Annotated in this window: 55 protein-coding genes, 1 other RNA gene and 1 pseudogene (1 of these 57 running past the window's edge); 28 read left to right on the top strand and 29 right to left on the bottom strand. The window is 72.5% G+C overall.

Features of this window, described 5'->3' with window-relative positions; genetic code table 11:
• A protein-coding gene (locus ACIP8Z_RS13285) for an RNB domain-containing ribonuclease (RefSeq protein ID WP_402082498.1) crosses the window boundary here: on the top strand, positions 1-484 show its end. Its footprint begins 959 nt before the window's first position; 484 of the gene's 1,443 nt are visible here — the last part of the coding sequence; the start codon falls outside the window, past its left edge; the stop codon is at positions 482-484.
• Here the strand turns inward: ACIP8Z_RS13285 and ACIP8Z_RS13280 are convergent.
• Together ACIP8Z_RS13280 and ACIP8Z_RS13275 are read right to left on the bottom strand one after the other, a co-directional pair.
• Positions 429-1,241 (bottom strand): hypothetical protein, encoded by an 813-nt coding sequence (locus ACIP8Z_RS13280; protein WP_402082495.1) that lies wholly within the window; start codon positions 1,239-1,241, stop codon positions 429-431. The genes ACIP8Z_RS13285 and ACIP8Z_RS13280 overlap by 56 nt on opposite strands.
• A 74-nt stretch (positions 1,242-1,315) precedes the next feature.
• Entirely contained in the window at positions 1,316-2,086 is a 771-nt protein-coding gene (locus tag ACIP8Z_RS13275; RefSeq protein WP_402082493.1) for a MerR family transcriptional regulator, read from the bottom strand.
• 135 nt (positions 2,087-2,221) lie between these two features.
• Here ACIP8Z_RS13275 and ACIP8Z_RS13270 point away from each other — a divergent pair.
• Together ACIP8Z_RS13270 and rnpB are read left to right on the top strand one after the other, a co-directional pair.
• Positions 2,222-2,368 (top strand): annotated as a pseudogene (locus ACIP8Z_RS13270) (Uma2 family endonuclease); the annotation flags it as partial.
• Positions 2,369-2,414: 46 nt separating this feature from the next.
• An RNA gene (gene rnpB, locus ACIP8Z_RS13265) (RNase P RNA component class A) lies at positions 2,415-2,813 on the top strand.
• Between the two features lie 58 nt (positions 2,814-2,871).
• Here rnpB and ACIP8Z_RS13260 read toward each other — a convergent pair.
• Positions 2,872-3,321 carry an Lrp/AsnC family transcriptional regulator gene (locus ACIP8Z_RS13260; protein WP_319309004.1) on the bottom strand — a complete coding sequence of 150 codons (450 nt, stop codon included), beginning with the start codon at positions 3,319-3,321 and terminating at the stop codon, positions 2,872-2,874.
• A gap of 108 nt (positions 3,322-3,429) precedes the next feature.
• On the opposite strand from ACIP8Z_RS13260, the gene ACIP8Z_RS13255 reads away from it, so the two are divergent.
• The gene (locus ACIP8Z_RS13255) at positions 3,430-4,389 is read left to right on the top strand and encodes an SMP-30/gluconolactonase/LRE family protein (protein WP_402082490.1); all 960 of its coding nucleotides are present in this window, start codon (positions 3,430-3,432) and stop codon (positions 4,387-4,389) included.
• Between the two features lie 26 nt (positions 4,390-4,415).
• Here ACIP8Z_RS13255 and ACIP8Z_RS13250 read toward each other — a convergent pair whose 3' ends face one another.
• The 4 genes from ACIP8Z_RS13250 to ACIP8Z_RS13235 form a co-directional block, all read right to left on the bottom strand.
• The gene (locus tag ACIP8Z_RS13250) at positions 4,416-4,934 is read right to left on the bottom strand and encodes a DUF1203 domain-containing protein (protein ID WP_402082487.1); all 519 of its coding nucleotides are present in this window, start codon (positions 4,932-4,934) and stop codon (positions 4,416-4,418) included.
• Between the two features lie 163 nt (positions 4,935-5,097).
• Positions 5,098-5,481, bottom strand: coding sequence for a VOC family protein (locus tag ACIP8Z_RS13245; protein WP_402082485.1), 384 nt, complete (start codon positions 5,479-5,481; stop codon positions 5,098-5,100).
• Positions 5,482-5,491: 10 nt separating this feature from the next.
• Positions 5,492-6,049, bottom strand: a complete 558-nt coding sequence (locus tag ACIP8Z_RS13240) for an SMI1/KNR4 family protein (protein ID WP_402082482.1) — start codon at positions 6,047-6,049, stop codon at positions 5,492-5,494.
• A gap of 9 nt (positions 6,050-6,058) precedes the next feature.
• Positions 6,059-7,045 carry a helix-turn-helix transcriptional regulator gene (locus tag ACIP8Z_RS13235; RefSeq protein ID WP_402082480.1) on the bottom strand — a complete coding sequence of 329 codons (987 nt, stop codon included), beginning with the start codon at positions 7,043-7,045 and terminating at the stop codon, positions 6,059-6,061.
• A gap of 90 nt (positions 7,046-7,135) precedes the next feature.
• On the opposite strand from ACIP8Z_RS13235, the gene ACIP8Z_RS13230 reads away from it, so the two are divergent.
• Entirely contained in the window at positions 7,136-7,597 is a 462-nt protein-coding gene (locus tag ACIP8Z_RS13230) for a VOC family protein (protein ID WP_402082479.1), read from the top strand.
• A 294-nt stretch (positions 7,598-7,891) separates the two neighbouring features.
• On the opposite strand, the gene ACIP8Z_RS13225 is transcribed toward ACIP8Z_RS13230, so the two are convergent.
• A complete protein-coding gene (locus ACIP8Z_RS13225) occupies positions 7,892-9,073 on the bottom strand; it encodes a serine hydrolase domain-containing protein (RefSeq protein ID WP_402082477.1) in 1,182 nt (393 codons plus the stop codon).
• A gap of 132 nt (positions 9,074-9,205) precedes the next feature.
• On the opposite strand from ACIP8Z_RS13225, the gene ACIP8Z_RS13220 reads away from it, so the two are divergent.
• Complete coding sequence (locus ACIP8Z_RS13220; RefSeq protein ID WP_402082474.1) at positions 9,206-10,555, top strand: histidine kinase; 1,350 nt, start codon at positions 9,206-9,208, stop codon at positions 10,553-10,555.
• Positions 10,552-11,274, top strand: coding sequence for a response regulator (locus tag ACIP8Z_RS13215; protein ID WP_402082471.1), 723 nt, complete (start codon positions 10,552-10,554; stop codon positions 11,272-11,274). The genes ACIP8Z_RS13220 and ACIP8Z_RS13215 overlap by 4 nt, the downstream gene beginning before the upstream one ends.
• 60 nt (positions 11,275-11,334) lie before the next feature.
• Here the strand turns inward: ACIP8Z_RS13215 and ACIP8Z_RS13210 are convergent, their stop codons facing one another.
• Positions 11,335-11,781, bottom strand: a complete 447-nt coding sequence (locus ACIP8Z_RS13210; RefSeq protein ID WP_402082468.1) for a hypothetical protein — start codon at positions 11,779-11,781, stop codon at positions 11,335-11,337.
• 320 nt (positions 11,782-12,101) lie between these two features.
• Between ACIP8Z_RS13210 and ACIP8Z_RS13205 the strand changes: the two genes are divergently transcribed.
• Positions 12,102-13,115 (top strand): hypothetical protein, encoded by a 1,014-nt coding sequence (locus ACIP8Z_RS13205; protein WP_402082465.1) that lies wholly within the window; start codon positions 12,102-12,104, stop codon positions 13,113-13,115.
• 62 nt (positions 13,116-13,177) lie between these two features.
• Entirely contained in the window at positions 13,178-13,501 is a 324-nt protein-coding gene (locus ACIP8Z_RS13200) for a hypothetical protein (protein ID WP_030321631.1), read from the top strand.
• Between the two features lie 199 nt (positions 13,502-13,700).
• Here ACIP8Z_RS13200 and ACIP8Z_RS13195 read toward each other — a convergent pair whose 3' ends face one another.
• Positions 13,701-14,477, bottom strand: a complete 777-nt coding sequence (locus ACIP8Z_RS13195) for an SDR family oxidoreductase (RefSeq protein WP_402082462.1) — start codon at positions 14,475-14,477, stop codon at positions 13,701-13,703.
• Positions 14,478-14,579: 102 nt separating this feature from the next.
• Between ACIP8Z_RS13195 and ACIP8Z_RS13190 the strand changes: the two genes are divergently transcribed.
• Entirely contained in the window at positions 14,580-16,220 is a 1,641-nt protein-coding gene (locus ACIP8Z_RS13190) for an alkaline phosphatase D family protein (protein WP_402082461.1), read from the top strand.
• Here the strand turns inward: ACIP8Z_RS13190 and ACIP8Z_RS13185 are convergent.
• A complete protein-coding gene (locus tag ACIP8Z_RS13185; protein ID WP_402082459.1) occupies positions 16,207-17,214 on the bottom strand; it encodes a Gfo/Idh/MocA family protein in 1,008 nt (335 codons plus the stop codon). The genes ACIP8Z_RS13190 and ACIP8Z_RS13185 overlap by 14 nt on opposite strands.
• Before the next feature lie 112 nt (positions 17,215-17,326).
• On the opposite strand from ACIP8Z_RS13185, the gene ACIP8Z_RS13180 reads away from it, so the two are divergent.
• Entirely contained in the window at positions 17,327-18,616 is a 1,290-nt protein-coding gene (locus tag ACIP8Z_RS13180) for a Bcr/CflA family multidrug efflux MFS transporter (protein ID WP_402082457.1), read from the top strand.
• A 59-nt stretch (positions 18,617-18,675) separates the two neighbouring features.
• On the top strand, positions 18,676-19,659 hold the full coding sequence (locus ACIP8Z_RS13175; RefSeq protein ID WP_402082455.1) for a small ribosomal subunit Rsm22 family protein: 984 nt from the start codon (positions 18,676-18,678) through the stop codon (positions 19,657-19,659).
• Between the two features lie 99 nt (positions 19,660-19,758).
• On the opposite strand, the gene ddaH is transcribed toward ACIP8Z_RS13175, so the two are convergent.
• Entirely contained in the window at positions 19,759-20,604 is an 846-nt protein-coding gene (gene ddaH / locus ACIP8Z_RS13170) for a dimethylargininase (protein ID WP_402082452.1), read from the bottom strand.
• 171 nt (positions 20,605-20,775) lie between these two features.
• Between ddaH and ACIP8Z_RS13165 the strand changes: the two genes are divergently transcribed.
• Positions 20,776-21,414, top strand: a complete 639-nt coding sequence (locus tag ACIP8Z_RS13165; RefSeq protein ID WP_402082449.1) for a TetR/AcrR family transcriptional regulator — start codon at positions 20,776-20,778, stop codon at positions 21,412-21,414.
• 115 nt (positions 21,415-21,529) lie between these two features.
• Positions 21,530-22,309 carry a bifunctional DNA primase/polymerase gene (locus tag ACIP8Z_RS13160; protein WP_402082446.1) on the top strand — a complete coding sequence of 260 codons (780 nt, stop codon included), beginning with the start codon at positions 21,530-21,532 and terminating at the stop codon, positions 22,307-22,309.
• Positions 22,310-22,400: 91 nt separating this feature from the next.
• On the opposite strand, the gene ACIP8Z_RS13155 is transcribed toward ACIP8Z_RS13160, so the two are convergent.
• From ACIP8Z_RS13155 to efeO, 4 genes are read right to left on the bottom strand one after another with little or no spacing between them, the layout of a single operon-like run.
• Positions 22,401-23,477: a hypothetical protein gene (locus tag ACIP8Z_RS13155; RefSeq protein WP_402082444.1), complete on the bottom strand. Its 1,077-nt coding sequence runs from the start codon at positions 23,475-23,477 to the stop codon at positions 22,401-22,403.
• Positions 23,434-24,315, bottom strand: a complete 882-nt coding sequence (efeU, locus tag ACIP8Z_RS13150) for an iron uptake transporter permease EfeU (protein WP_402082441.1) — start codon at positions 24,313-24,315, stop codon at positions 23,434-23,436. The genes ACIP8Z_RS13155 and efeU overlap by 44 nt, the downstream gene beginning before the upstream one ends.
• Positions 24,316-24,345: 30 nt before the next feature.
• Positions 24,346-25,626, bottom strand: a complete 1,281-nt coding sequence (gene efeB, locus ACIP8Z_RS13145) for an iron uptake transporter deferrochelatase/peroxidase subunit (RefSeq protein WP_402082440.1) — start codon at positions 25,624-25,626, stop codon at positions 24,346-24,348.
• A gap of 28 nt (positions 25,627-25,654) precedes the next feature.
• Entirely contained in the window at positions 25,655-26,809 is a 1,155-nt protein-coding gene (gene efeO, locus ACIP8Z_RS13140) for an iron uptake system protein EfeO (protein ID WP_402082437.1), read from the bottom strand.
• A gap of 253 nt (positions 26,810-27,062) precedes the next feature.
• Here efeO and ACIP8Z_RS13135 point away from each other — a divergent pair, with 253 nt between their 5' ends.
• A complete protein-coding gene (locus tag ACIP8Z_RS13135; RefSeq protein WP_402082435.1) occupies positions 27,063-27,446 on the top strand; it encodes a hypothetical protein in 384 nt (127 codons plus the stop codon).
• A gap of 84 nt (positions 27,447-27,530) precedes the next feature.
• Positions 27,531-28,211 carry a PhzF family phenazine biosynthesis protein gene (locus ACIP8Z_RS13130; protein WP_402082433.1) on the top strand — a complete coding sequence of 227 codons (681 nt, stop codon included), beginning with the start codon at positions 27,531-27,533 and terminating at the stop codon, positions 28,209-28,211.
• A gap of 50 nt (positions 28,212-28,261) precedes the next feature.
• Here the strand turns inward: ACIP8Z_RS13130 and ACIP8Z_RS13125 are convergent, their stop codons facing one another.
• Together ACIP8Z_RS13125 and map are read right to left on the bottom strand one after the other, a co-directional pair.
• A complete protein-coding gene (locus ACIP8Z_RS13125) occupies positions 28,262-28,912 on the bottom strand; it encodes a heme oxygenase (biliverdin-producing) (protein WP_402082430.1) in 651 nt (216 codons plus the stop codon).
• Positions 28,913-29,027: 115 nt separating this feature from the next.
• Positions 29,028-29,885: a type I methionyl aminopeptidase gene (gene map, locus ACIP8Z_RS13120; RefSeq protein WP_402082427.1), complete on the bottom strand. Its 858-nt coding sequence runs from the start codon at positions 29,883-29,885 to the stop codon at positions 29,028-29,030.
• Between the two features lie 61 nt (positions 29,886-29,946).
• Between map and ACIP8Z_RS13115 the strand changes: the two genes are divergently transcribed.
• Complete coding sequence (locus ACIP8Z_RS13115; protein WP_402082424.1) at positions 29,947-30,186, top strand: hypothetical protein; 240 nt, start codon at positions 29,947-29,949, stop codon at positions 30,184-30,186.
• Between the two features lie 88 nt (positions 30,187-30,274).
• Here ACIP8Z_RS13115 and ACIP8Z_RS13110 read toward each other — a convergent pair whose 3' ends face one another.
• Together ACIP8Z_RS13110 and ACIP8Z_RS13105 are read right to left on the bottom strand one after the other, a co-directional pair.
• Entirely contained in the window at positions 30,275-31,591 is a 1,317-nt protein-coding gene (locus ACIP8Z_RS13110) for an MFS transporter (protein WP_402082422.1), read from the bottom strand.
• 96 nt (positions 31,592-31,687) lie between these two features.
• Positions 31,688-32,290 (bottom strand): hypothetical protein, encoded by a 603-nt coding sequence (locus tag ACIP8Z_RS13105; protein ID WP_402082419.1) that lies wholly within the window; start codon positions 32,288-32,290, stop codon positions 31,688-31,690.
• 106 nt (positions 32,291-32,396) lie between these two features.
• Here ACIP8Z_RS13105 and npdG point away from each other — a divergent pair, with 106 nt between their 5' ends.
• A complete protein-coding gene (npdG, locus tag ACIP8Z_RS13100) occupies positions 32,397-33,110 on the top strand; it encodes an NADPH-dependent F420 reductase (RefSeq protein WP_402082417.1) in 714 nt (237 codons plus the stop codon).
• 101 nt (positions 33,111-33,211) lie between these two features.
• On the top strand, positions 33,212-33,397 hold the full coding sequence (locus ACIP8Z_RS13095; protein ID WP_402082414.1) for a hypothetical protein: 186 nt from the start codon (positions 33,212-33,214) through the stop codon (positions 33,395-33,397).
• 43 nt (positions 33,398-33,440) lie between these two features.
• Here the strand turns inward: ACIP8Z_RS13095 and ACIP8Z_RS13090 are convergent, their stop codons facing one another.
• Positions 33,441-34,235, bottom strand: coding sequence for a site-2 protease family protein (locus tag ACIP8Z_RS13090; protein ID WP_402082411.1), 795 nt, complete (start codon positions 34,233-34,235; stop codon positions 33,441-33,443).
• A gap of 114 nt (positions 34,236-34,349) precedes the next feature.
• On the opposite strand from ACIP8Z_RS13090, the gene ACIP8Z_RS13085 reads away from it, so the two are divergent.
• Positions 34,350-37,679, top strand: a complete 3,330-nt coding sequence (locus ACIP8Z_RS13085; RefSeq protein WP_402082408.1) for an AfsR/SARP family transcriptional regulator — start codon at positions 34,350-34,352, stop codon at positions 37,677-37,679.
• Positions 37,680-37,694: 15 nt separating this feature from the next.
• Here ACIP8Z_RS13085 and ACIP8Z_RS13080 read toward each other — a convergent pair whose 3' ends face one another.
• From ACIP8Z_RS13080 to panB, 3 genes are all read right to left on the bottom strand, one after another.
• Positions 37,695-38,549 carry an ABC transporter permease gene (locus ACIP8Z_RS13080; protein WP_319308954.1) on the bottom strand — a complete coding sequence of 285 codons (855 nt, stop codon included), beginning with the start codon at positions 38,547-38,549 and terminating at the stop codon, positions 37,695-37,697.
• Positions 38,546-39,538, bottom strand: a complete 993-nt coding sequence (locus tag ACIP8Z_RS13075; RefSeq protein WP_402082405.1) for an ATP-binding cassette domain-containing protein — start codon at positions 39,536-39,538, stop codon at positions 38,546-38,548. Before ACIP8Z_RS13075 ends, ACIP8Z_RS13080 begins: the two co-directional genes overlap by 4 nt.
• A 118-nt stretch (positions 39,539-39,656) precedes the next feature.
• Positions 39,657-40,520 carry a 3-methyl-2-oxobutanoate hydroxymethyltransferase gene (gene panB, locus ACIP8Z_RS13070; protein ID WP_030314175.1) on the bottom strand — a complete coding sequence of 288 codons (864 nt, stop codon included), beginning with the start codon at positions 40,518-40,520 and terminating at the stop codon, positions 39,657-39,659.
• A 237-nt stretch (positions 40,521-40,757) separates the two neighbouring features.
• On the opposite strand from panB, the gene ACIP8Z_RS13065 reads away from it, so the two are divergent.
• The 4 genes from ACIP8Z_RS13065 (at position 40,758) to ACIP8Z_RS13050 (ending at position 45,894) form a co-directional block, all read left to right on the top strand.
• Complete coding sequence (locus ACIP8Z_RS13065) at positions 40,758-42,539, top strand: DHA2 family efflux MFS transporter permease subunit (RefSeq protein WP_402082402.1); 1,782 nt, start codon at positions 40,758-40,760, stop codon at positions 42,537-42,539.
• A gap of 60 nt (positions 42,540-42,599) precedes the next feature.
• A complete protein-coding gene (locus ACIP8Z_RS13060) occupies positions 42,600-43,259 on the top strand; it encodes a TetR/AcrR family transcriptional regulator (RefSeq protein ID WP_319308950.1) in 660 nt (219 codons plus the stop codon).
• Positions 43,260-43,470: 211 nt separating this feature from the next.
• A complete protein-coding gene (locus ACIP8Z_RS13055) occupies positions 43,471-44,496 on the top strand; it encodes an endonuclease/exonuclease/phosphatase family protein (protein ID WP_402082399.1) in 1,026 nt (341 codons plus the stop codon).
• A 150-nt stretch (positions 44,497-44,646) separates the two neighbouring features.
• Entirely contained in the window at positions 44,647-45,894 is a 1,248-nt protein-coding gene (locus ACIP8Z_RS13050; RefSeq protein WP_402082397.1) for an MFS transporter, read from the top strand.
• On the opposite strand, the gene ACIP8Z_RS13045 is transcribed toward ACIP8Z_RS13050, so the two are convergent.
• Positions 45,863-47,620, bottom strand: coding sequence for an NAD+ synthase (locus ACIP8Z_RS13045; RefSeq protein ID WP_402082396.1), 1,758 nt, complete (start codon positions 47,618-47,620; stop codon positions 45,863-45,865). The two genes, ACIP8Z_RS13050 and ACIP8Z_RS13045, sit on opposite strands and share 32 nt — an antisense overlap.
• A 217-nt stretch (positions 47,621-47,837) precedes the next feature.
• Here ACIP8Z_RS13045 and ACIP8Z_RS13040 point away from each other — a divergent pair, with 217 nt between their 5' ends.
• Positions 47,838-48,701, top strand: coding sequence for a DUF998 domain-containing protein (locus ACIP8Z_RS13040; protein WP_402082394.1), 864 nt, complete (start codon positions 47,838-47,840; stop codon positions 48,699-48,701).
• Positions 48,698-49,504 carry an alpha/beta fold hydrolase gene (locus tag ACIP8Z_RS13035; RefSeq protein ID WP_402082392.1) on the top strand — a complete coding sequence of 269 codons (807 nt, stop codon included), beginning with the start codon at positions 48,698-48,700 and terminating at the stop codon, positions 49,502-49,504. The genes ACIP8Z_RS13040 and ACIP8Z_RS13035 overlap by 4 nt, the downstream gene beginning before the upstream one ends.
• A gap of 38 nt (positions 49,505-49,542) precedes the next feature.
• Here the strand turns inward: ACIP8Z_RS13035 and ACIP8Z_RS13030 are convergent, their stop codons facing one another.
• The 4 genes from ACIP8Z_RS13030 to ACIP8Z_RS13015 form a co-directional block, all read right to left on the bottom strand.
• Positions 49,543-49,962: a CBS domain-containing protein gene (locus ACIP8Z_RS13030; RefSeq protein WP_402082389.1), complete on the bottom strand. Its 420-nt coding sequence runs from the start codon at positions 49,960-49,962 to the stop codon at positions 49,543-49,545.
• Positions 49,963-50,119: 157 nt separating this feature from the next.
• A complete protein-coding gene (locus tag ACIP8Z_RS13025) occupies positions 50,120-50,764 on the bottom strand; it encodes a DUF305 domain-containing protein (RefSeq protein ID WP_402083802.1) in 645 nt (214 codons plus the stop codon).
• Positions 50,765-50,799: 35 nt separating this feature from the next.
• Positions 50,800-51,447 (bottom strand): DUF3105 domain-containing protein, encoded by a 648-nt coding sequence (locus ACIP8Z_RS13020; protein ID WP_402082387.1) that lies wholly within the window; start codon positions 51,445-51,447, stop codon positions 50,800-50,802.
• A gap of 74 nt (positions 51,448-51,521) precedes the next feature.
• Positions 51,522-51,944, bottom strand: coding sequence for a hypothetical protein (locus ACIP8Z_RS13015; protein ID WP_319308940.1), 423 nt, complete (start codon positions 51,942-51,944; stop codon positions 51,522-51,524).
• A 249-nt stretch (positions 51,945-52,193) separates the two neighbouring features.
• Here ACIP8Z_RS13015 and ACIP8Z_RS13010 point away from each other — a divergent pair, with 249 nt between their 5' ends.
• Positions 52,194-53,555, top strand: a complete 1,362-nt coding sequence (locus ACIP8Z_RS13010) for a glutamine synthetase family protein (protein ID WP_015033133.1) — start codon at positions 52,194-52,196, stop codon at positions 53,553-53,555.
• Between the two features lie 185 nt (positions 53,556-53,740).
• Positions 53,741-54,292: an RICIN domain-containing protein gene (locus tag ACIP8Z_RS13005; RefSeq protein ID WP_402082384.1), complete on the top strand. Its 552-nt coding sequence runs from the start codon at positions 53,741-53,743 to the stop codon at positions 54,290-54,292.
• Positions 54,293-54,428: the final 136 nt, after the last annotated feature.

The raw sequence follows: 54,428 nt of genomic DNA, 5'->3' as shown, positions 1-54,428 counted from the left end.
TCGGGGCGCCGGATACACCGTCTTCACCGACGGCCACATCCCCACCCCCGCCGTGCACGCCGCCGTCGCCGACGAGTACACCCACTGCACCGCACCCCTGCGCCGCCTCGTCGACCGGTACGCGGGCGAGCTGTGCGTCGCCGCGGTGGCCGGCGACGAACCGCCCGAGTGGGTACGGGCCGCCCTGCCCGCCCTCCCCGACGAGATGGCCGACGGCTCGCGCCGCGCCAACACCGTGGAACGCGAGAGCGTCGACATCGTCGAGGCGGCGCTGCTGCGGGAACGGGTCGGCGAGATCTTCGACGCGTACGTGATCGACGTGAAGGAACGCGAACCGGCCGTCGGCACCGTCCACCTGGACGACCCGGCGGTCGTCGCCCGCATCGCGGGCGGCGAATCCAGCCTGCCGCTGGGGGAGTGGCTGCGGGTCAGACTCGCGGAAGCGGACCCGGGGACGGCGAAGGTACTGTTCGCGCCCGCGTGACGGCCGGGCCGAGCTCGCGGTACAGGGCGCGCGCGTCGTCGGCGTGGAAGCGGATCAGCCGTACGGGCCGGGGCGCGCCGAGGAACCGGGGCGCGTCGACCGCTTCGGTCAGCTCGACGGTGAGGGAGGTCTGGGACCCGACGGCGAGGTTCAGTTCCCCCTCGGCCTTCTCGTGCGAGAACACCAGCTCGTGCCGGACGGACGCGATCCGGTCGAGGGGCACGGACACGTCGACGTGCGCGGCCTGCCGAAGCCGCAGGACGTCCCCGGTGAGGGTGTGCGGACGGGTCACGGCGGCGGCGTGCAGGCCGAGGACGAACAGCACGGTGTACACGTCCAGGACGAGGACGATCGCGTGCACGACGGGCCAGTCGGCGAGCAGAAACGACATGCCGACGCTCTCGACCACACACACGAACGCGAAGCCGTACATGAGCGCCGCCTGGTCCCGCGCGTGTGGGAACACGCCGCCGGCGCCCTCGACCCCGTGCGGGCGCCGTGCCACCCACCGCCCCAGACTCGCCATGATCCGCAGCTCGTGCGCCATGATCCGCAGCACGGCCTCGGGCACCAGCTCGGCGACGGCCTCCCGCCGGGAGAGCCCCCGGCGCCGCAGTCGCAGATACGAGAGGCCCTCGGCGATCACGAGCGCGACGACGAGGAGCTCGGCGCCGGCCCACACGGCGGCGGGTATCCGGACCCCGCCGACGAGAAGGACGGCGAGGACGACCTCGACGGGGAGAACGACATGGGCCACGAGGCGAAGAAGCCGAACGCCACCACTCCTGCGCACCGTCATCGGCACTGCTCCCGTCATCGCTCCGGCTTCCGTCATCGGCTCTGCTCCCGTCGTTCCCGGACCAGCCGCATCGCCAGGTGGATGGCCGCGGACTGCGCAGGGGCGAGGTCCGCGAAGAGGGCGTCCGCGAGGGACGTGTCGAACGCACCGGCCTCGTCCGGCGCCCCGGACGGCATGTCCACCCCCAGCTCGTCCGGCAGGCAGCCGGCCAGCACCCGCGCGGCCTCGGCGACCCGGGGGTCGTCCGCCTTCGCACCGGAGAGCGCGTCGAGCAGCGGGTACACCTCACGCGCGTGCTCGGCCGCCCCTTCCATCAGGCCCATCAGCCGGGCCCGCTGCTCCTCGGGCACGACGACGTCCATCAGGGCCAGGATCTGCCGGTCCTTCGCCGCCATCGGGGACTCGGGCAGCTCGCCCAGGCCGGCGAGCAGCGAGGTGAGCTCCGGCGACAGCGGCCCGTCGGCGGGCAGCCGCCCGGCTCTGGCCTCGTCGAGGAGGCCGAACAGCCGATCCCGGCGCGCCCGGATCTCCGCCTCCTGGCGGGCCAGGTCCTCCGCGAGCTCCTCCAGCACCTCGACGAGCCCGCGTCCCTCGTCGTCGGCGAGCACCCCCCGTACCTCGTCGAGTCCGAGACCCAGCTCGGTGAGCCGCCGGATACGGGCGAGCAGGACGGCGTCCCGGACGCCGTACTCCCGGTATCCGTTGGCCCGCCGCGCGGGCTCGGGCAGCAGGCCCGACTGGTGGTAGTGCCGCACGGCGCGGGGGGTGACCCCGACCAGCGCGGCGATCTCGCCGATACGCATGAGCCCAGTAGAAACCCTGACGCTGCGACAAGGTCAAGCGCACTCCGCCGCACCTTCGGGACCGCTTCCGGACCCGCGGACATCCTGCTGGAGGGCTTCCTGGCGCTGGACACGCCGGAGGGCTTCCGTGCGGAGCTGGTCGACCGGGACACGTCCACCGTGACGCTCTTCACCGACCCGGAGCGCGGCGGCTACCGCGAACTCCATGCCGCCCCCTTCGGCAGGTCTCTTCCCCTCCCCGCCCCCTTCGGCTTCGACCTGGAGACGGCCGACTTCCTGTGAGGCCGTCGGCCTCCTGATCGGCGGGTAGCATGGTCGGCACGGCAGACGAGCCGGGCGGGCGGCCGCGTGGAGATCTTCGGATCTTCCCGAGGAACGTCCGGGCTCCACAGAGCAGGGTGGTGGCTAACGGCCACCCGGGGTGACCCGCGGGACAGTGCCACAGAAAACAGACCGCCGGGGATTTCGGTCCCCGGTAAGGGTGAAACGGTGGTGTAAGAGACCACCAGCGCCTGAGGTGACTCAGGCGGCTAGGTAAACCCCACTCGGAGCAAGGTCAAGAGGAGACACCTCGGTGTCTCTGCGCGGATGTTCGAGGGCTGCTCGCCCGAGTCCGCGGGTAGACCGCAGGAGGCCGGCGGCAACGCCGGTCCTAGATGGATGGCCGTCCCCCCGACGACCGCGAGGTCCCGGGGGACAGAACCCGGCGTACAGCCCGACTCGTCTGTCGGCCCACGTGGGGAGGGCCCCCGCCAGGCGATACGCCGGGCGGGGGCCCTTCTCGTTCACCCGGCGCCGAGCTCCGGGGAGACCGGCCGTTCGAAGAAGGTCTCCAGGACGACCGTGGCCTGCGTGCCGCTGACCCCGTCGATCGCGTAGATCCGGCGCAGCACGTCCTGCAACTGCTCCGTGGTCGCCGTCCTGACCTTCACGAGCACCGACGCGCTGCCGGCGATGACGTGCGCCTCCAGGATCTCGGGGAGCGCGGCGAAGTCCTGTGCCGAATCGCCCATCCACGAGACCGAGTCGACCATCACGTACGCCAGGACGGCACCGCCCACCGCCGCCGGGTCCACCTCGACGGTGGTGCGGCGGATCGCGCCGCGCTCCCTCAGCTTCCGTACGCGCTCGTGGGCCGCCCCGGCCGAGAGGCCCACGGCCTGGCCCAGTGCGGCGTAGGACTGGGTGGCGTCCTGCTGGAGGTGCGTCAGCAGGGCTCGATCGATGTGATCCACAACTCTCCGTTCGGTCTGATCTTGCGAAGACCGTACCTCATTCGGCAATCTTCCAGTTGAGCCGTACGGCATTCGGAACGGCATCTGTGTGGATGGGAAGGAACCCGCATGACCAGCGAGCGCCCCGCACTGTACGAGATGTTCGACGACCGGTTCCGCACCGGACGCTGCATGAACGGCGACGACGGCCTGGAAGTCCTCCACACCGGCTGCCGCTGGGCCGAAGGGCCGATCTACCTCCCCGCCATGAGGCAGCTGGTCTGGAGCGACATCCCCAACGACCGGATGCTGCGCTGGGACGAGGAGACCGGCGCCGTCAGCGTCTTCCGCCGCACCGCCGGGCACACCAACGGCAACACCCTCGACCGCCAGGGCCGTCTGATCACCTGTGAGCAGGGCAACCGCCGGGTCACCCGCACCGAACACGACGGCACGCTCACCGTCCTCGCCGACCGCTGGCAGGGCAAGCGCCTCAACAGCCCGAACGACGCGGCGGTCAAGTCCGACGGCTCCATCTGGTTCTCCGACCCGGACTTCGGCATCACCAGCGACTACGAGGGCTACCGCGCCGAGAGCGAGATCGGCGCCAACAACGTCTACCGCATCGACCCCGCCACCGGCGAAGTGCGCCTGGTCGCCGACTGCTTCGCCGCCCCCAACGGCCTCGTCTTCTCGGCCGACGAGCGGCAGCTCTTCGTCTCCGACACCCGGGCCGGCCTCATCCGGGTCTTCGACGTGCGCGAGGACGGGACGCTGTCCGACGGCGACGTCTTCGCCGAGGCCGGGGCCCGCGAGGGCGCCCGCTTCGACAACCTCCGCTTCGACGACGGCGGCCGGCTCTGGGCGGCGGCGATGGGCGACGGCGTGCACTGCTACGACCCCGACGGCACCCTGATAGGACGGCTGAACGTGCCCGAGACGGTCGCCAACATCGCCTGGGGCGGAGCCAAGCGCAACCGTCTCTTCATCACCGCCGAGACCAGCCTCTACTCGGTCGTCATGGGCGTCACGGGCACGCACCCGACCGGACCCGGGCGCAGGCCCTGGCGCGAGCCGCAGTCCCGCTGAACCGGGCCGGCGGGAGTGCCCGTCGTTCAGGGGCGACGGACCTCGAAGTGGAAACAGCCGTACTCCACCGCCCGGACGTGGACCAGCGCCACCGCCGGGTCCGCGAAGGCCTCGGCGAACGCCCGGTCGAAGCCCTCGGACGTCTCCTCCGGGATCTCCAGGAGCCGGCCCCCGACGATACGGCCCGCCGCGTCGTAGCGGCGCACGGTCCGGAGCGCTTCCGCACGGGCGAAGGGGTACGTCTCCGAGGGCGCGGGACCGCCGCACTCCTCGGCGTGGACGAAGACGGGGCCCTGCTCGTCGTACGCGCCCGGCTCGGCCCCCGTCTCGGCCGCCCAGCGCCGCAGCGGCGCGTACGAGACGAGCGCGATCCGCTCGCCCGGGACGGACAGACGCAGACAGCAGCGGAGCGGGTCGCCGCCCTCGTCGGCGGAGTACGGAACACAGGCGCGGCCCGCGTCGTCGGTGACGCGCAGCTCGGCGAGGGCGGAGGGCGCGATGGCGCGGGCGTCGTAGGCGGTCGTGGCGGTGGTCTGGATGCTCATACGGCCAGGGTGGCGTGGCGGGGGTTCCGGCCGCTGGCGGAATTCGGACGCGGTGGTGCGGACGGGGACTTGGGCGGGCCGTGGGGCCGCGTCCACGGCGGGCGGAGACGCCGTGTCGCCGACCGACGACCGGTCGGTGAGCCCCGCCCGGGTCCGTGAGGGCTCAGAGCGGCTGGAGCCGACGGTGCAGGAGGCAGAACTCGTTGCCCTCCGGGTCGACCAGGACGTGCCAGTTCTCGGCCCCGGTCTGACCGACGTCCGCCGGGCGGGCGCCGAGCGCGAGCAGCCGCTCCAGCTCGGCGTCCTGGTCGCGGTCGGTCGGGTTGACGTCGATGTGGAGCGGGAGCTTCCCGGCGCGCGGGTCGCTGCTGGGACTGAGAACGAGGGTCGGCTGCGGGCCGCCGAAGCCGGCGCCCGGCGGACCGATCTCGATGCTTCCGTCGTCCTCACGGCCGAGCTCGACATAGCCGAGGACCTCGCTCCAGAACGCGGCGAGCCGGCCGGGATCGGCGCAGTCGATGACCAGTTCACTGATACGGCATGCCATGCCCGCCAGTCTAGGCAGGAGTACGCAGCCACGTGGTGTACCAGGTCCGGAAGTCGGGGTACGCGGGGACGAAGCCGCCCCAGTCCGGGTCCAGCCACCAGACCTCGCCCGCGCGCGGCCCCGTCACGACCAGCCGGGCGTACATGCCGCAGCCCCCTTCCGCCAGCGTGAGCGTGCCCGGAGTCAGTTCTTCCGCTGCCAGGACGCCGATCGCGCCGGGGCGGGGGTCGGTGAGAGGGAATCGTGTCGCGAGGCGGCCCGGCCGACGGTCCTCCTCCCACTCGCCGTCCACGGCCCAGTCGTCCCCCGCCTCCGGGCGCGGAGTCGCCAACGGCAGCAGCCCATGAGCCGGGCCGGCGGGCCCGTCGCCCACCTCCGCCACGAAGGCACGGTAGTCCGGAGGGAGTCGGATGCCGTGCTCCTCCTCGAACGCGCCGATCTCCGCGCCGGGGAGCGCGGGACGCAGCTCGTACCGATGCGTGTCCGACCCGAAACGCGCCCGCTCCGGGTCACGCGCCGCCATCTCCCGTATCCGGGCCCGCACCTCGGTCCCGTCCCAGCTCGCCATGGCGTGACCCTACGTCTCCGCCTGCCCGCCGCCCGATCGCAGCGGCGTCGCCGCCGAGGCGGCGGCCGACAGGAGCTTCTCCGCCAGAGCCCGGCAACGGGCGCCGAGCTCCGGGGGATCGAGCACCTCGAACTCGTGCCCCAGGAGGAGTACGTGCACGAGGACCCGGTCGAGGCTCGCCGCGCCGCTCAGGACCTCGCAACGGTCCTCGCCCCGCTCGCTCACGACCGCCGCCGAGGACGGGACCTGCGCGCGGACCGTGTCCGCCGGCGCGTGGACGAGGAAGCGCGCCTGGTGGGCGTAGACCCGGCTCGTCACGCCCTCCTGCACGAACTGCGCCGCGTCCGGCGCCGCGCGGGGGCGGAAGCGCCAGGTCCGGGCCGCCACCGCCGTCATCCTGTCCACGCGGAAGGTGCGCCAGTCGTCCCGGTCGAGGTCGTAGGCGAGGAGGTACCAGCGCCGGTCGGAGGCGACCAGACGATGGGGCTCGACCCGGCGGGGCCGGACCGTGCCCCCGGAGGGATAGTCGAAGCCCGCCTCGACCTCCTCGCGGCAGGCCCCGGCCAGAGTCATGAGGACCTCGGGGTCGACCGGAGTGCGGCCCGCGCCGAAGAACTCCACCGAGCCCGACAGGGTGCGCACCTCGTGCCGAAGCCGGGCAGGGAGAACCTGGTCCAGCTTGGTCAGCGCCCGGAGCGTGGCGTCGCCGGAACCGGCGGCCGCGCCGGCGAGGAGGGAGACCGCAGTGGCGATCGCCTCCTCGTCGTCGAGGAGGAGGGGAGGCAGGTCCTGTCCCCGGCCCAGCCGGTAGCCGCCGCCCACCCCCTGGCCGGCGTGCACCGGATAGCCGAGGGTGCGCAGCCGCTCGATGTCGCGTCGGACCGTGCGTGTGGTGACGCCGAGCCGGCCGGCGAGCTCGGGGCCGGACCAGGCCCGGCGCTGCTGAAGCAGCCCGAGGAGGGTGAGTACCCGCTCGGTGGTCCCTCGCTCGTCCATGTGGCCCAGCCTGCCAGAGGTGGCGGACCGATCCTGTCCGCCTTGGGTGTCAGGGTGGATCCGTCACACCGCGATGAAGGGAGCAGCACGATGAGCCGCCAATTCCAGGTCACGTTCGACGCGCACGACCCGGGGGCGTTGTCGACGTTCTGGCGTGACGTACTGGGTTACGTGCATCCGGGCCCGCCGGGAGTGGAACTGCCGGAGGGGGCGGACCCGATGGCCGCGTGGGACGAGTTCCTGGCGAAGCTGGGAGTGCCGGAGGAGGAGCGGAACACGAGATCGGCCCTGGAGGACCCGGAGGGGCGGGGGCCGAGGGTGTTCTTCCAGCAGGTGCCGGAGGGGAAGGTGGCGAAGAACCGGGTGCACCTCGATGTCAGGGCGGCGCCGGGGCTGGCGGGGGAGGAGCGGATGGCGGCGCTGGAGGCGGCGTGCGAACGGCTGGTGGGGCTGGGAGGGAAGCGGCTGCGCCGCTTCGAGCCGGAGCCGCCGATGAGTGACGGGTGGATCGTGATGGCGGACCCGGAGGGGAACGAGTTCTGCCTGGATTGAGGGGGCGGGGTGGGGGGGGTGCGGGTCTTCTGGTTTCTTGGGGTGGGCCGGGTTCGTGGGCTTCTGGCGGGACCGCCCTCTTTCCGAGAGTCGCTCCTTCCGGCGGTGCGTCAAGGGCGCTCCTTCGTCGCGTCGGCTTCGCCGATTCCGCTGCGCTCCACCCTTGACCCACCACCTCCAGGAGCGAAGACACTCTCGGAGGGCGGTCCGGGGGCCGGGGTCCACGCGGAGCTTCGGGCAGTCCGCGAGGGCCGAGGCTCACTCGAAACCCTCACCCCAAGAGCCCGGCCCCCCTCACCCGCACAACGCCGTATCCACGACCCCCGCCACCCCCTTCACGGCCTTCTCCTCCGTCGGGATGCTCGTCACCGCCACGTTCGCCGCCCTCCCGTCGTCCGTGACCCCGCCCCTCGTCTCGTAGCCCGCGATGTCTCCGCCGTGGCCCCAATAGGCACCCCCGCACGACAGCGGCCTCTTCATCAGCCCCAACCCGTAGTGGAAGTCCGTCCCTTCGATCGGGACCGTCCTCCGCATCTCGTCGCGCTGCGCCTTGCGCAGCAGGCGATCTCCTCCGATCAGCTCCCCGAAGAAGCGGTTGAGGTCCGAGTTCGTCGAGATCATCTGGCCCGCCGCCCCGCCCGCCGACGGGTCGATCTCCGTGAAGTCGCGCAGCGGCTCACCCTCCTTCAGCCGGTGATAGCCCTTCGGGTGCGCCTCCCTGATGCTCCTGTCCCCCTGCCCCGGGAAATACGTGTGCCTCAGCCCGATCCTCTTCACGATCCGCCGGTCGATCTCCTCGGCCAACGGCCGCCCGGTGACCTTCTGGACGATCAGGCCCGCCAGTACGTAATTCGTGTTGCTGTAACTCCACTTCTTCCCCGGCGGGAACTCGGCCTCGTGCTTCAGCGCCACGTCCACGAGATCCCGGGGCTCGAAGTACCGGTGCACCATCTCCTCGTCGCTGATGTCCTTCCCGTAGTCCGGAATCCCGCTCGTGTGCTGCAGCAGCTCACGGACGGTGATCTTCCCTCCGTCGAGTCCCTTCCCCCGTACCAACCCCGGCAGGTACGTGTCGACCTTCTCCTCGAGGTCGACCTTCCCCTCGCCGACCAGCTGCAGCACGACCACCGCCGTGAACGTCTTCGTGTTGCTGCCGATCCGCACCTGGCCGTCCCTGGGCACCTTCGCGCCCGTGGCCAGGTCTCCGACCCCAGCGGTGTACGTACGCGCATGGCCCCTGCCGTCCTCGACGCTCGCCAGCGCCGCCGGCTGGCCCCCGCGCACCAGGGCGTTCAGACCCTGCTGCACGGCGTCGGGCCGTGTCGAGGCGACCGCCGCGGGCGGCGCGAGCGCGCCCGCCGTCATCACCGCGACGACCACCGCGGCCGCGGCCGCGGCGCCTCCGCGCCGGAGACCCGGCCGCGGTCGGGAGAGGCGGAACCTCGACGTCCTCGTCTTCATCGTTCGCGTGTTCATCGCTGTCCTTCCGTCGATCGGGCAGGACACGATCATGATTTCCGGGGCCCCTGAGCACATCGCGGAAACTCGGGAGAAAATGCTCCCCCGATCGGGGGAGGCCGGCCACGAGCCGCCCGTTCATACTGGCCGATGATGATCAAGGCACTCCGGCCGCTGCTGCGCCGCTCCACGTACACGGGCGCGCTGTTCGCCTACTCGGCCGCTCTCGCGAGTCTCCCCCTGCTGTCCTTCGCGCTGCTTCCGGCGCTGGCGTGGCGATCCGCCCCCGAGGGCGTCCTGTTCGTCGTGGTGCTGGTCGTCTGGGCCGCCCTGATCGCCCTGGTGGGCCTGGCCCGCACCACGCGGCGGGTGCTGGTCCTGGCCGCCCGCCGACTGCTGCACGTGGTCCTGCCCGAGCCCTCGGCCGTACGCCCGCCCACGACGTCGCCCGACGCCGGACCGGTCGCGGCGGTCCCCGCCGGATCCCCGGCATCCCCCGGATCCCCGGCGTCCCCCGCCTCCGGCCGCTGGCGGACTCCCCTCTGGCTGCTGCTGCATGTGACCCTCGGCTGGACGGGTGCGCTCGCGAGCGGGCTGCTGCTCTTCCTCGCCCTGGCCCTTCCTGGGGGTTGGCTCAGCGCCGAGCTGGCGCTGAGCCTGTTCGGCCGGTCCGCACGGGTGACGGGCGGCTGGCAGAGCTGGGCCGTGGCGCTCGCCTGTCTGCTGCTCGCCGCGGTCGTCTGCGTCCTGGTGACGCGCGCCCTGCGCTGGTCCGCGCCCCGGCTCCTCGGGCCGTCGACGGCCGAGCGGCTCGCCCTCGCGGCCGATCGGGAGCGGCGGCTCGCCGAACGCAACAGGCTGGCGCACGAGTTGCACGACTCCATCGGGCACACGCTGACGACGACCACGATCCAGGCCGCGGTGGCGGGCGAGCTGATGTCCACCGACCCGGCGGCGGCGCGGGCCGCCCTGCGCAGCATCGAGGAATCCGCCCGGGCCGCGCTGGAGGACCTGGACTACGTCCTCGGCGTCCTGCGCGAGCGGGAGACGGAGACGGAGACGGCCGGGACCGCCGAGTCCGCCGGGGCCGCGCCGACCCGCACCCTGGCCGACCTGCCCGAGCTGCTCGAACGGGTGCGGCACACGGGCGCGGTGGTGGAGTGGGAGCTGTCGGGGGAGCCGACGCGGGTGCGCGGAACGCTCTCCCGGGCCGCGTACCGGATCCTCCAGGAGGGGCTGACCAACGCCGTCCGGCACGGCTCCGGCGGTCCCATCGCGGTACGGGTGACGGCCGGGCCGGACGCGCTGGAGCTGGATGTGGTCAACGAGACCGGGGGCGCCCCGCGTACGGGCCGCCCGCGGGCCTTCCCGACCTCCGGGCACGGGCTGCCCGGCCTCGCCGAGCGCGTACGACTCCTGCACGGCGAGATCGACGCCGGCCCGGACGGGCCGAGGCGCTGGCGGCTGGCGGTCAGGCTGCCCGTACGGTTGTCGGCATGACCGGCCCCGACGCCACCGAGACCGTCACGACGCTCCTGATCGCTGACGACGACGAGGTGACCCGTACCGGTCTGCGCATGCTGCTCGCCGCACAACCGGGGATCGAGGTGGTCGGGGAGGCCGCCGACGGCGTCGAGGTGGTCGAGCGGGCGCGGCGGCTGCGGCCGGACGTGGTCCTGATGGACGTACGGATGCCTCGCCGCAACGGGATCGAGGCCACCCGCCAACTCCTCGCGGAGCCGGATGAGTCGGCGGGACCGAGGGGTGGCACCCCTTCCGCTTCCCCGGCGCCGCCGAAGGTCGTCGTGATCACCACCTTCGAGAACGACGACTACGTCACCGCCGCGCTCAGCGCCGGTGCCAGCGGGTTCGTGCTCAAGCGGCTTCCCGTCCGGCAGATCGCGGAGGCCGTACGGGTGGTGGCGGCGGGTGAGGCGATCCTCTTCCCCGCGACCCTGCGCCGGATGGTCGCCGCCCGTCCGCTGGACTCCGCGGAGGCCTTGCCGAAGGCGGCGCTGACGGGGCGGGAGGAGGAGGTGCTGCGGCTGATGGCCACGGGCCTGTCCAACCCGGAGATCGCGGAGTCCCTCACCGTGAGCCTGGAGACGGTCAAGACGCACGTCGGGAACGTGCTGACCAAGCTCGGCGCGCAGAACCGGACCCACGCGGTGGTCATCGCGTACGAGTCCGGCCTGGTGGTGCCGGGCTTCACCGGCTGACGGGGGAGGCGAACGCCCGCCCCACCCGGATTCCGGATGGGGCGCGCGCGGGCGATCGGTTCAGGCGAGGACTTCGATCCGCCACTGCGGGTCCCGGTCGTCCGTACGGACGAAGATGCGCTTCGGGAGCAGGGAGCGGTCCTCGAACAGGTCGCGGCCGAGGGCCAGTCCGTTCTGGTCGATCACGTACGTGCCGTCCCGGAGATCGGCGAGCGAGGTGAGGGTGGTGAGCGCGAGGGTGTCGCCGTCGTCCTCGACGCGCTGGAGGCGCCAGACGGAGGCGGGGGAGTCGTCGGGGCGGGCGACGACGGGTGCGCGCTCGGTGCCCTCCGAGGCGATGCTCTCCTCCGTGCCCTTGGCGGTGAGCCGGAAGCCCTCGTCGTCCCGGGTGATCAGCCACTCCCCGGCGCGGGTCGGTTCGACGAGGAAGCCGAAGACGGCTCCGTCCTCGACCCCGACCGGGGCCCCCTTCGCGTACAGCTTGACGACCTTGCCGGCGTTCGACATCGCTCCTCCTGGCTTGAGTGGGTTGAGTGGGTTGAGTGGGCCGCGTGCGGCGGTTATGCCGGAGAGTGCCCGTACAGCCCTGCCCGGTGCCAGCGAACACGCAGGTCATAGGCTGTGTGGCGCTGAGAAGTCGTCAGGGAGGGGCAGGTTCCGCGCGCCGTGGAGCAGCATCGGGATCGGAGTGGCCGGCGGTGTCGCCCGGCGGGGCGGGGAGTGGCGGTCCGGCGGGACGCAGCTCGTGGACGGCAAGGCCTGCGACTGGTCCTGAGCGCCGGGACCGCCCGAGGGGGTCTGTCGGACCCCTCCGCTAGGGTGCGCGGATGATATTCGGACGAGGGCGGTTTCCGGCCGCCGCGGCAGCTTTCGAGACGGCGGTCCGTTCCCAGGACGCCAACGCCGCGGAGAAAGCCTTCGGGCAGTTGACCGCGACGGTCGACAAGGCCAAGGACGCGGAGCTCCACGCGGCGGGGCCGCGTCTCGCGGCCGTCCTGGCCGAGGTCCCGCCCGGTCCGCGCGGGATCGTCGCCGTGGTCATCGGGGCCTGTGTCGAACGGGGCGCGGACGCGGCCGCCTGCGCCCCCGCCGTCTTCGCGCAGGCGCGCGGGGCCTTCGACGCGGCTGCGGTGTTCTGCGAGAAGTGGACGGCGGCAGGCCGTGGCGAGCTGCCCGACCCCGAGGGCGAGGGCCTTGAGGAGGCGGACTTCGAGCGGATCGGCTTCGAGCCGGTCATGGCCTGGCAGTCGCTTTCGCAGTTCGAGATGGCCTGTGTGGCCATGCTGAACTCGCCCGTCGTGCGACGGAGCACCCCCGGGAAGGCCGAGCTGCGGGCGTCCGTGGCGCGGGTCTCGGAGCTGTCGGGCGATCCGTTCAAGTGCCTGGCGTACGCCCTCGCGGTGCTCGACGACGAGCCCGTCGTCGCGATCGACCGCGCCACCGGCGCCGGGTTCGCACTGCGCGCCTCCGGCATCGGCGACAACTTCCAGCTGCACACGCTCCTCGCCGACGCCCTTGTCGGCGGCGGACACCTCCCGGGCCGGGCACCCTCGGCCGAGGCCGTCACCATGTGCCGGGACCTGCCGGGACAGACGTCCACCACGGGGTCGTTCAACCTGGTCGGCGCGGACGGCGAATGGATCTGGAACGAGGGCTGCCCCGCAGACATCCCGGTCGTGGACGGGGTGCGCCTCGTGGTCCTCGACCCGCCCCCGTACGACCGGAGCTGGCCGGCCGGGAGGTTCTTCCCCGGCATGACCGGCGCTCTGGTCCTGGAGCGCGTTCTGGCGGCGGAGGAGAGCGGCGCGCTGCTCGCCCAGGTGGCCCAGCCCGTCCGCTGACACGCGGCAGGCACACGGCGTGTTCGCGGGGGAGGCCGGTGGGGGAGGTGTACGGGTAGGGCATGACGATCCCAGTGGACCAGCTCAGCGATCCGGCCGTGCGTGCGTTCGTCGCGGCCCTCAACGCCAACGACCAGACGGCCCTGTTCGAGGCCCTGACCCCCGACGCGACCATGTCCGACGACGGCTCCGAGCGCGATCTCCGGGAGTGGCTCGACCGGGAGGTGTTCGGCTCGCGCGGGCACATGGACGTCGTGTCGGAGTCGGACGGCGGGCGCGGCCTCGTCGCCGACTACCGCAACGACACCTGGGGCTCGATGCGCACGAAGTGGCTGTTCACCGTCGACGGCGGGAAGATCTCCCGCTTCGAGACCGGGCAGGCGTAGCGCCGGCCGCCGCTGACGCCGGCCGAGGGCGGAGTGCCCCGGCCGCGTCGGCGGCTTCGTGCGTCACACCCCCGGTCGGTGTCGGCGGCAGTCGGGCGTCACACCCCCGGTCGGTGTCGGCGGCAGTCGGGCGTCACACCCCCCCCGACCGGCGTCGGCGGCTTCGGCCTCACCCCCGGCCGATGCGCGGCATCCCGCGCTAGCCCCGCCCGATGTACGGCATCGTCGTCGCCATCACCGTCGCGAACTGCACGTTCGCCTCCAGCGGCAGTGCCGCCATGTGCACCACCGTCGCCGCCACGTCCGCCGCGTCCATCACCGGTTCCGCCGCCAGTTCGCCGTTGGCCTGGAGGATGCCGGTCTGCATGCGGGCCGTCATCTCCGTCGCCGCGTTGCCGATGTCGAGCTGGCCGCAGGCGATCCGGTACGGGCGGCCGTCGAGCGACAGCGACTTCGTCAGGCCCGTCATCGCGTGCTTCGTCGCCGTGTACGCGATCGAGTGCGGGCGCGGTACGTGGGCCGAGATCGAGCCGTTGTTGATGATCCGGCCGCCCTGCGGTGACTGTTCCTTCATGGTCCGGAAGGCCGCCTGGGCGCACAGGAACGCGCCCGTCAGGTTGACGTCGACGACCGCGCGCCAGGTGTCCGGGTCCAGGTCCTCGAGGGGGACGCCGCCGCCCGCGAACGTACCGGCGTTGTTGAAGAGCAGGTCGACGCGGCCGTGGCGGTCGCGTACCGCCGCGAAGAGGGACGTCACCTCCTCCGCCGAGGTCACGTCCGTCGGGACGACCAGGAAGTCCCCGGTCGGCGAAGCCGCCGCCGTCTCCTCCAGGGCGTCCGCCCGCCGTCCCGCCAGGGCCACCGACCAGCCCGCCGCCGCCAGGGCGAGGGCCACACTCCGGCCGATGCCCGATCCCGCTCCCGTCACCACTGCGATGCTCATGGGCGCGCAGCGTACGCGAGACGTGTGCCCCATGAACTCATTGTCCCGACACGTGGATGTTCTGTACCCGACAACGTGAGGTCGTCCCGCCCCCCTCGAATGACGGACGGACCGCATCCGTCTGGGGAGGGGCACATGAACCGCGTACACGACGTTCACGAGCATTCCGAGGAACTCCGCTCTGCCGCACGCCACTTGGGCCGCCGCCGGTTCCTCACCGTCACCGGCGCCGCCGCCGCGCTCGCGTTCGCCACGCAGCTCCCGGTCGCGGGTTCCGCTGCCGCGGCCGAGCTCGACGGGCGACGCATATCCGAGGACCCGTTCACCCTCGGCGTGGCGTCCGGCGACCCGCTTCCCGGCTCCGTCCTGCTGTGGACCCGGCTCGCGCCCCGCCCCTTCGAGCCCGGCGGCGGGCTGCCGGCCGAGCGGGTCTCGGTCCACTGGGAGCTGGCCCGCGACGAGCGCTTCACCCGGACCGTGCGCCGCGGCCGGGCCACCGCGCACCCGGAGTTCAGCCACACCGTCCACGTCGAGGTCGAGCACCTCGACCCCGACCGGGAGTTCTTCTACCGCTTCCGCGTCGGCGCCTGGACCAGCGCCGTCGGCCGTACGCGGACCGCACCCGCCCCCTGGGCCCGCACCTCCGGTCTGAAGCTCGCCGCCGTCTCCTGCCAGGCGTACCACGACGGGTACTTCACGGCCTACCGCCACCTCGCGCAGGAGGACGTCGACGTCGTCTTCCACCTCGGCGACTACCTCTACGAGTACGCCGTGAACGCCACCGGCGGCGCCCGCGCCTACACCGACCGGACCCTTCCGGCCGTCTTCAACCGCGAGACGCTCACCCTGGACGACTACCGGCTCCGGTACGGGCTCTACAAGTCGGACCCCGACCTGCGCGCCGCGCACGCCGCCCACCCCTTCGTCGTCACCTGGGACGACCACGAGACCGAGAACAACTACGCGGGCGGCACCCCCGAGAACGACGTCCCGCCGGAGGAGTTCCTGCTGCGCCGCGCCGCCGCCTACCGCGCCTACTGGGAGCACCAGCCGCTCCGGACGCCCCAACGGCCCCAGGGGCCCGACATGCGGCTCTACCGACGGCTGCGCTTCGGGCGGCTCGCCCAGTTCGACATCCTCGACACCCGCCAGTACCGCTCCGACCAGGCGTACGGCGACGGCTGGCAGGTCCCGGGACCGGAGTCCGAGAACCCTGCGCGGACGATGACCGGGGCCACGCAGGAGCGGTGGCTGCTCGACGGCTGGCGCGGCTCCCGCGCCCGCTGGAACGTCCTGCCGCAGCAGGTCGTGTTCGCCGAGCGCCGCGACCGTGCCACCGCGGACTTCAAGCTCTCCATGGACTCCTGGGACGGCTACCCCGCCTCCCGGCGGCGGCTCCTCGCCGGTGCCGGGGCCGCCGGGGTCGAGAACCTGATGGTGCTCACCGGGGACGTCCACGTCGGCTACGGCCTCGACATCAAGGCCGACTTCCGCGACCCGGCCTCACGGACCGTCGGTACCGAGATCGTCGCCACCTCGATCACCAGCGGCAAGGACGGCGCCGACCGTCCGTCGAACTACGACAAGCTCATGCAGGCCAACCCGCACCTGAGGTTCTTCAACGGGCGGCGCGGCTATGTGACGGTCGCGCTCGGCGAGGAGACCGCCCGGGCCGACTTCCGTACGGTGCCGTACGTGACGACCCAGGGCGCTCCCGTCACCACGGCCGCCTCCTTCGTCACGGAGGCGGGCGACCCGGGCCTCAAGCCCGCGTGACCACCGCTTCCTCCTGCGGATAGCGGACGCCGACGCGGTCCCGTACCGCGTCGAGCGTCCGCATCACCGCGAGCGAGCCGTCGAGGGGGACGAGCGGGGACTCCGTCGCGCCCGTCCGCAGGCAGCGCATGACCTCGGCGGCCTCGTGCCGGAGGGCGTGGGGATCGTCCGACGACGTGAACTCCTCCGGTTCGTGGCCGTCGCGGTGCAGGGTGAAGCGTTCCGGGAAGAAGAAGCCGCGCGGGATGTCGATCCGGCCCAGCGAGCCCGTCACGGAGGCGGTCAGCGGGGTGTCGGCGTCGAGGGAACAGGACAGCAGCGCGGACGCCCCCGAGTCCGACCAGCCGAGCAGCATGCCGGTGTTCAGGTCGACGCCCTCCGGCGAGAGCAGCGCGTGCGCGTGGACCGTGTCGGGCTCACCGAGGAGCAGCTGCGCGAACGACACCGGGTACACCCCCAGGTCGAGCAGCGCCCCGCCGCCCACCGCCGGGTCCCGCAGCCGGTGGTCCGCCGGGAACGGGCCCGCGAGCCCGAAGTCCGCCTGTACGGTCCTGATCTCGCCGATCGCCCCGTCGCGGACCAGCTCCGCGAGGCGCCGGATCAGCGGGTTGCAGTACATCCACATGGCCTCCATCAGGAAGAGGCCACGGTCCCGGGACAGGGTGACGAGTTCCTCTGCCTCGCGGGCGTTGAGTGTGAGAGCCTTCTCGCAGAGCACCGCCTTGCCCGCCTCCAGGGCACGGCCGGCCGCCTCCCGGTGTGCGTGGTGGGGAGTTGCCACGTAGACCACGTCGACGTCCTCGTCGGCGAAGAGTCCGGCCCAGTCGCCGTACGCGCGCGGGATGCCGAACCGGTCCGCGAAGGCCTTCGCGGACGCCTCCGTACGGGACGCCACCGCGACGACCTCCGCACCGTCGAGCGTCTGCAGGTCCGTGGTGAACCGTTCCGCTATGCCGCCCGTCGCCAGGATTCCCCAGCGCACCGTCTCACTCATGATCCCCACCCGTCCTCACCCGTCCCCATCTGTCCCAGCGGTCCCACAGAGGTCTCGACCATGCCGGTCGAGCTGAGAGCATAGGCAAGAATTCAACGAAATGGAGCGGTCGATGCCGGAGAGCGGCCAGAAAACAACACAAGGGCACATAACCGAAAGAGCCCCCGAGTCGACCGGCACCGCGGCCACCCGGCGCGCCGGGCTGCTCGTGACCCTCGTCCTCGGCGGGCTCACCGCGCTGCCCCCGCTCTCCATGGACATGTACCTCCCGGCCCTGCCCGAGGTCACCGGCGCGCTGAACGCCCCCGCCGCCACCGTCCAGCTCACCCTCACCGCCTGCCTCGCCGGCATGGCCCTCGGCCAGCTCGTCGTCGGCCCCATGAGCGACAAGTGGGGCCGCCGCCGCCCGCTGCTCATCGGCATGATCGTGTACGTCCTCGCCACCGCCGTCTGCGCCCTCGCCCCCACCGCCGAGATGCTCATCGGCTTCCGGCTGCTCCAGGGCCTCGCCGGCGCCGCCGGCATCGTCATCGCCCGCGCGGTCGTCCGCGACCTGTACGACGGCGTGGAGATGGCCCGGTTCTTCTCCACCCTGATGCTGATCTCCGGCGTCGCCCCGATCATCGCGCCGCTCATCGGCGGCCAGATCCTGCGGATCACCGACTGGCGGGGCGTCTTCTACGTCCTCACCGTCATCGGCGTCCTCCTCACCCTCGTCGTCTGGCGCTTCCTCGCCGAGACCCTGCCGCCCGAGCGCCGGCACGAGGGCGGGGTCGGCCAGGCCCTGCGCACCATGAAGGGGCTGCTCGCCGACCGCGTCTTCACCGGGTACATGCTGACCGGCGGCCTCGCCTTCGCCGCCCTCTTCGCCTACATCTCGGCCTCGCCGTTCGTCGTCCAGGAGATCTACGGGGCCTCGCCGCAGACCTTCAGCCTGCTCTTCGGCCTCAACTCGATCGGCCTCGTCGCCGTCGGCCAGATCAACGGCAAGCTGCTCGTCGGCCGCGTCAGCCTCGACAAGGCGCTCGGCTGGGGCCTCGGGACCATCCTCGTCTCCTCCCTCGCGCTGCTCCTCATGACCAGCGGCGTCTTCGGTGAGGTCGGGCTCGTGCCGATCGCGGCCGGACTCTTCGTCCTGATGTCCGCGATGGGCCTCGCCATGCCGAACACCAACGCGCAGGCCCTGATGCGCACCCCGCACGCCGCCGGCTCCGCGTCCGCGCTGCTCGGCACGACGTCGTTCCTCGTCGGCGCCGTCGCCTCCCCGCTCGTCGGCATCGCCGGCGAGCACACCGCCGTCCCGATGGCCGTCGTCCAGCTGACCTGCGCGGTGCTGGCCCTGGCCTGCTTCCTCGGCCTGTGCAGGCCGTGGCGGACGACCAAGGCGGCCACGGGGAGCTAGGGCCTGTCCGGCGGATCAGGGTCGGAAAGGCCGCCGGTCCCGCCGCCTAGACTGTCTCGGTGAACGCCTCCGCTCCCTCCGCCGACTCCCTGCGCGCCGCACTCGCCGGGCTCCTCGACGGGCTGCCGCCCAAGCAGGCCGCCCAGGCCGTCGACCGGCTGATCGCCAACTACCGGGGGACCACCCCGACGGACACCCCCGTGCTGCGCGACCGCTCCGACGTCGCCGCGTACGCCGCGTACCGGATGCCGGCGACCTTCGAGGCGGTACGGGGCGCCCTCGGCGCCCTGCGCGAGGCGGCGCCCGACTGGGAGCCGCGTACCCACACCGACGTCGGCGGCGGTACGGGCGCGGCCGCTTGGGCCGTCGCCGAGGCCTGGGAGGAGCGGCCGCCCCGCACCACCGTCCTCGACTGGGCCGAGCCCGCCCTCGCCCTCGGGCGCGAGCTCGCCGCCGGGGTCCTGGCCGCCGAGTGGCGCACGGCCAGGATCGGCGGCGCGCTGCGGCTCGCCGACGCCGACCTCGTCACCGTCTCGTACGTGCTCAAGGAGCTGACCGAGGCCGACCGGGCCGCGCTCGTGACCGAGGCGGCGCGTGCCGCGCAGACGGTCGTGATCGTCGAGCCCGGCACCCCCGACGGCTACGAGCGGATCATCGCGGCCCGCGCCCTGCTGATCGAGGCCGGGTTCACGGTCGCCGCGCCCTGCCCGCACAGCGGGGCCTGCCCGATCGAGCCGGGCACGGACTGGTGCCACTTCTCGGCCCGGGTCAGCCGATCCTCGCTGCACCGGAAGGTGAAGGGCGGTTCGCTGCCGTACGAGGACGAGAAGTACAGCTACGTGGCGGCGACCAGGTTCCCGCCGGCGCCGGCGACCTCCCGCATCACGCGCAGGCCGCAGCTCCGCAAGGGCCTGGTCCTCCTCGAACTGTGCGGCCCGGACGGCCTGACCCGGGACACGGTCACCAAGCGCCACGGCCCGCTCTACAAGCAGGCCCGCGACGCGGAGTGGGGCGACTCCTGGCCGCCGGAGGACGAGGGCTGAGAGCCCCTGGGCCGCGGTGGGCGCCGGCGGGGGCCGACCCGACCCCCGCCGACGCCCGGTGGGCCAGGACCCCGCGGGCGGGGCCACACGCCCGGTGGGCTAGGACCCCGTGGGCCGGGGCCGCAGCTCCTGGGTGCAGCACTTCACGCTGCCGCCGCCCTTGAGGAGTTCACCCAGGTCCATGCCGATCGGCTCGAAGCCCCGCCGCCGCAGTGGGTCGAAGAGGCCCACCGCCGCCTGGGGGAGGAGGACGTTCCGGCCGTCGCTGACCGCGTTCAGGCCGAGGGCCGCCGCGTCCTCGGCCGTCGCGATCAGGGCGTCGGGGAAGAGCCGGGCGAGCACCGCGCGACTGCCGGGGGAGAAGGCGTCCGGGAAGTACATGACCTCGTCGCCCGCGTCGTCCAGGACGCACAGCGCCGTGTCCAGGTGGTAGTACCGCGGATCCACCAGTTCGAGGCCGATCACCGGGCGGCCGAAGAACTCCTGCGCCTCGTCGTGCGAGAGCGGGCTGGAGCGGAAGCCGCGCCCGGCGAGGATCCAGGAGGCGGTGACGGCGAAGTCCCCCTCGCCCTCGTTGACGTGGTCCGGAGCCCGTACGTCGTCGGCTGCCCAACCGTTTCCTCGGAACCAGGCCAGATGCGCCCCGGCCTCGGCCGCGCGCTCCGCGTGGGCGAACCTCGCTCCCAGGACCCGGCCGTCGACGACGGTGGCGCCGTTCGCCGCGAAGACCATGTCCGGCAGCGCCGGGTCGGGGGCGAGGAGTTCGACCGTGTGGCCGAGGGCGCGGTAGCGGTCGCGCAGGTCCTCCCACTGGGCGAGGGCGAGCGGCAGGTCGACCGGTTTCGTGGGGTCCATCCAGGGGTTGATGGAGTACGTCACCGTGAAGTGCGTGGGTGGGCACATCAGGTAACGGCGGGGCGAGGACGTGCGCGGAGTGGTGCGCAATGAGGGCTCCTCACGGACGGGCGGTCAGAGGCACCGGCGGGGTGAGGATCCGCCGGATCGGTGACCCCATGGTCCGCCTTCCGGGCCCGCCGCGCTGTGGACCGTTCGGGTGGTTCGGCCCTGGCCATGACTCGCGAGACGTAGCGTCTCGTAGGCTGCTAGATTGGGCGCATGTCCGACACCAAGGCCCCCGACGCCTCCCGCCGCAGCGAGCGCTCCCGCCGCGCCATCTTCGACGCCGCCCTCGCCCTCGTCTCCGAGACCGGCTACGCGAAGACCACCATCGAGGGCATCGCCGCCCGCGCCGGGGTCGGCAAGCAGACCATCTACCGCTGGTGGCCCTCCAAGGCCGCCGTCCTCCTCGACGCCTTCCTGGACCTCGCGACCCGGGCCAGCGAGGCAGCTGGGCGCGAGGACGCCCGCGGCGGGGAAGGGGCCAGTGGGATCCCCGACACCGGAGACCTCGCCGCCGACCTCAAGTACGTCCTGCGCGCCACCGTCGACGAGATGAACGACCCGGCCTTCGACGCTCCCACGCGCGCCCTCGCCGCCGAGGGCATCGTCGACCCCGAGCTCGGCGCCCGCTTCACCGAGGCGCTCCTCGAACCGCAGCTCCAGTACTACGCCCGCCGCATCGAGGCGGCCCAGGCGGCCGGCGACGTGGACCCCGCCATCGACCCCCGGATCGCCCTCGAACTCCTCGTCGGACCGCTCCACCACCGCTGGCTCCACCGCACCCGGCCGCTGACCCACGCGTACGCCGACAGCCTCGTCGACCTCGCCCTGCGCGGCCTCGCGCCGAGGGCCTGAAACGTCCGTCGCACACCGGTTCCACACCCCGGTTCCGCACTCCGGTCACCCAGGGCGCAGGATGGTGGGACCATGGGCAGAGCCGAACGGGCGAGCATGAGGTGTGAGGGGATAGATGGGCGACGGGATCGACCGCTACCGCGGCACGGAGAGCAAACTCGCACAGTGGCTGCGCAGGCGCCCGAAACGCACCGCGGCCGACGACGAGAACGACCGCGAGAAGCTGCTCCTGGCCGTCGCCGCCGCCGGGCTGCCCCTGGCCCCCGCCGCGTACCCCGTCGGCTACAGCTGTTCCTGTGAGCGGATCGGGTGTCCCACCCCCGCCCGGCACCCGGTCTCCTTCGCCTGGCAGACGCAGTCGACCACCGACCGCGCGCAGATCGAGCGCTGGGCCCGCAACGAGCCCGAGGCGAACTTCATCACCGCCACCGGCATGGTCCACGACGTCCTCGACGTACCGCTCGCCGCCGGCCGCGCCGCCCTGGAGCGCCTCCTCGCCGAGGGCGTCGACGTCGGGCCGGTCGCCGAGTCCGCCGACATCGACACGGTCGGCGGGCGGATGCTCTTCTTCACCGCCACCCGCGGCACCCCCGAGGACGAGGACGAGTGGTGGCCGTGTGAGCTCGACTGCCACCCCGAGACCATGGACGAGCACCCGGGGCTCCGCTGGCACTGCCGCGGCAGCTACGTCCTCGTACCGCCCGCCCGGCTCCCCGGGGACGAGAGCGCCCATCCGGTCGTCGCCTGGCTCCGCGGCCCCGAGCACCCGCTGCCCGACCCGCTGAACCTCCTGGAGACCCTCCAGGACGCCTGCGCCCGCCACGTGGCCGCGCGCGAGGCGGAGAGCGGCGGCGAGCACACGGCCCACGAGATCGCCTGGCCGCTGACCCGCTGATTCGCTGACCCGTTGATCCGCTGACGACCGGCCCCGAGGAACGGCCCGGGCGGCGGCCCGCGCCGGGGTCCGCCCGGCGGGCGACCGGGCCCTACGAGCCCTGCGCCCCCACCACGCCCTGGAGCCGGGCCCTGATCGTGACCCCGTCGCGGTCGGTGCCCGCCGGCTTCACCAGGACCGCCTGGTTGGACACCCACTCCTTGGTGACCGTGTTCTTGACCTCGCCCGTCAGCAGCGCCTTGATGTCGGGGTCGACCTTGGGCCGGTAGCCCGGCGCCGCCGTCTGCCGCTCGAAGAACCGCGTCGCGAAGAAGACGAACGCTCCGCCGTCCTTCGTCCGCAGCCCGAGCGGCGCGAAGTCGCCCTGGTCCGCGACCCGGTCCAGGTACTGGGTGGCGAGCCCCGGGCGCTTGGCGCCCTTCTGCCGCTGCTCCCGCAGCACCGTCGTGTGCGGCCCCGCCGCGTACGGCCCCGGCTGCCCGTCCTTCAGATACGCGACGTACTCCCCGCCGAGGTCCTCGGGCGCGACCGCGAGCGTGTCGGTGTCCGCGGCGACCGGCACCGCGTACCCGTCCTCCTCGGCGAACTCGGGCACCTGCGACGGGCCCAGGATCACCAGGTGGGCCGCCTCCCACAGCTGCTGGGGCCCGTTGCGTACGAAGACGACGAGCCAGCGCTGGTCACCGGCGCCCTCGTCGGTGTCCATGTTGGGGTCGGTGTCCGCGAGGAACCAGCGTGGCCAGCCCGCCTTCTTGGGCAGCACGAAGCGCGCGTCCGACAGTTCCAGGGGACGGTGGTTCGGGTTGCCGCCGGGGGACGTCACCGCACGCGCGCGCAGACCCGCCTGGTTGATCTCGCCCAGCGGACCCGTGACCCGGCCCGCCACCAGGGCCGGGTCGTGCGCCTTGTCGGCCCTGTTGTAGGCGGCCGTGAAGTCGGCGAGGGCCTGCGCGGCCTCGGCCTGGGTGGCCGGCGGCATCAGGGCGAGCTCACCGTGCACGGTGACGCAGCCGCTCGCCGTCAGCGCGAGGACGGTCGCGGCCGCCGTCGCCGCGAGGAGACGTACGGGTCGCCCGGGGCGCGCGGTTCCCGTGGGTCGCGTGGACCGTCCTGCCGACAACCGCTCAAGCGGTCGTTCCGGCGCTCGCCTCAGCGTCAGCCTTCTCATCGGTCGCCTTCTGCTTCTTCACCCGCACGGACGGACCCGACCCTATCGGGGCCAGGAACAGCGCGAGCGTCGGGACCAGATACAGCGCCCACACCGTGACCTGAAGGACCGTCGGGTTCGGCTGGAAGTTGAAGACGCCCTTGAGGAGCGTGCCGTACCAGCTGTCCGGCGGGATCGTCGCCGAGATGTCGAAGGCCTTGTTCGCGAGACCGTCGAGGAAGCGCGCCTCCTGGAGGTCGTGCACGCCGTACGCGAGGACGCCCGCCGCCACCACGACCAGCATCCCGCCGGTCCAGGTGAAGAACCTGGCCAGGTTGATCCTCAACGCGCCCCGGTAGAACAGCCAACCGAGGAACACCGCCGTGAGCAGGCCGAGCAGGACACCGGCCAGCGGTGCGGACGTGCCGTCCGAGGAGGCCCGGACCGAAGCCCACACGAACAGCGCCGTCTCCAGGCCCTCGCGGCCCACGGCGAGGAACGCGGTGGCGACGAGCGCGCCCGTGCCCATCTGGAGGGCCGCGTCCAGCTTGCCGTGCAGCTCGGCCTTGAGGTGCCGGGCCGTGCGCCGCATCCAGAAGACCATCCAGGTCACCAGGACGACCGCGACGATCGAGAGCGAGCCGCCGAGCAGCTCCTGCGCCTCGAAGGTCAGCTCCTGGGAGCCGAACTCGAGACCGGCGCCGAAGGCCAGAGCCACCCCGACGGCCACGCCGATGCCGATCCAGATCGGCTTCAGCGCGTCCCGCCGGCCGGTCTTCACCAGATAGGCGATGAGGATGCAGACGACCAGGCTGGCTTCGAGGCCTTCGCGCAGGCCGATCAGATAGTTACCGAACACGCCGGTTCCCTCCCGGGGTTGCGTGGAGTGTCACGAGAACAGCGCCCGTCCCCACCAGTCGCCCTTGTCCCGGACGCCCGGCGGGATCGCGAACAGCGCCGAACCCACGTGCTGGATGTACTCGTTGAGGGCGTCGGCCCGCGACAGGGAGGTCTGCACCGGGATGAAGCCGGTCCGCACGTCCTTCTGGTAGGCCAGGAAGAACAGCCCGGCCTCCAGGCGGCCGAGGCCGTCCGTGCCGTCGGTGAACGAGTAGCCGCGGCGCAGGATGGTCGCCCCGGCGTTGGTGTCCGGGTGGGCGAGCCGGACGTGGGAGTCCGGCTTCATCGCCTTCAGGAACGGCTCGTCGTGCTCCTTGGCCTTGCCGACGGGCGCGCCCTCGCGCTTGTCGCGGCCGAAGATGTCCTCCTGCTCGGCGAGCGGGGTGCGGTCCCAGGTCTCGACGTTCATCCGGATACGGCGGGCGACGAGGTAGGAGCCGCCGTCCATCCAGGCGGTCGGTCCCTCGGCGTCCTTCCCGGAGACCCACACGTGCTTCGCGAGCCGCTCGGTCTCGGTGCCCGCGATGTTGCGGGTGCCGTCCTTGAAGCCGAAGAGGTTGCGGGGGGTCTGGGCGTCCGGGGTCGTCGAGGACGTCTTGCCGAAGCCCAGCTGCGACCAGCGCACCGCGACCTTGCCGAAGCCGATCCGTGCCAGGTTCCGGATGGCGTGCACGGCGACCTGCGGGTCGTCCGCGCACGCCTGGACGCAGAGGTCGCCGCCGCTGCGCGCCGGATCCAGGTTGTCGCCCGGGAACTTGGGCAGCTCCACCAAGGCCCCGGGCCGCTTGTCCTTCAGCCCGAAACGCCCGTCGAAGAGCGTGGGGCCGAAGCCGATCGTGAGGGTGAGACGCGAGGGCTTGAGGCCGAGGGCCTCCCCGGTGTCGTCCGGCGGCGCCTCCGGGAGGCCGCCGTACGCGCCCTCGCCTACCTCGGCACCGGCCGTCATGCGCTCGGCCGCCCGCGTCCAGTCCTTGAGGAGCTGGACCAGTTCGGCGCGGTCGGTCGTCGTCACGTCGAAGGCGGCGAAGTGCAGCCTGTCCTGGACGGCGGTGGCGATGCCGGCCTGGTGCGGGCCGTGGAAGGGCACGGCCGCGCCGCTGTCGGCGACCGGTACCGGGGTGTCCCCGTCCCGGGCCAGCAGGGCGGCGGCGCCGCCCGCCGCGGCGGCACCGAGCGCGAGCCCGGCACCGCCCAGGGCGATGACCGTGCGGCGGGAGGGCGCGGCGGCCGGGGCCGCCGACTCCTGGGTCTCCTGGGTCTCTTCGGGCATGTCCGCGTCTCCCCGTTCTCGCTGTCCGTTACTTGACGACGGCGGCGGAGAGCTTGGAGAGCGGCTCGGCCAGCGCGTTGACGCCGTCCGAGAGCTCCTTGCGCTCGGCCTTGCCGACCTTGTCGTACGAGGTGAAGACGTAGCTGTTCTTGTCGGTGCGGTACTTGTCGAGCAGCGTGTTCAGGGCGGCGAACTGCTTCTCGAGGTCGGCGACGAGCTTGGGGTCGTTCTTCACGGCGACCGGCTTGAGCAGGTCGAAGGACTTCTGCGCGCCCTCGACGTTGGCCTTGAAGTCGACGAGGTCGGTGCGGGAGTAGCGCTCCTCCTCGCCGGTGACCTTGCCGGTGGCGACCTCGTCGAGGAGTTCCTTGGCGCCGTTGGCCATCGAGGTCGGGGTGATCTCGGCCTTGCCGACCCGCTTCACCCAGTCCGCGAGGTCCTTGTCGAGGAGGTCGGCGAGCTGCTTCTCGCGCTCGCCGATCTTCTTGTCCTGCCAGAGGGCCTTCTCCAGGCGGTGCCAGCCGGTCCAGTCCTTGGCCGGGTCCTGGCCGGCCTCCAGGCCGTCCTCGCGGACGTCGACCTTGGGGTCGATGTCGCCGAAGGACTCGGCGACCGGCTCGGTGCGCTCCCAGCCGATGCGGGACTCGGCGTAGGCCTTCTTCGCGGCCTCGATGTCACCGGAGCGGACGGCGTCGGTGAAGACCTTCACCTTGGGCAGGGTGGCGTCGGCCTGCGCCTGGACGTACTGGCGGTAGGCGGCGACGGCGGCGTCCATCTCGGGGGAGCGCTTGACGCCGGCCGCGCCGCCGGTGGCCTTGACCTGCTGGCGGATGCCGTCGCCGACCATGCCGGGCTTGCAGGCGATCTCGTAGTCGCCGGACTTGATCTCGGCGGTCAGGCTCGCCTTGGTGCCGGGGCCGATGTTCTCGCGCTCGGTGACGATCCGGTCGTCCGGGTAGAGGACGTAGACCTCGGTGACCTTGGAGCCGCGGTTCTCGACGGACAGCTGCACATGGCCCGCCGGGAACTCCTTCTTGGAGACCTCGCAGGAGTCGTCCTTGGCGACCACGGTGATCGTGCCGTCGTCCGCCTTGGCGTCGCTCTTCTCGGTGCAGCCCGTGACGGCTGCCAGGGCCGCCGCGGTCGCGGCGGCGGTGACGACGGAGAGGCGAACGGCTCGCATGGGGACTCCAGAAACGCGGGGGAGGGGACTGAGGCGGACCTAACTTAACCGAGGCTTACCTCAGCCATACCCGGTCGTCCAGTGATTCAGCTCTCAGGTCCGACGGACCGGACACGGCGGGATCACAGGGGCTTCATGGGGTTCTCATGGGACGGTCAAGGGCGAGTCAAGGACGGTGAATTGTCCGGTTTTCCCGCGCCTCCTGGATGGTGTCGGTCCGCTTCGGCACGACGAGCGGGACACCGGTCCGCGGGTGCGGGACGAGCAGGCCGACGAAGGTGACGTTCCCGGCCGCCGCGACGGCGGCCGCCGTCGCGGCGCCACCACCACCGAGCCGGACCCGCTGACCCTGACCTTCTCGCTCGACGAGGACGCCACGCTGCCCTCGACCCCCGGCGGGACCGGCGGCTCCGGCACCAGCGGCGGCGAGGCCGGCGGCTCGTCCACCACGGGCGGCGGCGGGACCGTCGGCGGCGCCGGTACGGTCGGCGGCGGCGGTTCCGTGGGCGGCTCGGGCTCCCTCGCGGCGACCGGCTCGGGCGCCCCGACCGGCCTCCTGCTCGGCGCCTCGGGCGCCCTCGCCGCGGCTGGAGCGGCCGTCGTCGTCGCCGTACGCCGCCGCGCGAAGGAGTCCTGAACCGCCCCCCCCCGAAAGGCAGGGCCGCACCCGATTCCCGGGTGCGGCCCTGCCCACGTGCCGCGGAATGGTTCAATTTCCGCCATGAACACGACCGTGCCCAGCGCCGCCACCGACATCGACGTCCTCCGGGTCTTCTGTGCGGGCGACGGCCGGCACGGGAACGCCCTCGGAGTCGTACGGGACGCCCGTACCCACCCCGACGAGGCCTCCCGGCAGGCGCTCGCCAAGGAACTCGGCTTCAGCGAGACGGTGTTCGTGGACGACCCGGAGCGCGGGATCGTCGACATCTACACGCCCGGCCTGCGGCTGCCGTTCGCCGGACACCCGCTGGTCGGCGCCGCCTGGCTGCTCGACCTGGAGGTCGTCGTCCCGCCCGCGGGCGAGGTATGGGTGCGCGGCGACGGGGAGTTCACCTGGATCGAGGCGCGCGCCGAGTGGGCGCCGCCGCGGACCCTGCGCCAGTACGGCTCCGCGGCCGAGGTGGAGGCGCTGGACGTGCCCGAGCCGGGCGACTGGATCTACGCCTGGGCCTGGGAGGAGGAGGCCGCGGGCCGGATCCGGGCGCGGGCGTTCCCGGGGCGCGGCGACGGCATCGACGAGGACGAGGCGACCGGCGCGGCGGCGCTGCTGCTCACGGCGGAGCTGGGACGGGCCCTGAACATCACGCAGGGCCGGGGTTCGCAGCTGCTCACCGCCCCCGGCCCTGACGGCATCGTGGAACTCGGCGGACGGGTCCGCCTGGAGGGAACGCTCACGCGCTGAGCACGTGAAGGCCCTGAACGCTCACGCGCCGAGGTCCTCCCGGCACACCCTCACGCGGTCAGCGGGAACTCCCCGCCCAGCTGCTGGAAGACCGCGCTGTTGAAGGCGAACGCGCGCTTGCACTCGTCGACGATCCGCTGCTTCTCCAGGTCGTCGGCGTTCACCCCGTCGAGCAGCTCCCGGTACGCCCGCTTGAACGCGGCCGGGTTGGCGATCGTGTCGAACACGTAGAAGCGGACGCCGTCGCCCTTGCGCGCGAAGCCCCAGGTGCGCTCCGCCTTGTCGCGGATGATCTGGCCGCCCGACAGGTCGCCCAGGTAGCGCGTGTAGTGGTGGGCCACGTACCCCGCGGGCCAGACACGGGCGCACTCGGCGACCCGCTCGGCGTACGCGACGGTGGCGGGCAGCGGGGAGACCCCGGCGCGCCAGTCGGGGCCCCGCAGATGGGCGAGGTCCTGCTCCAGGGCGGCCGTGCGGAACAGTTCGGGCTGTATGAAGGGCCCCGCGACGGGGTCCGAACGCAGGGCCTCCGCGCCGTCCTCCAGGGCGCGGTACACGAACCAGAGCTGCTCGGTGTAGCGCGCGTAGGCGTCGACGGCCAGGCGCCCGCCCAGGAGGTCGCCCATGAAGGACGACGTCTCCGCCTCCGTGTGCTGCTCGTGCGAGGCCGTACGGATGAGCGTGGAGAAGGGCGTGTCCAAGGCGTGCCTCCGAGACCGATGGGACGGGAACCAGTGACGATCCTGCCAAGTTAGGCTTACCTAAGTCAACTGGTTCCCGACGTCCTGTCGGTAAAGGCTCTACCCATTCGCACGGCTAGGGCAACGTCAGGATCTCCGCCCCGGTCTCCGTCACGACGAGCGTGTGCTCGAACTGCGCGGTCCGCTTCCGGTCCTTGGTCACGACCGTCCAGCCGTCGTCCCACATGTCGTAGTCGTGGGTGCCGAGCGTCAGCATCGGCTCGATGGTGAAGGTCATGCCGGTCTTGATCTCGGTGGTGTGGTGGGGCGAGTCGTAGTGCGGGACGATCAGGCCGGAGTGGAAGGACGAGTTGATGCCGTGCCCGGTGAAGTCACGGACGACGCCGTAGCCGAAGCGCTTGGCGTACGACTCGATGACCCGGCCGATGATGTTGATCTGGCGGCCCGGCTTGACCGCCTTGATGGCCCGGTTCAGGGACTCCCGGGTCCGCTCCACGAGCAGCCGCGACTCCTCGTCGACGTCGCCGCAGAGGTAGGTGGCGTTGTTGTCGCCGTGGACGCCGTTGATGTACGCCGTGACGTCGAGGTTCACGATGTCGCCGTCCCGCAGGACGGTGGAGTCCGGGATGCCGTGACAGATGACCTCGTTGATCGAGGCGCACAGGGACTTAGGGAACCCGCGGTAGCCGAGGGTGGACGGGTAGGCGCCGTGGTCGCACATGTACTCGTGCGCGACCCGGTCGAGCTCGTCGGTGGTGACACCCGGGGCGATGTGCTTGGCGGCCTCCTCCATCGCCCGCGCGGCGATGCGGCCGGCGATCCGCATCCGCTCGATGGTGTCGGAATCCTGCACCTCGGGCCCGGTGTACGGGGTCGGGGCGGGCTTCCCCACGTACTCGGGGCGGCGGATGGAGCCCGGAACGGAACGATGGGGGGAGAGCTCCCCCGGGACGAGAAGCGACTGGCCAGACATGCCAGCGAGTCTAACGACCGGGTCTGGGGCAGCATGGTCTCGGAGGAAGGAGCCGACGACGATGGCTTTGTTCAAGAAGCGCACCGCGGGCAAACCGGGCGAGTGGTACTACTGCCTGGAGCACAAGAAGGTCGAAGAGGGCCCCGATTGCCCGGCGAAGAACCGCTTCGGCCCGTACGCCAGCCGCGAGGCGGCCGCCCACGCGATGGAGACCGCCCGCGAGCGGAACCTGGAGTGGGAGACCGACCCGCGCTGGCACGACAAGGCGGGGAAGCCCGAGACGCAGGATCCGTCGGACTGAGGGCCTCGGCTGCCCGGCCACCGGGGCCGGCCGGGACCGTTCACACGGTCCCGGCCGCGTCCCGCTCCGCCGTGTCCCGCCGGCCCGTCTACCGTTCTGCCGCTTCCCGCTGTGCCGCTTCCCGCCGGACTGCTTCCTGCTGGGCCTTGCGGCGCAGCGAGTCCTCGTCGGTCTCGGAGTCGTACGTGAGGAGCTTCGGGAGCGCGAGGCAGAGCAGGCCCACCGAGGCGACGCAGGCCACGCCGCCCGTCCAGACGGCCGACCGGGTGCCGGTCCAGCCCGCCATCGCGCCCGCTCTGACCTGGCCCAGCTGCGGCCCGACGCTGTACGAGAGCACCTCGATGCCCGCGAGCCGGCCGCGCAGCTCCTCCGGGATCGTCTGGTTCCAGATCGTCGCCCGGCCCAGGCCGCTCAGCATGTCGCCGGCGCCGGCGAAGGCCAGACAGAGCAGGACCAGCCATATGTTCCCGAACCAGCCCGCCGCCGCGATCGCCAGACCCCAGCCGGCTGCTCCGGCGACCACGAGCAGCCCGTGCCGGCGCACCTTCGACGTCCAGCCGCTGGTCAGGCCCAGCACCAGCGAGCCGACCGAACCCGCCGCGTACATCAGGCCGAGCGACCAGTCCGCGTCCAGCTCGTCCGCGAGGAACGGGAAGATCGTGTTGGGGAAGGCGAAGAACATCGCCGCGAGGTCGACCGCGTACGTGCCGAGCAGCACCGGCCTCGACCAGGCGTACCGCGCGCCCTCCGCGATGCCCCGCAGCGAGGGCTTCTCCGCGTCGCGCGCGGGCGGCGCGGGGGAGAGCCGGCGGCACAGCAGCACCGAGGCGGCGAATCCGACGATCGTCACCCCGTACGCGGGCGCGTGACCCGCGTACGCCACGACCAGGCCCGCGAGCGCCGGACCCGCGATCGAGCCCATCTGCCAGCGCAGCGAGTTCAGCGCGGCCGCCGCGGTCTGGTGCTCGTGCGGCACGATCCGGGCCAGGAGCGAGTCCAGGGCCGGCCGCTGTAGCCCCGCGAGCGCCGAGACGCCGGCCGCGACCACGTACAGCGGCCAGAGCATCGGGGTCGGAAGCAGCGCGTTGACCAGCAGGACCGCGGCGAGCAGGCCGAGCCCCGCCTCGGTCAGGAGGATCACCTTCCGCCGGTCGACGGCGTCGGCGAGCGCCCCGCCGTACAGGCCGAAGACCACCAGCGGCACCAGCTCGACCGCGCCCATCGCGCCGACGGCGAGCGGTGAACCCGTCAGCTCCTTGATCTGCAGCGGCAGGGCGATCATCGCCATCGCGCTGCTGAAGTACGTGACGAGCCCCTGCACCCAGAGGAGCCGGAAGTCCCGGGACGCGCGCCACGGCGCCAGATCGGGCAGGAGTGCGGAGAGCTTTGCGAAGGCAGGGGACACGAGAGGTCATGCTCCGGTGACGAACCGGACGGGGCAAACGATTTTCCTGCCTTTGCGCCGGCCGGAGGAGGCCGCTCCGGACGGACCTGCCCCCGCCTACCAGCGCGCCGGCGGCGGTGCCGTCAGCCGGTCCGCGAGGTCCGAGAGCCGGTCGCGGAAGCGGCGGTTCCCCCGCGGTGACGGCAGGCTGTTCTCGCCGGCCGCCGCGCTCACCAGATGCTGCACCGTGTCCAGGTCGACCTCCGCCCCCTCCGCCACCGTGAGCGTCTCGTGCGCCAGCCCGCGCACCTCCTCGTCGCCCCCGTCGAGCGACAGCACCGTCGCCCCCGCCCGCCGGGCGTCGTGCACCCGCTGCAGCAGCCCCCCGTCCGGCCGCTCCGGCGCCACCATCAGCAGCGTCGCCCCGCGCCCCGCCACCTCAAGACGGCCGAGCCCCACCGCCAGATGCGCCGGATCCCCCGGCCGCACCCGGTGCCGTACCAGCGTCGGCGCCAACTCGGGGATCCCCGACCAGGCCGACTCGTCGACCAGGTGCGCCGCCAGGTGCCAGGGCTCGTACTCCGCCGTGCCGACCAGCAGCAGCCCGCCCCGGTGCGGGACGACCGAGGACCGGAGCGCGCCCGCGAACCGGCGGGCCGCCCGCGGCCACTCCGTCCCGGCGAGCACTTCCCGCAGCAACGCGACCCGTACGGCATCCATGGCCCCGCATCCTGCACCAGCCACAGGTCCTCGCGTGGCCGGTTGTGGTGGTTCCACCCGTACGGGAGCCGCCCCGGCGGGCCGACCGCTCGGTAGTGTCGGGTCCATGACTTCCTCGACTCCCAGCTCCCCCGCCGCCAAGGCCGCCCCCAAGGACCCGTGGGACCTCCCCGACGTCTCCGGCCTCGTCGTCGGCGTCCTCGGCGGCACCGGCGACCAGGGCCGGGGCCTCGCCTACCGGCTCGCCAAGGCCGGACAGAAGGTGATCATCGGCTCCCGCGCCGCCGACCGCGCCCAGGAGGCCGCCGCCGAGATCGGCCACGGCGTCGAGGGCGCCGACAACGCCGACTGCGCCCGCCGCAGCGACATCGTGATCGTCGCCGTGCCGTGGGACGGCCACGCCAAGACCCTGGAGTCCCTGCGCGAGGAGCTCGTCGGCAAGCTCGTCGTGGACTGCGTCAACCCGCTCGGCTTCGACAAGAAGGGCGCCTACGCGCTCAAGCCCGAGGAGGGCTCCGCCGCCGAGCAGGCCGCCGCGCTCCTCCCGGACTCCCGCGTCGCCGCCGCCTTCCACCACCTCTCCGCCGTCCTCCTCCAGGACACCTCCCTGGAGGAGATCGACACGGACGTGATGGTCCTCGGCGAGGAGCGCGCCGACGTCGAGCTGGTCCAGGCCCTCGCCGGCCGCATCCCCGGCATGCGCGGCGTCTTCGCCGGCCGGCTGCGCAACGCCCACCAGGTCGAGTCGCTCGTCGCCAACCTGATCTCGGTCAACCGCCGCTACAAGGCCCACGCCGGGCTGCGCGTCACCGACATCTGAGCCGCTTCCGGGCAGAACGCCCGAGCCGGTCCGGGCCGGACGGAGGGCATGGGGGACACTGGACGGGCACAGCAGCCGTACCCGGACAGGAGCCGACCCCCATGCCCCGCCTCGCCCTCTTCGCCCTCGTGGTCTGCGCCCTGGCCGTCGCCGCGGCCGTCGTCTCCTTCGTCGAGGGCAGCTTCCTCGGCGTCGTCTGGGTCCTGATCGCCGGCCTGTCCTCCAACATGGCCTGGTACTACATCCGCCGCGCGAAGGTCGAGAGGACCGCGCGCGCCCAGGCCTAGACCGGCCCCGGAGGCCGGTCCGGCCCCCGGGCGCTCACCGGCCTCAGACCTGGCAGAACTCCGGCGCCTCCTGCCAGAACCGGAACAGCTGCGAGCCGCAGTAGCGGGACAGCTCCGGCACTCCGAGCGACCGCATCAGCGCGTCGATCGCGTCGAAGAAGCCGTCGTTGACCGCCGGCACGAACAGCAGCGCGATCACGATGAAGAAGCCGTACGGCGCGTACGGCTCGATCTGCCGCTTCACCTTGTACGACAGCCACGGCTCGACGATCCCGTACCCGTCGAGGCCCGGCACCGGCAGCAGGTTCAGGAGCGCCGCGGTCACCTGCAGGAACGCCAGGAAGGCCAGCGCGAACTGGAACGCGCGCGGGACGCCGTCGAGCGCGTCGAGCCAGAACGGGGCCGTGCAGACGAGCGCGAACAGCACGTTCGCGAGCGGGCCCGCCGCCGAGATCAGGCTGTGCTTCCAGCGGCCCTTGATCCGGCCCTGCTCGATGAAGACCGCGCCGCCCGGCAGACCGATCCCGCCCATGATCACGAACAGCACGGGCAGGACGACGCTGAGGACGGCGTGGGTGTACGCCAGCGGGTTCAGGGTCAGATATCCCTTCGCGCCGACCGTGATGTCCCCGCCGTGCAGAGCCGTACGGGCGTGCGCGTACTCGTGGAGACAGAGCGACACCACCCACGCCGAGGTCACGAAGAGGAAGACCGCCAGACCGGGCAGGGCGGCGAAGTCCGTCCACACCGCCCAGCCCGTGACGGCCATGACGGCGAGGATCGCCAGGAAGACGGGGCTGATCCGCCGCTCGTGGCGCCGGGTGGTGGCGGTGGTCATCGCGGAAGCTCCCAGGGGACGGAGGTGGCGTCGTTCGGTGCCTGATGTGCGGGAAACGTATCGGGTGACGGGGCGAGTTCCGGAGTCGGGGACCCTCTCACGGAGAATGGGCCCGTGCACTACTCCGTCCTCGGACCGACCCTCGCCCGCACGACCGACGGCACCGACGTGGCCGTCGGCGGCCCCCGGGTCCGCGCACTGCTCACCGTCCTCGCCCTGCGGGCCGGCCGGACCGTGCCCGTACCGGACCTCGTCGACGAGGTGTGGCACGGCGACGAGCCGCCCGCCGACGCCGTCGCCGCGCTCCAGGCCCTCGTCGGACGACTCCGCAAGGCCCTCGGCCGGGACCGGATCGTCTCCGTCGAGGGCGGCTACCGGCTCGACGCCCGGCCCGAGGACGTGGACGCCCGCCGCTTCGAGCACCTGGCCGCCGAGGGCGTGGCCGCGCTCGGCGCCGGGGCCCCGGCCCGGGCCGCCGCCCTCCTCGACGAGGCCCTCGGGCTCTGGCGCGGGCCCGCCCTCGCCGACCTGCCCGACCGGGAGACGGAGGCCCCGCGTTGGGAGGCCCGCCGCCTCGACGTCCGCCGGGCCAGGCTCGACGCCGCCCTCGGGCTCGGCGAGGCGCCCGCGGTCCTCCCCGAACTGACCGCCCTGTGCGCCGCCCACCCCCTGGACGAGACCCTCCAGGCACTGCGGATCAGGGCCCTGCGGGACACCGGACGCGCGGCCGAGGCCCTCGCCGCGTACGAGTCGGTCCGGCGCGCCCTCGCCAACCGCCTCGGCACGGACCCGTCGCCGGCCCTGCGCGCCCTGCACGCGGAGCTGCTGGCCCAGGGGCCGAGGACGGAACCGAAGCGCGGGTCGAAGACCGAGCCGGACCGGGCGCCCGCCACCGCCCCCGCTCCCGGCAACCTGCGCGCCCGGCTCACCAGCTTCGTCGGCCGGGACGAGGAGATCGCCGCCCTCCGCAGGGACCTGAAGGACGCCCGGCTCGTCACCCTGCTCGGCCCCGGCGGCGCAGGGAAGACCCGGCTCTCGCAGGAAGCCGCCGAGCGCGCGGCCGAGGCGTGGCCGGACGGGGTCTGGGTCGCCGAACTCGCGCCCGTCACCGGCCCCGAGGCCGTCCCCGAGGCGGTCCTCGCGGCCGTCGGCGCCCGCGAGACCGTCCTGAGGGGCGCGGGCGCCGAGGAGCTCCGGGCCGGCAACGACCCGCTCGCCCGGCTCGTCGAGCACTGCTCCGGGCGCCGGATGCTGCTGCTCCTCGACAACTGCGAGCACGTCGTGACCGCCGCCGCCGAACTGGCCGAGACCCTGCTCGCCCGCTGCCCGGGACTCCGGGTCCTCGCGACCAGCCGGGAGCCGCTGGGGGTGCCGGGGGAGCTGGTACGACCCTTGGGCCCGCTGCCGATGGGCATGGCGTTGCGCCTGCTCGACGAGCGGGGCGCGGCGGCGCGGCCCGGGTTCACCGTGGGCGAGGACCCCGAGGCGGCGGAGGAGATCTGCCGCCGTCTCGACGGTCTGCCGCTGGCGATCGAGCTGGCCGCGGCCCGGCTGCGGATGCTGACGCCGCGGCAGATCGCGGACCGGCTCGACGACCGGTTCCGGCTGCTGACCTCGGGGGCCCGGACGGTGCTGCCGCGGCAGCAGACGCTGCGGGCGGTGGTCGACTGGTCGTGGGACCTGCTCGACGAGGTGGAGCGCGCGGTGCTGCGACGGCTCGCGGTCTTCACGGGCGGCTGCGACCTGGCGGCGGCCGAGGCGGTCTGCACGGACGCCGGGACCGGCGAGGTGCTCGACGTACTGGATCTGCTGGGGGCGCTCGTCGACAAGTCGCTCGTGGTGGCCGGCCCGGGGGACGAGGGGATGCGCTTCCGTCTCCTGGAGACCGTGGCGGAGTACGCGGGGGAGCGGCTCGACGAGTCCGGGGAACGGGCGGCGGTCGAGCGGCGCCACCTGACGTACTACCGCGAGCTGGCCCGCCGTACCGATCCCGAGCTGCGCGGATCGGGCCAGGTCGCCGCCATCGCCCGCTTCGGCGCCGAGTACGGGAACCTGCGCACCGCCCTGCACCGGGCCGTCGACGCCCACGACGAGGACGAGGCGCTCGTCCTCGTCCACTCCCTGCTCTGGTACTGGCAGATGCGCGACCTGCGTTCCGACGCCCTGCACTGGGCCCGGGCCGCCGCCGCCCTCGGCCCCGACCCGTTCACCCCGCCCGCCGCCCCCGTGGTCCCCCTGGACGAGCCGTGCACGGCAGGGCCGCCGCCGCTCGCCGAGGAGCAGCGCTGGGAGGCGCGGCGCGGGGTGCGGCTCGTCGAGCTGATCAACATGGATCACGAGACCGGGCGCTGGACCAGCCCCGCCGGCATGGAGCGGCTCCGCGAGATGACCGCCGTCTACGAGCCGGGCCTGCCCCAGGCCTCCCGACTGCCCGGCTCTCTCGCCGTCTTCGCGGTCCTCCTCATCGGCGAGGCCGGCCGGCTCCGCGAACTGCTCGACACGACCATCGAGGCCTGCCGCCGCTACGGCTACGACTGGGAGCTCGCCAACGCCCTCCAGATGCGGGCCAACATGTTCGCCAACCGGGGCGACCAGGCCGTCGAGGCCATCGCGGACGCCGACGAGAGCCTGGAGCTCTTCGTCCGGCTCGGGGACGCCTGGGGCGCGGCCGAGGCGCTCTCCTCCCGCGCGGAGGCCCAGGAGCGGCGGCTCTCGTTCGAGGAGGCGGCCGCGGACTTCGAGGCCGCCATCGGCTACGCGGAACGGATCGGCGCCCAGTCGCAGATGGCGCTCCTGCGGGCCCGGTACGCCGGGACGCTCGTCGAGACCGGGCGGCTCGACGAGGGCGAGGCCATCCTGCGCGAGATCGTGGACGGCGGCCACCTCTGGGGTCATGAACCCCTGCTCGGGGCCCGCATCTTCCTGGCCCTGGCGCTCGGCCGCAGCGGTCGCACCGCCGAGGCGCGTGAGCACCTGCACGCGCTGCGGGGAGAGTTCGGCTCCGAGACGCTCTCGATCTTCGAGGGCTTCACGCTCGGCAGCCTGGGCTGGCTGGACGACCTCGACGGACGGTACGGCTCCGCGCTCGCTCTGGCCACGGAGGCCTACGAGAGGTCCCTCGGCGCGCTGTCGATGATGGTCGCCCCGCAGATGCCCGGGGTCCATCTGGTCACCGCGGCCTGGGCGCTGGGCGGGCTCGGCGGCCCGGAGGCGCGTACCGGGGCGGTGCTGCTCGGGGCCAGGGACGCCCTGGTCCCGCCGGGGCACCTGGCCCCGCCCATGGAGCGGGAGAACCTGGCGCGGGCCTCGGACCTGTGCAGGGCCGTGCTGGGAGCCGCGGAGTTCACCGCGGCGCACGCGGAAGGCGGCGGCCTCTCCTTGGAAGAGGCCGCCGCCCTGCTCGGTCGCGCCGCCGACGCGATCAGTGAGCGCGCCGAGTCCTGAACCCCCGTGGTGGACTCAGGTCTTCTTGCGGAACTTGGTCACCGCCAGGGGCGCCGTGACGATCGTGATGACGAGGGCCCAGCCGAGGGTCATCCACACCGAGTGGGCGACCGGGCCGCCGTTGATCAGGTTGCGGGCGGCGTCGGCGAGGTTGGACAGCGGGTTGTAGTCGGTGAAGGTCTCCAGCCAGCCGGGCATCGAGGTCGTCGGGGCGAAGATCGAGGAGCCGAACTGCAGCGGCATCAGGACCAGCATCGCCATGCCCTGGACGGCCTGGGCGGTCTTCAGGGTGAGACCGAGCAGGATGAAGATCCACATCAGGGACGCTCCGAAGACCATCGAGAGGCCGATGGCGGCGAAGAGGTGCAGCACGGAGGTGTGGATCTCCAGGCCGAGCAGGAAGCCCATGCTGAGCAGGATCGCGGTGGCGATCAGCATCCGGCCGACCTCGACGACGATCTTCGCGATCAGGACGGAGGACCGGGCGATCGGCATCGTCCGGAACCGGTCCATGACCCCCTTCTTGAAGTCGTCGTTGATGCCCACGCCGACGGCCATCGCGATGTTCATGCCCATCATCGCCATCAGGCCGGGCGTCACGTAGTTCACGTAGACGTCGTTGTTGCCCTTGCCGGCGATCGCGCCGCCGAAGACGTACACGAACAGCAGGATGAAGATGATCGGCATCAGGACGGCGTCGAACATCGACTCCGGGTCCTGCTTGATCTGGAGCGCGTTGCGACGGGCGAGGGCGCCGATGTGCCGCAGGTTGGCCCGGAGGCCGATCCGGCCCTCGGCGGCGGGCGCGGGGCGCGCGGCCGCCGGGCCCGGGGCTCCGACGGGGGACTTGGTGACCGTGGTCGTGCTCACGCGGCGACCTCCTCGTTGATCTCGTCGGAAACGGTGGTCTTCTCGCCGGTGATGGCCAGGAACACCTCGTCCAGGCTGGGCAGATGGGTGCCGATGTGCGCGATGCCGAAGCCGCGGGCGCCGAACAGGGCCACGACGGCGGTCAGCTGCTGGTCGGTGAGGATCGGCACGTACAGTGCGCCCTCGTCGGGCACGACGGTCGACCCGGCGATCCCGTCGAGGCCGGTCTCGCGGAGCGCGGCGGCCATCGCGGGCAGCTGGCCCGGGTCCACCGGGCGGACCTTCAGGGTCCGGCCGCCGACCTTGGCCTTGAGCTCGTCGACGCCGCCCCTGGCGATGACCTTGCCCTTGTCGATGACGGTCAGCTCGCTCGCGAGCTGCTCCGCCTCCTCCATGTACTGGGTGGTGAGGAGGACGGTGACGCCCTCGGAGACCATCCGCTGCACCTCGTCCCACACCTCGTTGCGGGTGCGGGGGTCGAGACCGGTGGTCGGCTCGTCCAGGTAGAGGACGGCCGGCCGGCCGATCATCGAGGCGGCGAGGTCGAGCCGGCGCCGCATGCCGCCCGAGTAGTTCATGGCGGGCCGCTTGGCGGCGTCGGTGAGGGAGAAGCGCTCCAGCATCTCGTCGGCCCGGCGGCGGGCGTCGGAGCGGGAGAGGTCGAGCAGCCGCCCGATCATGTACAGGTTCTCCCAGCCGGACAGCTTCTCGTCGACCGAGGCGTACTGACCGGTGAGCCCTATGGTGCGGCGCAGCTGGCGGGGGTGCTTCACCACGTCGTACCCGGCGACGGTGGCGGTCCCGGCATCCGGGACGAGGAGGGTGGAGAGGCAGCGGACGAGGGTGGTCTTCCCGGCGCCGTTCGGGCCGAGCACGCCGAGGACGGTGCCCTCCCGTACGTCCAGGTCGACCCCGTCGAGGGCCTTGGTGTCGCCGAAGTGCTTCACGAGGCCCCGGACCTCGACGGCGTTGGTGTGTGATCGCGTCATGGCCCCTACTAGACCAGGGGCCACCGACAATCCTCCGACAGACGACCGACAGCCCGCCGATGGGGGATGTCGGCGGGCTGTCGGGTGGTGCCGCAGTGGCTGTGTGGGCCTGTCGCGACTAGTGGAAGGTGTGCTCCTCGGCGGGGAACGCCCCGCCGCTGACGTCCTCGGCGAAGGCGCGCGCGGCGTCGCCGAGCGTCTCGCGGAGGTTGGCGTACTGCTTGGTGAAGCGGGGGACCTTGCCGCCGGTCAGACCGGCCATGTCGGTCCAGACGAGCACCTGGGCGTCGGTGCCGGCGCCCGCGCCGATCCCGATGGTCGGGATGTGCAGCGAGCGGGTGACCTCGGCGGCCAGCTCGGCCGGTACGAGCTCCAGGACGACCGCGAACGCGCCCGCGTCCTGCGCCGCCTTCGCGTCGCGGAGCAGCTTGTGCGCGGCCTCGTCGGAGCGGCCCTGCACCCGGTAGCCCATGGTGTTCACGGACTGCGGGGTGAGGCCCAGGTGGGACATGACGGGGATGCCGGCCTGGACGAGCAGCTCGGTCTGGGGCAGCGAGCGCTCGCCGCCCTCCAGCTTGATCGCACCGACGCCCGCGTCCTTGACCAGCCGGGTGGCGTTGCGCAGGGCCTGGACCGGCCCTTCCTGGTACGAACCGAAGGGGAGGTCGCCGACGACGAGGGCGCGCTTCGTGCCCCGGACGACGGCGGCGGAGAGCAGGGTCATCTCGTCCATCGTGACGGGCACGGTGGTGTCGTAGCCGAGGTGACAGTTGCCCATGGAGTCCCCGACGAGGATCACCGGGATGCCGGCCTCGTCGAAGACGGACGCGGTCATCGCGTCGTAGGCGGTGAGCATGGGCCACTTCTCGCCGCGGGTCTTGGCGGCGGCGATGTCGTGGACGGTGATGCGGCGCGTGCCCTTGCCGCCGTACAGCGCCTTGCTGCTGTCGGCGGGCGGTTTCTGGGCAGCCTGAAGCGTCATGGTGCACGGCTCCTTGTGTCATCTCGAGGCGCCCTGACGGCGTCCCCGGACCACATCCATGGTGGCACTTCGCCGGGCGGGCGGGGAAGTGGGCCGGAGTGGCGCTGTTCACACCGGCGCGCCGGGGCGGGCGAGCCGCGTGCCGTGGCGGGCGTTCACACGCCCGCAACGTAAAGGCTCGGTCAGGAATTTCGATACGAGACGGTCTCGTATCGAAATTCCTCTAGGGTGGCGGACATGTCACAGCCGTCCTCCGCCTCCGCCGCCTCCGCCGTACCCCCCGGACCCCGGGTCCCCGAGGCCGTCCACCGGCGCCGCTGGGCCGTCCTCGGCGTCCTGATGCTCAGCCTGCTGATCGTCGTCCTCGACAACTCGATCCTGAACGTCGCGGTCAAGACGATCGCCGCCCCCGCGCCCACCGGAATCGGCGCCACCCAGAGCGAGCTGGAATGGGCGATCAACTCCTACACGCTCGTCTTCGCCGGGCTCCTCTTCACCTCGGGCCTGCTCGGTGACCGCATCGGCCGCAAGAAGGTGCTGCTCTTCGGCATCACCGTCTTCGGCATCGGCTCCGCCCTCGCCGCGCTCTCCGGCTCCCCGGGCGAGCTCATCGCCTTCCGGGCCGTCATGGGCCTCGGCGCCGCCTTCGTCATGCCCGCGACGCTCGCCGTCCTCATGAACGTCTTCGAGCGCGACGAGCAGCCCAAGGCCATCGGCATCTGGGCCGGCAGCGGCGGCCTCGCCATCGCGATCGGCCCGATCACGGGCGGCATCCTGCTCGAACACTTCTGGTGGGGATCGATCTTCCTCATCAACGTGCCGGTCGTGCTGGTCGCCCTCGCCCTGATGATGTGGCTGGTCCCCGACTCCCGCGACCCCAGGCCCGGCCGGATCGACGTCCCCGGCGTGCTGCTCTCCGTCGTCGGGCTCGTCCTCCTCGTCTACGGGATCATCCGCGGCGGCGAACTGGCCGACTTCACCGACGTCACCGTCCTCGCCCCGGTCCTCGGCGGCCTCGCCGTCCTGGTCCTCTTCGTCCTCCACGAGCGGCGCAGCGACCACCCGGCGATCGACATGACGTACTTCAAGAGGCCCGCGTTCTCGGCGGCCGTCGCCGCGATCGCGCTCGTCTTCTTCGCGCTCATGGGCGTGACCTTCTTCTCCGCCTTCTACCTGCAGAGCGTCCGCGGCTACAGCGCCCTCCAGTCCGGGCTGCTCATCCTGCCGCTGGCCGTCGCGCAGATGGTGTTCGCGCCCCGCGCGCGGCTCGTCGTCGAACGCTTCGGCGCCAAGGCCGTCTGCACCGCCGGCATGCTGCTCGTCGCCCTCGGGCTCGCGGCCTTCGCCTTCTTCGACGCCTCGACCCCGGTCTGGGTCATGGAGATCGTCTTCTTCGTCCAGGGCGCGGGAATGGCGCACATCATGCCGCCCGTCACGGTCGCGATCATGCAGGCGCTGCCGCGTGAGAAGGCGGGCTCCGGCTCGGCGATCAACAACACCTTCCGTCAGGTCGGCGGGGCGCTCGGCGTCGCCGTCCTCGGCTCGCTGCTCTCCTCCACGTACCGCGGCGAGATCGAGGGGCACCTCGGCGGGGTCCCGGAGGCCCTGCGCGCCACGGCGGGAGAGTCCGTCGAGGCGACGCTCGCGGTCGCGGAGAAGCTCGGCCCGGCGGGCCGGGACCTGGTGGCCCCGGCGTACGACGCCTTCCTCGACGCCATGCACGTCACGGCGCTCGCCTCGGCCGTGATCGGCCTGATCGGCGCGGCGGTGGTCGCGCTCTTCCTGCCGGGCCGTACGCCGGCGGGCACCGCGGGCGCCCCCGGACCGGGTGCCGCGGGGCCGGGCGCCCCGGGACCGGGTGCCGCGGGATCGGGAGCCGGCGGTACGGGACCGGGGGAGGCAGGACCGGGTGAGGTGGGTCCGGGTGCCGTGGCGCCCGGAACCGGCCCGGACGGTGGCGCCCGGCGGGGCTCGGTGCCGGGTCCGGCGTCCGAGGCGGGAGAATCGGCCCGACGGTAGGGCACGAGGCGCCGAGGGCGCCCATGGTGTCCGAGGGCCCGAACGAGAGGTGGAGCGCACGTGTCGCGGCAGGACGGCGGGACCCCCGGAACCCCGGAAACCCACGACGACGGGGCCACGGCCGGCGCCGCGACCGGCGCCCGGCGGGGCCGGCCCCGGAGCGAGGGCGTCGAGCGGGCCGTCTTCGACGCGGTCGTCGGGCTCCTGGACGAGGGCGTCCCGCTCGCCGAGCTGTCCATCGAGCGGATCGCCCGCACCGCCGGCGTCGGCAAGGCCACCATCTACCGCCGCTGGACCGGCAAGGAGGAGCTCTTCGTCGATCTGCTCCGCTCGGTGGAACCCCCGGACCCGGTGCTCTCCGGCACCTCGGTCCGGGGCGATCTCGTCGTCCTCCTGGAATCGCTGCGCGAACGCGGCGTCGCCAAGCGGACCTCCAGCCTGCTCCACAACGTCTTCGCGCAGATGCAGCTCTACCCCCGGCTGTGGGAGGTCTACCAGCACAGCGTCATCGAGCCGCGCCGCCGTCTCGGCCTGGACACCGTGCGGCGCGGGATCGAACAGGGGGAGATCCGCGACGACCTCGACATCGAGTTCGTCAACGACCTCCTCACGGGCCCGCTGCTCCTGCGCACCGTCATCCGCCCCGGCGCCTCCCTGGAACCCGGCCTCGCCGAGCGGGTCGTCGACACCGTGATGGAGGGCCTCCGGCCCCGGGACTGACCGCCGCCCGAACGACAAGGCCGGACCCGGCCAAATGTGCGCGTTCTGTCACAGCCCGCCCGAGGACGCCACCTGCAGGAACCCGCCACGCCCCGGCCGTCGTCCCACCGGGCGTACGACGACCCCGTCATCCCCTAGTGTCGACGTCGGGTCACGGAGCGAGACAGCAAGACAGCAAGACAGCACGGCAGCAAGGCAGTGAGGACGGGCGATGGCGCGGGTGGACATGACGGAGACCGAGCAGGGCGGCACGGGGAACGAGCCGACGACCTCCTCCCGCTTCCGGACCGCCCTCGGCGGACTCCGCCGCGACCCCGGGATCTGGCGCCGCGGCATCCTGCTCGCGCTCTTCGCGGTGGCCCTCACCCTGTTCATGGTCCTCCACGCCGAGATCCCCAACCGGATCGGCAACCTCGGCAGCCTCACCGAGACCTTCCTGCCCTGGCTGGGCCTCTTCGTCCCGCTCCTCCTCGTGCTCGCCCTGCTGCGCCGCTCCGCCACCGCGTTGATCGCCCTGGTGCTGCCGGCCGTGGTGTGGCTGAACCTCTTCGGCGGACTCGTCGCCGACAAGTCCGAGGCCGGCGGCGACCTGACCGTCGCGACCCACAACGTGAACGCCGACAACCCGGACCCCGCGGGCACCGCCGAGCAGCTCGCCGCGTCCGGCGCCGACGTCCTCGCCCTGGAGGAACTGAAGGGCGACATGGTCCCGGCGTACGAGAAGGGCCTCGCGAAGGCCTACCCGTACCACTCCGTCCAGGGCACGGTCGGACTCTGGAGCAAGCTGCCCCTGCGCGACCCGCAGCCCGTCGACATCCGGATGGGCTGGACCCGTGCGATGCGGGCCGACGTCGTGACCCCCCAGGGCGAGGTCGCCGTGTACGTCGCCCACCTGCCGTCCGTCCGGGTCAGGATGAACGCCGGCTTCACCGCCAACCAGCGCGACGCCAGCGCGAACGCCCTCGGCGAGGCCATCTCCGACGACCGCCACGAGCGGATCGTCCTCCTCGGCGACCTCAACGGCACCATGAACGACCGCGCGCTCAACGGCATCACCTCGCAGCTCCGCTCCACCCAGGGCGCGGCGGGCGACGGCTTCGGCTTCAGCTGGCCCGCCTCGTTCCCGATGGCCCGCATCGACCAGATCCTGGTCAAGGGCGTCGAGCCGATGTCCTCCTGGGCCCTCCCGGAGACGAGGAGCGACCACCTCCCGGTCGCGGCCCGCGTGAAGTTCTGACGACGTGCGGCCCGCGTCACGTTCCTGCGACGCGGGCCGCACGTAGCACACGGGTCGAAATCTCCTCTTCACTCCCCGGAAGCCGCCGGGAAGAAAACATCTGAGAGCCTTTGTTCCGTTGAAGAACTATCTTCCGGAAAGGCCCTTCCCATGCCCCTGGCGCTGCTCGCGCTCGCCGTCTCCGCCTTCGGCATCGGCACCACCGAATTCGTGATGATGGGCCTGCTACCGCAGGTCGCCGACGACCTCGGCACCTCCGTCCCCACCGCCGGGTACCTCGTCTCGGCGTACGCGATCGGCGTCGTCGTCGGCGCCCCGCTGCTCACCGCCCTCGGCTCCCGCGTCCCGCGCAAGCGGATGCTGCTCCTGCTCATGGCCCTCTTCACGGTGGGCAACCTGGCCTCCGCGCTCGCCCCCGGCTTCGGCTGGCTGATCGCCGGCCGGGTGCTCGCCGGGCTCCCGCACGGCGCGTTCTTCGGGCTCGGCGCGGTCGTCGCCGCCCGGCTCGTGCGCGAGGGCCGGCAGGCGCGGGCGGTGGCCACGATGTTCCTCGGCCTGACCGTCGCCAACATCCTGGGCGTACCCGCCGCGACCCTGCTCGGACAGCACCTCGGCTGGCGGGCCACCTTCCTCGTGGTCTCCGCCATCGGCCTGCTCGCCATGGCCGCGCTCGCCCGCCTCGTGCCGCACGTCCCCGTCGACGAGCGGCAGAGCCTGGGCCGCGAGGTGCGCGCGCTCGGCCGCCCGCAGGTGCTGCTCGGTCTGCTCACCGCCGTCTTCGGCTTCGCGGGCGTCTTCGCCGTCTACTCCTACCTCGCCTCGATGACCACCGAGGTGATGGGCTTCGGAGACTCCACCGTCACCGTCGTCCTCGCCCTCTTCGGCCTCGGCATGACCGGCGGGGCGCTCGCCGCCGGCCCGCTGACCGACCGGGCGCTCCGCCCGACGCTGTACGGCTCGCTCGCCGCCCTCGTCCTCGCCCTGGTCGCCTTCCGCTTCACGATCCACGTGCCCTGGCTGGCCCTGGTCACGGTCGTGGTGCTCGGTGCCGTCGGCTTCATGACCACCACCCCGCTCCAGATGCTGGTCATGAACAAGGCCAAGGACGCCCCGACGCTCGCCTCCGCCTCCAACCACTCCGCCTTCAACCTCGCCAACGCCGGCGGCGCCTGGGCGGGCGGCGCCGCCGTCGCCGCCGGCTGGGGCTGGACCTCGCCTGCCCTGGTCGGCGCGGGCCTCACGGTGGTGGGCCTGGCGATCGCGGCGGTGGCGGGCCTCCTCGACCGCGACCGGGGTACGGGGGAGGGGGCCTCGCGCGTCGTCGCGCACAGCCCCCTCGCCGAAGGTCACCCCGCCGGGAAGCAGGTCAGCTCGTCGTCTCCCGCCAGCGGTTCGTGATCGGCAGGCGCCGGTCCTTGCCGAAGCCCTTCGCCGAGATCTTGGTGCCGGGCGGGTACTGGCGCCGCTTGTACTCCGCCGTGTCCACCATCCGCAGCGTCTTCGTGACCAGCTCCTCGTCGAAACCGGCGGCCACGATCTCGTCCCGGCCCCGGTCCTGGTCCACGTACAGGGCGAGGATCGCGTCCAGGGTGTCGTAGTCCGGCAGCGAGTCCGTGTCGACCTGCCCCGGGCGCAGCTCCGCGCTCGGGGGCTTGCTGATCGAGCTCTCCGGGATCGGCGGGGTCTGGCCGCGCTCCTCGGCCGCCCGGTTGCGCCAGCGCGCCAGCCGGAACACGGTCGACTTGTAGACGTCCTTGATGGGCCCGAACGCGCCGACGGAGTCGCCGTACAGCGTCGAATAGCCCACCGCCAGCTCGGACTTGTTGCCCGGCGCGAGGACGATGTGACCCTCCTGGTTGGAGAGCGCCATCAGCGTCGTGCCCCGCAGCCGCGACTGGAGGTTCTCCTCGGCGAGGCCGGTGAGGCCGAGCGCACCCATGTACGCGTCGAACATCGGCTCGATCGACACCGTGCGGTAGTGGAGCCCGGTGCGGCGGGCCAGCTCGGCGGCGTCGCCGCGCGAGTGGTCGGAGGAGTACTTCGAGGGCATCGACACCCCGTACACGTTCTCCGAGCCGAGCGCGTCGCAGGCGATGGCGGCGACGAGCGCCGAGTCGATGCCCCCGGAGAGACCGACGATCACCGAGCGGAAACCGTTCTTCGCGACATACGCCCGGACCCCGATGACCAGCGCCGAGTACACCTCCTCCTCGTCGTCCAGCCGGTGCGCGTATCCGCCCGTCAGCTCCGGCTCGTACGCCGGCAGCGGCTCCTCCGAGAGCACCACGCGGTCGATCGTCAGCCCGTCGTTCACCACGCCCTCCGGCGCCTCGGCGTCGGCCGCCGGCAGCTCCAGGTCCAGGATCACGCTGCCCTCGACGAACTGCGGGGCCCGCGCGATCACTTCGCCGTCCGCGTCCACCACGATCGAGTCGCCGTCGAAGACCAGCTCGTCCTGGCCGCCCGTGCTCGCCAGGTACGCGGTCACGCACCCGGCCTCCCGGGCCCGCCTGCGGACCAGTTCGAGGCGCGTGTCGTCCTTGTCCCGCTCGTACGGCGAGGCGTTGACCGACAGCAGCAGCCCCGCCCCCGCGTGACGCGCCGCCGGAACCCGGCCGCCCTCCTGCCACAGGTCCTCGCAGATCGCCAGGGCCACGTCGACCCCGTGGACCCGGACGACCGGCAGGGTGTCGCCCTGGACGAAGTAGCGGTACTCGTCGAAGACGCCGTAGTTCGGCAGGTGGTGCTTGGCGAAGCGCAGCACCACCTCGCCCCGGTGCAGCACGGCGGCGGCGTTCTCCGGCGAACCGGCCGGCCGGCCGAGCTTCGGCTCCGCCCGCTCGGAGCGGTCCAGATAGCCGACGACGACCGGCACCTCCCCGAAGCCCTCGTCCGCGAGCCGGCGGGCGAGACCGCGCAGGGCCGCCCGCGAGGCCTCGACGAACGAGGAGCGCAGCGCGAGGTCCTCCACGGGGTATCCGGTGAGCGCCATCTCGGGGAACGCGACGAGATGCGCGCCCTGTCCGGCGGCGTGCCGGGTCCAGTGCACGATCGCCTCGGCGTTCCCGGCGATGTCTCCGACGGTCGAGTCGATCTGATTCAGGGCGAGGCGTAGTTGAGGCACCCGGCCAGTGTAATCGTCAGACCGACGCGATGTCCTGGGAAACGGGTGCGTGACCCGTTCCTCCCGCCGGGCGTGCGCCCCCGCCCCGCCCGATCGATCATGGCTCTCATGACTCCCACGACGGTCACTGACGACCCGCCAGGGCCGGCCCGGGTCCACCCCGGCCACCGGCAACCCTCCGGCACGCCGTAGCGTCAGACCCACTATGCCCGGAAACGTGACGCGAGCCTCGGCCGCCCTGCTGGCGCTCGGCGCGCTCGCGTACACCGCGTGGGTCCTCGAAGCCGTCCTGCGGACCGGGCTCGACCCGGTCCGGACGTACGTCTCCGAACTGGCGGCGTCGGACCAGCCGTTCGGCACCTTCTTCCGGGCGACCGACCTGGTGTCGGGGACGCTGATCCTGGCGGGGGCGGTGCTGGGCTGGGCGGGGACGAGACCGCCGGGGACGAGGCCCTCGGGGGCGAGGGGGTCCAGGACGAGGGGGCCCGGTCGTGCGGGGCCGCCGGCGCCCGGCCGCGTGGGGACACCTGAGTCCGGTGAGTCGGCGGCGCCGGGGTCCGGTCGCGTGGGGGGCTCGGGAGCCGGGCGGGCTGGGGCCCCGGAGGCCGGTCGGGTGTGGTGGGGCCGCGAGCCCTGGGCGGTTCTCGGGTGGGGCGCGCTGGCGCTCTTCGGCGCCGCCACCGTCGCCGACTCGCGCCTCCCGCTCAGCTGCGCCGCGACCGCCGACCCCGCGTGCGCCGCGCGCGAGACCGCCGGGCTCGTGCCCGCCACCCATACGGCCCATGCCGTCAGTTCCGGTCTCGCCATGACCGGCGCCCTCGTCGCCCTCGTCGCCCTGACCATGGCCGCCCGCCGGTACGGCCGCCGGCGGCCCCTCGCCCGTACGGGCCCGGTCGTCGTCGCCCTGGAGCTCGCCGCCACCGTCTGGACCCTCGCCGCCGTCGCCGCCTTCGAGGCGGGGAAGGGCACCTGGGCGCTCGGCGCCGGCCAGCGGCTCCAGGTGCTCCTGGTGGCGGTGTGGCTCGCGGTCCTCGCGTACTCCCTCGCCACGTCCCGCCCCGGCCCGGAAGAGGAGCGATGACCGGAAAGCCGGCCTTCGTACGCGTCGACGGCGTCGCCCACCACGTCGTCGTCGAGGGCTCGGGACCCGTCTGCGTCCTGAGCGCGGGACTCGGCATGAGCTGGTTCGACTGGGACCCGGTCGTCCCGCTCCTCGCTCCGCACCGTACGGTCGTCCGCTTCGACCGCCCCGGACACGGCCTCTCCCAGCCCGCCGCCGCCCCGCCCACCGCCGCGGGCGAGGCCCACCGGATCGCCGCGATCCTCGACGCGCTGGGGCTCACCGACCCCGCCACCGTCGTCGGGCACTCGATCGCCGGGTTCCACGCCGAGGCCTTCGCCCGGCTCCACCCGGACCGGACCACCGCGCTCGTGCTCGTGGACTCGTCGGTGGAGGAGCACCCCCGGGTGAGCACGTCCCACGGGGCCGTCGCCCGGGTCCTCGGCACCGTCCTGTCCGCCGCCGGAGTCCCGGCCGCCCTCGGCCCCGCGGTGCGCCGTGCGGCCGTACGCCACGACCCGGCCGCCACCGCCCTCGTGCACCGCGTCTACCGCACCTCACGCGTGCTGCGCGGCACCCTCTGGGAGAACGCCCACTACGGAGCCGTCGCGGCCGAACTCCTCGCCCTGCGCACCACGCACCCGCTCCCGCCGGGCCTCCCCGTCACCGTCCTCGCCGCCCCCGAGGGCTCGGCCCGCTGGGAACGGCGCCAACGCGCGCTGGCCCGACGGCTCGGCGCCCGCTACGAGGCGGCCGTGCCGTCGGGCCATCTGGTCATGAAGGACCGCCCGGAAGCGGTGGCGACCGTGATCCTGCGATCGTGATCCTGCGGTCGATCCGGTCAGGCAGGCGCGCCGACGCCTCAGGAAGGCGCGTAGACGCTCTCGCAGAATCCCTTGAGCTGCTCGTCCGACAGATGCTGGGCCAGATCGGCCTCGCTGATCATGCCGACGAGCCGCTTCTCCTCGATGACGGGCAGCCGACGGATCTGGTTGCTCTGCATCTCCTCCAGGACCGCGCCCACGTCCGCGCCCGACTCGACCCAGCGCGGGGTGCCCTTGGACATCTCGCCGCAGGTGATCTTCGAGGGGTCGTGGCCCATGGCCACACAGCCGACCACGATGTCGCGGTCCGTGATGATGCCGCAGAGCCGCTCGTTCTCGTCGGCGACGGGCAGCGCGCCGACGTTCAGGTTGCGCATCATCTGCGCGGCGCGGTCGAGCGTCTCGTGAGCCGGGATCCACTGGGCCCCGGGGTGCATGATGTCCTTCGCCGTGGTCATGGGGTGCGTACCTTTCGTCGGACGTGGTCACACACGTACGTCCCCGAGCCCCATCCATTCTCGGCGCACGGCCCGACCACCGCGACTTGTCGGCGTACGACACGGCCCCCGCGACCGCGGCGGGTCACGGGGGCCGTCGGATCACCGACCCGGGCCGTCAGGCGCCACGCTTCCTGAGCATGTCCGCCATCAGCAGCATCTCGGACTTCTGGGCGTCGACCATGCCCTGCGCGAGACCGCGCTCGATCTCCACCGAGCACTTCTGGACACAGCCCTCGGCCATGTGGACCCCGCCCCTGTGGTGCTCGGTCATGAGCTTCAGGTACAGGACCTCGGCCTCGCGGCCGCTCGCCCGGCGCAACTCGTCGAGCTGGGCGTTGGTCGCCATGCCGGGCATGAGCGCCCCGTCGAGCGGACCGGTGTCGCCGGAGCCGCCCATGCCCATCCAGGTCATCGGCTCGACACCGGACTCGATCTTGGGCAGTCCCCACAGGTCGAGCCAGCCGAGCATCATGCCCCGCTGGTTGGCCTGGGTGTTGGCGATGTCGTACGCGAGACGGCGCACCTCCTCGTCCTGGGTGCGGTCCCGGACGATGAACGACATCTCGACGGCCTGCTGGTGGTGGACGGCCATGTCCCGGGCGAAGCCGGCGTCCGCGGAGAGCGAGGACGGCGTACGCGGCGCCTCCTCGCGCTCGGCGGAGGCGACCGTGACGGCGCCCCCGGCGAACAGCAGGGCGAGCGCGACGGCGGTGATCGCCGCCCACTGCGTCCGGTTCGGCCGCCGGGCCGGCGGCGTCAGGAGGTCGACGTCGCCGTCGTCCTCGCCGACCCGGCTCACTGGCTGAGCCCGCCGGTGCAGGCGGCGCCCGGCTCGGGGGTCTGCGGGCCCTGGACGTACTTCGTGAAGAAGGCGTCGATGCGGGGGTCGCTCGCGTTGTCCACGGTGACCTGCTTGCCCCAGGCGGACAGCATGATGGCGCCGGCCTGGTCGTCGACGGGGCTCATCAGCGTGTACTTGGTCTTGCCGACCTTGTCCTCGAGCTTCTTCACGTCGTCGGCGGCGGCCTTCTTGTTGTACGTCACCCAGACGGCGCCGTGCTCCAGGGAGTGCACGGCGTTCACCTCGGAGACGGCCTTCTTGTAGACGACGCCGTCGCAGTTCATCCAGACCGGGTGGTGGTCACCGCCGACCGGCGGCTTCATGTCGTACTTCACGGCCGTCTCGACGTGGTTGCGGCCGAGCTTCGCGGCGTCCCAGGACTTCTCCGCGGTGATGGGGGCCTTCGCGGCCGCGTCCTTCTTGTCCTGCTCGTCGGACTTCTTCATCAGCACGAAGGTGCCGAAGCCGACGAGGCCGAGGACGACGACGCCCGAGATGCCGATCGTGACGAGGCGGTTGCGGCGCTCACGGGCCTGCTCGGCGCGGCGCATCTCCTCTATTCGGGCGCGGCGGTCGGCGTTGGCGGAGCTCTTGGCGGCCATGGTGGTGTCGTCCTTCTTCAGGGATGGGGGTGGAGTTCGGGGGTGGACGGAGCGGGGCGGGACGCCCGCCGCCGCTATGTCCGAAGAACTTGAAGGACGTGCAGATCCGGCGCGCGCGGCCGGACGCCGGAACGGCGCGCGGCGCCGTCACCGGACGGCGGCTCGAAGCGCGGCAGCCCGTCGGCCGCGTGCAGCGGCGGATCGAGCGGGGGCGCGCTGAGCACCGCGGGGGAGAGCGAGGGGAAGAGGGAGCAGCCACCGCGGTCGTACGGGCAGATGTACTCGACGACGGTGCCGGTGGCCGCGGGGGTGGTGGCCGTGGTGCCGGTGGCCGCGGGCCCGCTCGCGGCCTTCGCGCCGGTGCCCGCGTGATGGTTCTCGGGACCGGGTCCCGCGCCCAGACAGAAGAAGAGCGCGGCGAGGAGCGTCGCCACGGCACTCACCAGTGCCATGGGACGCGCGTGCTGGGACGGGCGTACGAGCCGTGTGGCCCCCATGGGCGCAGATCGTAGTGGGCGCGGGGGCTCTGTGGGCCGAACGGGGTACCACTCGGTACCCACGGGCGGGCGGCGCAGGGGCGAACGGCCACCCGGACGCAGCCCTTCCCGCGTTACCTGAGTCACACCCGAGCAGGCACTATGGGTGTGCAACGTGCGCGAAACCATGTGGTGGGATGCTCAGGTGCCCCCCGATGTGCTCTGAGGCGGTGGGAGCAGGCGGCCTGACCAGCGAGGATGGGTGTGGAAATGGACAAGCAGCAGGAATTTGTGCTCCGTACGCTCGAGGAGCGCGACATCCGCTTCGTACGTCTGTGGTTCACCGACGTGCTGGGCTTCCTCAAGTCGGTGGCCGTGGCGCCCGCCGAGCTTGAGCAGGCCTTCGACGAGGGCATCGGTTTCGACGGCTCGGCGATCGAGGGCTTCGCCCGCGTATACGAGTCGGACATGATCGCCAAGCCGGATCCGGGGACGTTCCAGATCCTGCCGTGGCGGGCCGAGGCGCCGGGGACGGCGCGGATGTTCTGCGACATCCTGATGCCGGACGGATCGCCCTCCTTCGCGGACCCGCGGTACGTCCTGAAGCGGGCGCTGGCCAAGACGTCGGACCTGGGCTTCACCTTCTACACCCACCCCGAGATCGAGTTCTTCCTCCTCAAGGACAAGCCGCTCGACGGCACCCGCCCCACCCCGGCGGACAACTCGGGGTACTTCGACCACACCCCGCAGAACGTGGGCATGGACTTCCGCCGCCAGGCGATCACGATGCTCGAATCGATGGGCATCTCGGTGGAGTTCAGCCACCACGAGGGCGCCCCGGGCCAGCAGGAGATCGACCTCCGTTACGCGGACGCCCTCTCCACGGCGGACAACATCATGACCTTCCGCCTGGTCATGAAGCAGGTGGCGCTGGAGCAGGGCGTGCAGGCCACGTTCATGCCGAAGCCGTTCTCGGACTACCCGGGTTCGGGCATGCACACCCACCTGTCCCTCTTCGAGGGCGACCGGAACGCGTTCTACGAGTCGGGCGCCGAGTACCAACTGTCCAAGGTCGGCCGCTCGTTCATCGCGGGCCTGCTGAAGCACGCGGGCGAGATCTCCGCCGTGACGAACCAGTGGGTCAACTCGTACAAGCGCATCTGGGGCGGCTCGTCCCGCACGGCGGGCTCGGGCGGCGAGGCCCCCTCGTACATCTGCTGGGGCCACAACAACCGCTCGGCCCTGATCCGCGTCCCCATGTACAAGCCGGGCAAGACGGGCTCCTCCCGCGTCGAGGTCCGCTCCATCGACTCGGGCGCGAACCCCTACCTGACGTACGCGGTCCTCCTCGCCGCCGGCCTCAAGGGCATCGAAGAAGGTTACGAACTCCCGGCCGGCGCCGACGACGACGTCTGGGCCCTCTCGGACGCGGAACGCCGCGCGATGGGCATCGAACCGCTCCCGCAGAACCTGGGAGAGGCGATCGCCCTGATGGAGAAGAGCGAACTGGTGGCGGAGACTCTGGGCGAGCACGTCTTCGACTTCTTCCTCCGCAACAAGAAGCAGGAGTGGGAGGAGTACCGCTCCGAGGTCACGGCCTTCGAACTCCGCAAGAACCTGCCGGTGTTGTAGTCGAAGGGCGGGACGGGCGCGGCCCGGAGCCGATGATCGGGGCCGACGGTGACGCACCGTCGGCCCCGAGGCGTCCCGTGGCCCAAGTGCGAGCTGTGGAAGATCATTTGAGCCCGGACCTGTGCGATCATGAACGGCGATTTCCGGCCACTCGCCGGATTCTTCCTTATCGATTGCAGAGGACCATGAAGTTCACCGCGTTCACCCGTGCCCGGCACGGGCTGCTCGTTCTTGCCGCATCCCTCGGTCTCGTCTTCGGCGTCTCGGCCGTTCCGGCCCAGGCGGCCGAGCCCACCTTCACCTACCTCGGCACCGTCGAGATCCGCGTGGACCACTCCGGCCAGTGTCTTGAGGTGGCGGACTGGAGCACGGCGAACGGCGCGGCCGTCCGGCAGTGGCCCTGCACCGGTGGCGCCAACCAGAAGTGGCACCGCTTCTGGCGGTCGAACGATCTCGTCGGATCGTCCTACTACGTCAACGTCAACAGCAACAAGTGCCTGGAGATCGGCGGCTGGGGGCGCAACAACGGTGCGACCGCCAACCAGTGGGACTGCCACTACGGCCTCAACCAGCTCTTCCACGGCGGTGACGGCATTCTCTACATGGACTACTCGTACGTCCAGGGCAAGTGCCTGGAGATAGCCGACTGGAGCACGCAGCCGGGCGCCCGCGCGCGACTGTGGGACTGCCACTACGGCGACAACCAGGGCTTCAGGAACAGGTCCGTGGCCTGGTAGGCACCTGGGCGGGGGGCGGGCCGCCCCCCCCCCCCCCCCCCCCCCCCCGCGGGTGGTACATTTGGCCGGGCGGCACGGGCGCTAAGACAAACCCCGGGGAGATATAATACCTAGGCACCCCCCCGCGCCTGCTGAG

It is taken from the genome of Streptomyces sp. NPDC088553, assembly GCF_044752965.1.
Taxonomy (GTDB): Bacteria; Actinomycetota; Actinomycetes; order Streptomycetales; family Streptomycetaceae; genus Streptomyces.
This window is presented reverse-complemented; position numbering and strand designations above follow the sequence as displayed.

Coding starts and splice junctions, on each gene's coding strand:
- ACIP8Z_RS13020 (WP_402082387.1), bottom strand. CDS start 51,447: ATGGCCGCCAAGAGCTCCGCCAACGCCGACCGCCGCGCCCGAATAGAG.
- ACIP8Z_RS13215 (WP_402082471.1), top strand. CDS start 10,552: ATGACCGGCCCCGACGCCACCGAGACCGTCACGACGCTCCTGATCGCT.
- ACIP8Z_RS13195 (WP_402082462.1), bottom strand. CDS start 14,477: ATGGGGCACACGTCTCGCGTACGCTGCGCGCCCATGAGCATCGCAGTG.
- ACIP8Z_RS13250 (WP_402082487.1), bottom strand. CDS start 4,934: ATGAGCATCCAGACCACCGCCACGACCGCCTACGACGCCCGCGCCATC.
- ACIP8Z_RS13010 (WP_015033133.1), top strand. CDS start 52,194: ATGGACAAGCAGCAGGAATTTGTGCTCCGTACGCTCGAGGAGCGCGAC.
- ACIP8Z_RS13005 (WP_402082384.1), top strand. CDS start 53,741: ATGAAGTTCACCGCGTTCACCCGTGCCCGGCACGGGCTGCTCGTTCTT.
- ACIP8Z_RS13255 (WP_402082490.1), top strand. CDS start 3,430: ATGACCAGCGAGCGCCCCGCACTGTACGAGATGTTCGACGACCGGTTC.
- ACIP8Z_RS13050 (WP_402082397.1), top strand. CDS start 44,647: ATGCCCCTGGCGCTGCTCGCGCTCGCCGTCTCCGCCTTCGGCATCGGC.
- ACIP8Z_RS13275 (WP_402082493.1), bottom strand. CDS start 2,086: ATGCGTATCGGCGAGATCGCCGCGCTGGTCGGGGTCACCCCCCGCGCC.
- ACIP8Z_RS13115 (WP_402082424.1), top strand. CDS start 29,947: ATGGCTTTGTTCAAGAAGCGCACCGCGGGCAAACCGGGCGAGTGGTAC.
- ACIP8Z_RS13035 (WP_402082392.1), top strand. CDS start 48,698: ATGACCGGAAAGCCGGCCTTCGTACGCGTCGACGGCGTCGCCCACCAC.
- ACIP8Z_RS13185 (WP_402082459.1), bottom strand. CDS start 17,214: ATGAGTGAGACGGTGCGCTGGGGAATCCTGGCGACGGGCGGCATAGCG.
- ACIP8Z_RS13130 (WP_402082433.1), top strand. CDS start 27,531: ATGAACACGACCGTGCCCAGCGCCGCCACCGACATCGACGTCCTCCGG.
- ACIP8Z_RS13235 (WP_402082480.1), bottom strand. CDS start 7,045: ATGGACGAGCGAGGGACCACCGAGCGGGTACTCACCCTCCTCGGGCTG.
- ACIP8Z_RS13090 (WP_402082411.1), bottom strand. CDS start 34,235: ATGACCACCGCCACCACCCGGCGCCACGAGCGGCGGATCAGCCCCGTC.
- ACIP8Z_RS13200 (WP_030321631.1), top strand. CDS start 13,178: ATGACGATCCCAGTGGACCAGCTCAGCGATCCGGCCGTGCGTGCGTTC.
- ACIP8Z_RS13165 (WP_402082449.1), top strand. CDS start 20,776: ATGTCCGACACCAAGGCCCCCGACGCCTCCCGCCGCAGCGAGCGCTCC.
- ACIP8Z_RS13160 (WP_402082446.1), top strand. CDS start 21,530: ATGGGCGACGGGATCGACCGCTACCGCGGCACGGAGAGCAAACTCGCA.
- ACIP8Z_RS13180 (WP_402082457.1), top strand. CDS start 17,327: ATGCCGGAGAGCGGCCAGAAAACAACACAAGGGCACATAACCGAAAGA.
- ACIP8Z_RS13095 (WP_402082414.1), top strand. CDS start 33,212: ATGCCCCGCCTCGCCCTCTTCGCCCTCGTGGTCTGCGCCCTGGCCGTC.
- ACIP8Z_RS13240 (WP_402082482.1), bottom strand. CDS start 6,049: ATGGCGAGCTGGGACGGGACCGAGGTGCGGGCCCGGATACGGGAGATG.
- ACIP8Z_RS13225 (WP_402082477.1), bottom strand. CDS start 9,073: ATGAACACGCGAACGATGAAGACGAGGACGTCGAGGTTCCGCCTCTCC.
- ACIP8Z_RS13075 (WP_402082405.1), bottom strand. CDS start 39,538: ATGACGCGATCACACACCAACGCCGTCGAGGTCCGGGGCCTCGTGAAG.
- npdG (WP_402082417.1), top strand. CDS start 32,397: ATGACTTCCTCGACTCCCAGCTCCCCCGCCGCCAAGGCCGCCCCCAAG.
- ACIP8Z_RS13055 (WP_402082399.1), top strand. CDS start 43,471: ATGGCGCGGGTGGACATGACGGAGACCGAGCAGGGCGGCACGGGGAAC.
- ACIP8Z_RS13155 (WP_402082444.1), bottom strand. CDS start 23,477: ATGAGAAGGCTGACGCTGAGGCGAGCGCCGGAACGACCGCTTGAGCGG.
- ACIP8Z_RS13105 (WP_402082419.1), bottom strand. CDS start 32,290: ATGGATGCCGTACGGGTCGCGTTGCTGCGGGAAGTGCTCGCCGGGACG.
- ACIP8Z_RS13190 (WP_402082461.1), top strand. CDS start 14,580: ATGAACCGCGTACACGACGTTCACGAGCATTCCGAGGAACTCCGCTCT.
- ACIP8Z_RS13210 (WP_402082468.1), bottom strand. CDS start 11,781: ATGTCGAACGCCGGCAAGGTCGTCAAGCTGTACGCGAAGGGGGCCCCG.
- ACIP8Z_RS13230 (WP_402082479.1), top strand. CDS start 7,136: ATGAGCCGCCAATTCCAGGTCACGTTCGACGCGCACGACCCGGGGGCG.
- panB (WP_030314175.1), bottom strand. CDS start 40,520: ATGACGCTTCAGGCTGCCCAGAAACCGCCCGCCGACAGCAGCAAGGCG.
- efeB (WP_402082440.1), bottom strand. CDS start 25,626: ATGCCCGAAGAGACCCAGGAGACCCAGGAGTCGGCGGCCCCGGCCGCC.
- ACIP8Z_RS13245 (WP_402082485.1), bottom strand. CDS start 5,481: ATGGCATGCCGTATCAGTGAACTGGTCATCGACTGCGCCGATCCCGGC.
- map (WP_402082427.1), bottom strand. CDS start 29,885: ATGTCTGGCCAGTCGCTTCTCGTCCCGGGGGAGCTCTCCCCCCATCGT.
- efeO (WP_402082437.1), bottom strand. CDS start 26,809: ATGCGAGCCGTTCGCCTCTCCGTCGTCACCGCCGCCGCGACCGCGGCG.
- ACIP8Z_RS13030 (WP_402082389.1), bottom strand. CDS start 49,962: ATGACCACGGCGAAGGACATCATGCACCCCGGGGCCCAGTGGATCCCG.
- ACIP8Z_RS13015 (WP_319308940.1), bottom strand. CDS start 51,944: ATGGGGGCCACACGGCTCGTACGCCCGTCCCAGCACGCGCGTCCCATG.
- ACIP8Z_RS13220 (WP_402082474.1), top strand. CDS start 9,206: ATGATGATCAAGGCACTCCGGCCGCTGCTGCGCCGCTCCACGTACACG.
- ACIP8Z_RS13065 (WP_402082402.1), top strand. CDS start 40,758: ATGTCACAGCCGTCCTCCGCCTCCGCCGCCTCCGCCGTACCCCCCGGA.
- ACIP8Z_RS13205 (WP_402082465.1), top strand. CDS start 12,102: ATGATATTCGGACGAGGGCGGTTTCCGGCCGCCGCGGCAGCTTTCGAG.